55 protein-coding genes (2 of these 55 only partly in view) are annotated in these 57,671 nt (G+C 42.9%); 21 read left to right on the top strand and 34 right to left on the bottom strand.

The window, feature by feature from the left end:
• Positions 1–109, top strand: partial view of a hypothetical protein gene (locus ID165_RS20535; protein WP_192347297.1) — the end only. 275 nt of this gene lie to the left of the window's left edge; 109 of the gene's 384 nt are visible here — the last part of the coding sequence; its start codon lies beyond the left edge, outside the window; the stop codon is at positions 107–109.
• A 19-nt stretch (positions 110–128) separates the two neighbouring features.
• Positions 129–860 carry a geranylgeranylglyceryl/heptaprenylglyceryl phosphate synthase gene (locus ID165_RS20530; RefSeq protein WP_255505069.1) on the top strand — a complete coding sequence of 244 codons (732 nt, stop codon included), beginning with the start codon at positions 129–131 and terminating at the stop codon, positions 858–860.
• Here ID165_RS20530 and ID165_RS20525 read toward each other — a convergent pair.
• The 6 genes from ID165_RS20525 to panC form a co-directional block, all read right to left on the bottom strand.
• Positions 853–1,782, bottom strand: a complete 930-nt coding sequence (locus tag ID165_RS20525) for a helix-turn-helix domain-containing protein (protein WP_192347295.1) — start codon at positions 1,780–1,782, stop codon at positions 853–855. The two genes, ID165_RS20530 and ID165_RS20525, sit on opposite strands and share 8 nt — an antisense overlap.
• 139 nt (positions 1,783–1,921) lie before the next feature.
• Positions 1,922–3,061, bottom strand: a complete 1,140-nt coding sequence (locus ID165_RS20520; protein WP_192347294.1) for an acyl-CoA dehydrogenase — start codon at positions 3,059–3,061, stop codon at positions 1,922–1,924.
• A gap of 98 nt (positions 3,062–3,159) precedes the next feature.
• Entirely contained in the window at positions 3,160–3,846 is a 687-nt protein-coding gene (locus tag ID165_RS20515; protein ID WP_192347293.1) for a zinc metallopeptidase, read from the bottom strand.
• 31 nt (positions 3,847–3,877) lie between these two features.
• Positions 3,878–4,882, bottom strand: coding sequence for a lysylphosphatidylglycerol synthase transmembrane domain-containing protein (locus ID165_RS20510; RefSeq protein WP_225586853.1), 1,005 nt, complete (start codon positions 4,880–4,882; stop codon positions 3,878–3,880).
• Positions 4,882–5,229, bottom strand: coding sequence for an aspartate 1-decarboxylase (gene panD, locus ID165_RS20505; RefSeq protein WP_192347292.1), 348 nt, complete (start codon positions 5,227–5,229; stop codon positions 4,882–4,884). The genes ID165_RS20510 and panD overlap by 1 nt, the downstream gene beginning before the upstream one ends.
• Positions 5,230–5,250: 21 nt before the next feature.
• Positions 5,251–6,099 (bottom strand): pantoate--beta-alanine ligase, encoded by an 849-nt coding sequence (panC, locus tag ID165_RS20500; RefSeq protein ID WP_192347291.1) that lies wholly within the window; start codon positions 6,097–6,099, stop codon positions 5,251–5,253.
• Positions 6,100–6,228: 129 nt separating this feature from the next.
• Between panC and ID165_RS20495 the strand changes: the two genes are divergently transcribed.
• The 3 genes from ID165_RS20495 to glmS all read left to right on the top strand — a co-directional run bounded on the left by ID165_RS20495 (position 6,229) and on the right by glmS (position 10,350).
• Complete coding sequence (locus ID165_RS20495) at positions 6,229–7,047, top strand: glycogen/starch synthase (protein ID WP_192347290.1); 819 nt, start codon at positions 6,229–6,231, stop codon at positions 7,045–7,047.
• A complete protein-coding gene (locus ID165_RS20490; protein WP_192347289.1) occupies positions 6,968–8,386 on the top strand; it encodes a DUF4270 family protein in 1,419 nt (472 codons plus the stop codon). The genes ID165_RS20495 and ID165_RS20490 overlap by 80 nt, the downstream gene beginning before the upstream one ends.
• A gap of 122 nt (positions 8,387–8,508) precedes the next feature.
• Entirely contained in the window at positions 8,509–10,350 is a 1,842-nt protein-coding gene (glmS, locus tag ID165_RS20485) for a glutamine--fructose-6-phosphate transaminase (isomerizing) (protein ID WP_192347288.1), read from the top strand.
• A gap of 207 nt (positions 10,351–10,557) precedes the next feature.
• Here the strand turns inward: glmS and ID165_RS20480 are convergent, their stop codons facing one another.
• Positions 10,558–12,924, bottom strand: coding sequence for a TonB-dependent receptor (locus ID165_RS20480; RefSeq protein ID WP_192347287.1), 2,367 nt, complete (start codon positions 12,922–12,924; stop codon positions 10,558–10,560).
• A 563-nt stretch (positions 12,925–13,487) separates the two neighbouring features.
• On the opposite strand from ID165_RS20480, the gene ID165_RS20475 reads away from it, so the two are divergent.
• Entirely contained in the window at positions 13,488–14,111 is a 624-nt protein-coding gene (locus ID165_RS20475) for a hypothetical protein (RefSeq protein WP_192347286.1), read from the top strand.
• 304 nt (positions 14,112–14,415) lie between these two features.
• On the top strand, positions 14,416–15,060 hold the full coding sequence (locus ID165_RS20470) for an alpha/beta hydrolase (RefSeq protein ID WP_192347285.1): 645 nt from the start codon (positions 14,416–14,418) through the stop codon (positions 15,058–15,060).
• Positions 15,061–15,151: 91 nt separating this feature from the next.
• Here the strand turns inward: ID165_RS20470 and ID165_RS20465 are convergent, their stop codons facing one another.
• From ID165_RS20465 to ID165_RS20450, 4 genes are all read right to left on the bottom strand, one after another.
• The gene (locus ID165_RS20465; RefSeq protein ID WP_192347284.1) at positions 15,152–16,570 is read right to left on the bottom strand and encodes a DUF1593 domain-containing protein; all 1,419 of its coding nucleotides are present in this window, start codon (positions 16,568–16,570) and stop codon (positions 15,152–15,154) included.
• Between the two features lie 95 nt (positions 16,571–16,665).
• Complete coding sequence (locus ID165_RS20460; protein WP_192347283.1) at positions 16,666–17,025, bottom strand: cupin domain-containing protein; 360 nt, start codon at positions 17,023–17,025, stop codon at positions 16,666–16,668.
• A 54-nt stretch (positions 17,026–17,079) separates the two neighbouring features.
• A complete protein-coding gene (locus ID165_RS20455) occupies positions 17,080–19,035 on the bottom strand; it encodes a heavy metal translocating P-type ATPase (RefSeq protein ID WP_370539708.1) in 1,956 nt (651 codons plus the stop codon).
• 12 nt (positions 19,036–19,047) lie between these two features.
• The gene (locus ID165_RS20450; RefSeq protein ID WP_192347282.1) at positions 19,048–20,166 is read right to left on the bottom strand and encodes a P1 family peptidase; all 1,119 of its coding nucleotides are present in this window, start codon (positions 20,164–20,166) and stop codon (positions 19,048–19,050) included.
• Positions 20,167–20,863: 697 nt separating this feature from the next.
• Between ID165_RS20450 and nth the strand changes: the two genes are divergently transcribed.
• From nth to ID165_RS20430, 4 genes are all read left to right on the top strand, one after another.
• On the top strand, positions 20,864–21,535 hold the full coding sequence (gene nth / locus ID165_RS20445; RefSeq protein WP_192347281.1) for an endonuclease III: 672 nt from the start codon (positions 20,864–20,866) through the stop codon (positions 21,533–21,535).
• Positions 21,535–23,310, top strand: a complete 1,776-nt coding sequence (gene asnB, locus ID165_RS20440; RefSeq protein WP_192347280.1) for an asparagine synthase (glutamine-hydrolyzing) — start codon at positions 21,535–21,537, stop codon at positions 23,308–23,310. The genes nth and asnB overlap by 1 nt, the downstream gene beginning before the upstream one ends.
• Positions 23,307–24,530, top strand: a complete 1,224-nt coding sequence (locus tag ID165_RS20435) for a glycosyltransferase family 4 protein (RefSeq protein WP_192347279.1) — start codon at positions 23,307–23,309, stop codon at positions 24,528–24,530. Before asnB ends, ID165_RS20435 begins: the two co-directional genes overlap by 4 nt.
• A 207-nt stretch (positions 24,531–24,737) precedes the next feature.
• Positions 24,738–25,694, top strand: coding sequence for a fasciclin domain-containing protein (locus ID165_RS20430; protein WP_192347278.1), 957 nt, complete (start codon positions 24,738–24,740; stop codon positions 25,692–25,694).
• Positions 25,695–25,764: 70 nt separating this feature from the next.
• Here the strand turns inward: ID165_RS20430 and gldB are convergent, their stop codons facing one another.
• The 7 genes from gldB to ID165_RS20395 all read right to left on the bottom strand — a co-directional run bounded on the left by gldB (position 25,765) and on the right by ID165_RS20395 (position 33,680).
• Positions 25,765–26,823: a gliding motility lipoprotein GldB gene (gene gldB / locus ID165_RS20425; RefSeq protein ID WP_225586851.1), complete on the bottom strand. Its 1,059-nt coding sequence runs from the start codon at positions 26,821–26,823 to the stop codon at positions 25,765–25,767.
• A 30-nt stretch (positions 26,824–26,853) separates the two neighbouring features.
• On the bottom strand, positions 26,854–28,227 hold the full coding sequence (locus ID165_RS20420) for an alkaline phosphatase family protein (RefSeq protein ID WP_192347277.1): 1,374 nt from the start codon (positions 28,225–28,227) through the stop codon (positions 26,854–26,856).
• Between the two features lie 66 nt (positions 28,228–28,293).
• The gene (gene eboE / locus ID165_RS20415; RefSeq protein ID WP_192347276.1) at positions 28,294–29,517 is read right to left on the bottom strand and encodes a metabolite traffic protein EboE; all 1,224 of its coding nucleotides are present in this window, start codon (positions 29,515–29,517) and stop codon (positions 28,294–28,296) included.
• Between the two features lie 192 nt (positions 29,518–29,709).
• Positions 29,710–30,864 carry a 3-dehydroquinate synthase gene (locus ID165_RS20410; RefSeq protein ID WP_192347275.1) on the bottom strand — a complete coding sequence of 385 codons (1,155 nt, stop codon included), beginning with the start codon at positions 30,862–30,864 and terminating at the stop codon, positions 29,710–29,712.
• A 71-nt stretch (positions 30,865–30,935) separates the two neighbouring features.
• Positions 30,936–31,850 carry a UbiA-like protein EboC gene (gene eboC / locus ID165_RS20405; protein ID WP_192347274.1) on the bottom strand — a complete coding sequence of 305 codons (915 nt, stop codon included), beginning with the start codon at positions 31,848–31,850 and terminating at the stop codon, positions 30,936–30,938.
• Between the two features lie 2 nt (positions 31,851–31,852).
• Positions 31,853–32,758: a TatD family hydrolase gene (locus ID165_RS20400; protein ID WP_192347273.1), complete on the bottom strand. Its 906-nt coding sequence runs from the start codon at positions 32,756–32,758 to the stop codon at positions 31,853–31,855.
• 40 nt (positions 32,759–32,798) lie between these two features.
• On the bottom strand, positions 32,799–33,680 hold the full coding sequence (locus ID165_RS20395; RefSeq protein ID WP_192347272.1) for an EboA domain-containing protein: 882 nt from the start codon (positions 33,678–33,680) through the stop codon (positions 32,799–32,801).
• A 294-nt stretch (positions 33,681–33,974) separates the two neighbouring features.
• On the opposite strand from ID165_RS20395, the gene ID165_RS20390 reads away from it, so the two are divergent.
• The 7 genes from ID165_RS20390 to ID165_RS20360 all read left to right on the top strand — a co-directional run bounded on the left by ID165_RS20390 (position 33,975) and on the right by ID165_RS20360 (position 38,975).
• Positions 33,975–34,616: a hypothetical protein gene (locus tag ID165_RS20390; protein ID WP_192347271.1), complete on the top strand. Its 642-nt coding sequence runs from the start codon at positions 33,975–33,977 to the stop codon at positions 34,614–34,616.
• 117 nt (positions 34,617–34,733) lie between these two features.
• Positions 34,734–36,272, top strand: a complete 1,539-nt coding sequence (gene gltX / locus ID165_RS20385) for a glutamate--tRNA ligase (protein ID WP_192347270.1) — start codon at positions 34,734–34,736, stop codon at positions 36,270–36,272.
• Between the two features lie 11 nt (positions 36,273–36,283).
• Positions 36,284–36,487, top strand: a complete 204-nt coding sequence (locus ID165_RS20380; RefSeq protein WP_192347269.1) for a hypothetical protein — start codon at positions 36,284–36,286, stop codon at positions 36,485–36,487.
• Positions 36,488–36,620: 133 nt separating this feature from the next.
• Positions 36,621–37,295 (top strand): outer membrane beta-barrel protein, encoded by a 675-nt coding sequence (locus ID165_RS20375; RefSeq protein ID WP_192347268.1) that lies wholly within the window; start codon positions 36,621–36,623, stop codon positions 37,293–37,295.
• A gap of 95 nt (positions 37,296–37,390) precedes the next feature.
• Positions 37,391–37,885, top strand: a complete 495-nt coding sequence (locus ID165_RS20370; protein ID WP_192347267.1) for an RNA polymerase sigma factor — start codon at positions 37,391–37,393, stop codon at positions 37,883–37,885.
• Positions 37,875–38,186 (top strand): hypothetical protein, encoded by a 312-nt coding sequence (locus ID165_RS20365; protein ID WP_192347266.1) that lies wholly within the window; start codon positions 37,875–37,877, stop codon positions 38,184–38,186. Before ID165_RS20370 ends, ID165_RS20365 begins: the two co-directional genes overlap by 11 nt.
• A gap of 12 nt (positions 38,187–38,198) precedes the next feature.
• Positions 38,199–38,975, top strand: a complete 777-nt coding sequence (locus ID165_RS20360) for a Spy/CpxP family protein refolding chaperone (protein WP_192347265.1) — start codon at positions 38,199–38,201, stop codon at positions 38,973–38,975.
• Between the two features lie 108 nt (positions 38,976–39,083).
• On the opposite strand, the gene ID165_RS20355 is transcribed toward ID165_RS20360, so the two are convergent.
• Positions 39,084–40,766 carry a DUF885 family protein gene (locus ID165_RS20355; RefSeq protein WP_192347264.1) on the bottom strand — a complete coding sequence of 561 codons (1,683 nt, stop codon included), beginning with the start codon at positions 40,764–40,766 and terminating at the stop codon, positions 39,084–39,086.
• A 422-nt stretch (positions 40,767–41,188) separates the two neighbouring features.
• On the opposite strand from ID165_RS20355, the gene ID165_RS20350 reads away from it, so the two are divergent.
• Positions 41,189–41,419, top strand: coding sequence for a DUF1684 domain-containing protein (locus tag ID165_RS20350; RefSeq protein WP_192347263.1), 231 nt, complete (start codon positions 41,189–41,191; stop codon positions 41,417–41,419).
• Positions 41,420–41,705: 286 nt separating this feature from the next.
• Here ID165_RS20350 and ID165_RS20345 read toward each other — a convergent pair whose 3' ends face one another.
• From ID165_RS20345 to mfd, 3 genes are all read right to left on the bottom strand, one after another.
• Positions 41,706–42,149 (bottom strand): DoxX family protein, encoded by a 444-nt coding sequence (locus ID165_RS20345; protein ID WP_192347262.1) that lies wholly within the window; start codon positions 42,147–42,149, stop codon positions 41,706–41,708.
• Positions 42,150–42,332: 183 nt separating this feature from the next.
• Positions 42,333–43,559 (bottom strand): gliding motility lipoprotein GldJ, encoded by a 1,227-nt coding sequence (gldJ, locus tag ID165_RS20340; RefSeq protein WP_192347261.1) that lies wholly within the window; start codon positions 43,557–43,559, stop codon positions 42,333–42,335.
• 177 nt (positions 43,560–43,736) lie between these two features.
• Complete coding sequence (gene mfd / locus ID165_RS20335) at positions 43,737–47,090, bottom strand: transcription-repair coupling factor (protein ID WP_192347260.1); 3,354 nt, start codon at positions 47,088–47,090, stop codon at positions 43,737–43,739.
• 278 nt (positions 47,091–47,368) lie between these two features.
• Between mfd and ID165_RS20330 the strand changes: the two genes are divergently transcribed.
• Both ID165_RS20330 and ID165_RS20325 read left to right on the top strand, forming a co-directional pair.
• Complete coding sequence (locus tag ID165_RS20330; protein ID WP_192347259.1) at positions 47,369–47,773, top strand: UPF0158 family protein; 405 nt, start codon at positions 47,369–47,371, stop codon at positions 47,771–47,773.
• A 66-nt stretch (positions 47,774–47,839) separates the two neighbouring features.
• Positions 47,840–48,367, top strand: a complete 528-nt coding sequence (locus ID165_RS20325) for a hypothetical protein (protein ID WP_192347258.1) — start codon at positions 47,840–47,842, stop codon at positions 48,365–48,367.
• A gap of 141 nt (positions 48,368–48,508) precedes the next feature.
• Here ID165_RS20325 and moaA read toward each other — a convergent pair whose 3' ends face one another.
• The 12 genes from moaA to ID165_RS20265 all read right to left on the bottom strand — a co-directional run.
• Entirely contained in the window at positions 48,509–49,519 is a 1,011-nt protein-coding gene (moaA, locus tag ID165_RS20320; RefSeq protein ID WP_192347257.1) for a GTP 3',8-cyclase MoaA, read from the bottom strand.
• The gene (gene moaCB, locus ID165_RS20315) at positions 49,506–50,420 is read right to left on the bottom strand and encodes a bifunctional molybdenum cofactor biosynthesis protein MoaC/MoaB (protein WP_192347256.1); all 915 of its coding nucleotides are present in this window, start codon (positions 50,418–50,420) and stop codon (positions 49,506–49,508) included. The genes moaA and moaCB overlap by 14 nt, the downstream gene beginning before the upstream one ends.
• 165 nt (positions 50,421–50,585) lie before the next feature.
• On the bottom strand, positions 50,586–51,014 hold the full coding sequence (locus ID165_RS20310; protein WP_192347255.1) for a molybdenum cofactor biosynthesis protein MoaE: 429 nt from the start codon (positions 51,012–51,014) through the stop codon (positions 50,586–50,588).
• A 62-nt stretch (positions 51,015–51,076) separates the two neighbouring features.
• Positions 51,077–52,114: a HesA/MoeB/ThiF family protein gene (gene moeB / locus ID165_RS20305; protein ID WP_192347254.1), complete on the bottom strand. Its 1,038-nt coding sequence runs from the start codon at positions 52,112–52,114 to the stop codon at positions 51,077–51,079.
• 1 nt (position 52,115) lies between these two features.
• Positions 52,116–52,352, bottom strand: coding sequence for a MoaD/ThiS family protein (locus ID165_RS20300; RefSeq protein WP_192347253.1), 237 nt, complete (start codon positions 52,350–52,352; stop codon positions 52,116–52,118).
• Between the two features lie 28 nt (positions 52,353–52,380).
• Entirely contained in the window at positions 52,381–53,193 is an 813-nt protein-coding gene (cobA, locus tag ID165_RS20295; RefSeq protein WP_192347252.1) for a uroporphyrinogen-III C-methyltransferase, read from the bottom strand.
• An 83-nt stretch (positions 53,194–53,276) separates the two neighbouring features.
• Positions 53,277–53,861 carry a molybdenum cofactor guanylyltransferase gene (locus ID165_RS20290; protein ID WP_192347251.1) on the bottom strand — a complete coding sequence of 195 codons (585 nt, stop codon included), beginning with the start codon at positions 53,859–53,861 and terminating at the stop codon, positions 53,277–53,279.
• A 3-nt stretch (positions 53,862–53,864) separates the two neighbouring features.
• Positions 53,865–54,617: a sulfite exporter TauE/SafE family protein gene (locus tag ID165_RS20285; protein WP_192347250.1), complete on the bottom strand. Its 753-nt coding sequence runs from the start codon at positions 54,615–54,617 to the stop codon at positions 53,865–53,867.
• A 1-nt stretch (position 54,618) separates the two neighbouring features.
• The gene (gene glp / locus ID165_RS20280; RefSeq protein WP_192347249.1) at positions 54,619–55,794 is read right to left on the bottom strand and encodes a gephyrin-like molybdotransferase Glp; all 1,176 of its coding nucleotides are present in this window, start codon (positions 55,792–55,794) and stop codon (positions 54,619–54,621) included.
• A gap of 409 nt (positions 55,795–56,203) precedes the next feature.
• Positions 56,204–57,010 carry a YgcG family protein gene (locus ID165_RS20275; RefSeq protein WP_192347248.1) on the bottom strand — a complete coding sequence of 269 codons (807 nt, stop codon included), beginning with the start codon at positions 57,008–57,010 and terminating at the stop codon, positions 56,204–56,206.
• On the bottom strand, positions 56,988–57,425 hold the full coding sequence (locus tag ID165_RS20270) for a TPM domain-containing protein (RefSeq protein WP_192347247.1): 438 nt from the start codon (positions 57,423–57,425) through the stop codon (positions 56,988–56,990). Before ID165_RS20270 ends, ID165_RS20275 begins: the two co-directional genes overlap by 23 nt.
• 11 nt (positions 57,426–57,436) lie before the next feature.
• A protein-coding gene (locus ID165_RS20265; RefSeq protein ID WP_192347246.1) for a LemA family protein crosses the window boundary here: on the bottom strand, positions 57,437–57,671 show its 3' portion. The gene runs 356 nt beyond the window's last position; 235 of the gene's 591 nt are visible here — the last part of the coding sequence; its start codon lies beyond the right edge, outside the window; it ends in the stop codon at positions 57,437–57,439.

Genomic DNA, 57,671 nt, shown 5'->3' with positions numbered 1-57,671 from the left:
GGGCCAGCGCCTTTTGATATTGGGGCTTGCTTTTGCCAAGGATAAATTTTTGCCTAACCTATTTGCTGCGAAGTCGGGAGATGCCCAAGTCGAAAAAGAAAGTCAGTAAGATTCTAAAACGATTTCATGTGAGCGGTAGAAAAGGGCTTGCATGGCTGGTTGACCCTGACAAATTTACAAATGCAGTCTTTTTCGAAGAGCAATATGCTTGGGTCAAGAATTCTGATCTGGATTTACTATTTGTAGGAGGGAGTCAACTAAGTCGCAATAATTTTAGACAGGTAGTTCTTTCACTTAAAAAAATTGCAGGCGAAATCCCTGTTGTTATTTTTCCCGGTTCTCAGGTGCAACTGGCTGAAGAAGCAGATGCCATTTTATTCCTTTCGCTGATCTCTGGTAGGAACCCCGAATACCTTATCGGCCATCAAGTGCTTGCAGCACCTACCGTGAAGAAAATGAAATTGGAAGTATTACCTACTGCCTACATGCTTGTAAGCGAGGGTGAGGTTACGAGTGTACAATACGTCAGCAAAACAATGCCCTTACCCAATTCGGAACCCGATTTGGCTAAGGCTACTGCACTCGCAGGGCTTTATTTGGGAATGAAATTCTTTTATATGGACGCCGGAAGTGGGGCGAAATCCCCTGTATCTGCTGCGGTGATAAAATCCGTAAAGTCAGTGGCCAATAATCCTGTTATAGTCGGAGGAGGGCTGGACTCTCTGGGCAAAGTAAAAACTGCCTATGAAAGCGGTGCGGATCTATTGGTAATAGGCAATGCGATAGAAAAAGACCCCGGTTTTTTGGCCGAGGTATTGGAATATAAAATGCTATTGAATCTGTCTTTCAACGTCAATTGACGTTAATCAAGGAATCTCTCCTTCTCATTTTTCCGGCAGGGACGCCAAACATCATCTTGAACCTACGGCAGAAATAAGCAGTATCCTTGTAGCCAACTTCTTTTCCTATATCACGAATTGACTTTTTGGTAGTTCGTAAAAGCTCTACCGCAGCTTCCATCCGCTGATATTCTATATAGTCCTGAGGATTGATTCCAGTCAGCATCTTGAAATACTGCCCCACGTAATCTTCTGACACATTGGCTACCTTAGCCAGAATTTTATTGGACAGGTCTCCACCCAAATTGGCTTTAATGTAATTGAACAAATCTATCAAACGCGGATCCTTGAAATAGGTGGCATTCGTGGAAAGTTCCTCCAAGAACAATCTATTTTTCAGGATATGGCGAAGCAATTCGATGACCAACAGTTCCGTGTTGGATTTCAATGCTCTTTCTTTGCCTACATTGCTCACTTCCACTTCTTTCATCAGGTCTTCCACTATCGTCGCCAATCTATCGTTGAACCGAATGATAAAAGGGGGAATGTCCAGAGAATTAAAAAAGTTGACTACATCAAAGACCTTGGACTCAAAACCAACGACAGAGATGCAATCGTCTTCGGTGCTCTTTATTTCCCTAAAACTGATACTCTGAAGGTACTTTTTCTTATTCTCCTGAAATTGTTCTTTGGATATTTCTCCCTTTTTTGCTCCACTGCCTAAGGTGAGTTTTGTTTTTTGCTCGGCAGGCAGGAAAAGGACTTCTCCCTCGTTTAAAAGTTCTTGATCGTCGCCGAACTTGAGTGTCCCGTGATGAAGGAGAATCAGGGTATTGTCCGATTCGGTATAATCAATGACTGAGACAGGTTTCTCTATCCGCAAATTATTCCCTCGGATAAACCTTACATTGACTGATTCGATAACCTTGTTGTAATATTCCATGAATAAGTATTAAAAAAACCAAACATCAAAAATATGATTTTTCTAACGATATTTCATGGATTTTTTATGGATGGTGTTAATATAAATTAAAAAGGACATAGAATTATTTAATTATGTCTTTTTCTGAACAAAATAGTTGCTACTTAAGAAGACCTCTGGATATGACTATTTTTTGAATCTCAGATGTTCCCTCATAAATCTGGGTAATCTTGGCATCTCTCATGAGACGCTCTACATGATATTCCCTCACATATCCGTAGCCTCCGTGTATTTGTACTGCCTCAATACTTACTTCCATTGCGACTTGGGACGCATATAGTTTTGCCATAGCAGAAGCATGGGAATAGTCCTCACCCTGATCTTTCAGCCAGGCAGCTTTGTACACCAATAGTCTGGCAGCTTCAATTGTAGTGGCCATGTCCGCAAGTTTGAATTGAATTGCCTGATGATGACTGATTGGTTTGCCAAAAGTCTTTCGTTCTTTGGAGTATGCCAGTGCAAACTCATACGCTCCGGCTGCAATACCCAGAGCCTGTGCTGCGATGCCGATTCTTCCACCATTTAAAGTTTCCATGGCATATTTGAATCCAAAGCCTTCATCCCCTATTCTATTCTCTGCTGGCACCTTCACGTCTGTAAACATGAGTGAGGTAGTGTCAGAGGCTCTGATTCCCAGTTTGTCTTCTTTGTGCCCGGGAGTGAAGCCTTCCCAGCCTTTTTCCACGATAAAAACGGAGATGCCTTTGTGTCCTTTGCTGTGGTCAGTTTGGGCAAACACCAGGTAAGTATCTGCTTTTGAGCCATTGGTTATCCAGTTTTTGGTGCCATTCAATACGTAATGACCGCCATCTCGGTAAGCTTCAGTTTTCTGGGAAGTCGCATCCGAACCTGCCTCCGGCTCTGACAGGGCAAAAGCGCCAAGCTTTTGACCGGATGCGAGGGGCTTAAGATATTTCTCCTTTTGGGTTTCAGAAGCATACTTTTCCAACCCCCAGCAAACCAATGAATTATTCACTGACATGACTACAGAGGCTGATGCATCGATCTTGGACAGTTCTTCCATCGCAATGACATAGGAAACAGTATCCATACCTCCTCCACCATAGAGGGGATCGACCATCATTCCCATGAAGCCGAGGTTGCCCATTTTTTTGATCTCCTCAGCCGGAAATCGGGACTCAATGTCCCGCTGTATTACTCCGGGGAGCAGTTCGTTTTTTGCAAAATCTCTCGCTGCTCCCTGCACGGCGAGCTGCTCCTCTGTAAGTTCAAAATGCATACTATTCTCTTTTGGGTTTAGCTATCTGCTAGGAATATATGCCAAAAAAAGAAGAGGGACAAAACTTGCCCCTCTTCAGAAATGTTATTTGATCTGTATCAATCCCGTCCTCCAAAGAAAACCATAATATAATAGGCTAGCGTAGTGAGTGCGGCAAGTGCAGCTACTACATAGGTCATTGCAGCCCACTTCAGCGCATCTTTAGACATAGCGTACTCATCAGGCGTTACAATATTTCTGGTTTTGACCCAAGCCAGCGCTCTGTTGCTCGCATCAAATTCCACAGGTAAAGTTACCAGGGAAAAGAGGGTAATTATACTGTAAGCGCCGACAACGATATATCCTATCCATAGATTGGAAAGGCCTAATGCGAATCCTCCAAAAAGAGAAGCAATTAAGACTATATTCAAAATCTTACCCGCACTGTTTTGAAGTGGAACGAGCGTGGATCTTAGATTAAGCCACGCATAAGATGTAGCATGCTGGACTGCGTGTCCACATTCGTGGGAGGCGACTGCCGCCGCAGCGGCATTTCTCCCATAGTACACATCAGGGCTGAGGTTTACCGTTTTGTTGGCCGGATTATAATGGTCCGTAAGCTGTCCTTCTACAGATAGTACCTGCACATCGGTAATGTTATTGTCTGCGAGCATAAGCTTCGCAATCTCCGCACCCGAAAGATTTGCCTGTAAGGGAGTTTGAGAGTATTTCTTGAATTTGCTTTTCAGTTTGCTGCTCACCACAAATCCTGCAATGGCAAAAACGACTACAATTAGTATGATCATAAGTTTATTAGTTGCAATGGATAACTACGTATTATATTTTTTCAGGTTTTCCCCAGATGGGTAATTTCATCATTATTACCCAACTTATAAGTCCGGCTCCCAATACAAGGACTACTTGGGTGCCGTGGATAATGGCGGCGAAAATTTTCCCATCAACTTCTGATATACCCAGTTGTATCAAAATAAAGGCCACCAGTGCATGAAAGGTTCCAATCCCTCCTTGGACAGGTGCTACCATGCCAATACTTCCCATAACCATGACTAAAAGCACTTCGCCGGAGGACAAATTGGCAGTACTTGGTATTCCTAAGGAGATGGTGTACATGGTCAAAAAATACAAAAACCAAAGAAAAATAGAGCTTGTCCAGAATCCGGCAGGATTGGTTAATCCTCCAATTTTCCTGAGACCTGAAAGAATCTCCCTAAAAAAATGCTGTATTTTATTGATCAATCCATTATCTGCAAATCTTATGAATACATACCGGATTACGAGAATCAAAACGGCAATCCCGCCAAGTACAAGAGGAAGATTTGAAATGATTTTTTGACCTAAAGACGCTACGTCGACTAACTGACTTGCCAGATTTAAGAAGAGCTCCCGCTCTACAAAAAAAGCCAAAAGAATAGTGGATACAAGACATAACAGATCTATGCTTCGCTCTACTATCACCGTGCCGATAAGGTAGCCTGTAGAGATTCCGTTGGTTCGGGTGAGAGCCCCACATCGTGCTACTTCGCCCGCCCGCGGGATAAGCATATTAATCAGATAGCCTACCATCAATGCATGATAGGCGTGGACAAGGCTTACTTTTTTTGCATCTTCTGTATTTATGAGCAAAGTCCAGCGCCAGCTTCTAGTAAGGTAAGCCAGCATAGAGACCAACAAAGACAGTATAATCCACGCCCAATTACTTGACATGATTTGGTCAAGTAATGACTCAAAGGCTACATCTTTGTATATAAACCAAAAAATCCAGATTGCAATTCCTAATGAAATTAGAATCTGGACAGCTTGTTTAACACGTCTTTGGATCATCAGATGAGTTTGTTGTGCTCGTCGGGGAAGATCAGCACAGGTTTGAATTTTTTGGCTTCTTCTAGATCCATTCCCGCATAGGAAATGACGATTACAATATCTCCTACTTGGGCTTTTCTGGCTGCGGGACCGTTCAGGCATACTTGTCCTGAGCCTCTTTCTCCCGTGATCACGTAGGTTTCCAGCCGTTCTCCGTTGTTGACGTTGACGATTTGAACCTTTTCATTTTCAATAAGATTTGCGGCGTCCATCAGATCTTCATCGATGGTAATGGAGCCCACATAGTGTAGTTCTGCCTGGGTAATTTTCACCCGGTGGATCTTGGATTTCAGTACCTGAATTTGCATCGGTTTAATTTTGCGGCAAAATTAAGGAATTATTGGCAGGTTGTCGATTAATCTGATTTTTCCTAGATAGGCAGCCACACAGAGTGATGATTTTTGATTGGGATCAAAATCCACATAACCTATAAAACTGTCAGGATGAATCAATTCGAAATATTCCAAGTCTGCCAAAGGCACGTCCTCAAAATCGCGCGTGATTTGGTTCTGCACCTCAAACCATGGCTTGCCTGCTAAAAGTTCCTGCTTGGCCTTAGTCAGACTGTGTATTAAAATCAACGCTTGAGCCCTTTCGTCCGGTGATAGGCGCAAGTTCCTTGAGGACATCGCCAATCCGTCTTCTTCCCGTCTTGTAGGGACGATAATAAGTGCTACATCCATGGACAGGTCTTTCACCAATCGCTTTATAATGCCGGTTTGCTGAAGGTCTTTTTGACCGAAGAATGCCTTTTCGGGTTTGATGATGTTGAAAAGCTTGGAGACAACTATTCCTACTCCATTGAAATGCCCGGGGCGAAAGGCTCCCTCCAGCACTGCCTCGAGCTCGCCGAAATTGATGCTTAATTGTGGTTTTTCAGGATAAACAGTGTCTAAATCAGGGAGGAAAACAAAGTCAACTTGTTCATTCCTAAGTTTATCCAAATCCTCGTCTATAGTAGAAGGGTAATTGTTAAAATCTTCTTGGTTATTGAATTGTGTTGGGTTTACGAAGATAGAAACCACTACAATATCAACTTCCTGTTTGGCTTTTCTAACGAGGTCAAGATGGCCTTCGTGAAGCGCCCCCATTGTGGGGACCAAACCTATGGATTTACCGTTTTTAAGGGATTCAAGCCAGTAATTGCGCCAATTGGCTCCAGTATGGACTAGGTGCACCAGAATAGGGTTTAGGATGGGTAAATAGGGGCAAATGTATATTATTATTCAACAAATCAAGGCTTTTAAGGCTTTTTTTATTATCTTTGCGCAGTTGTTTTTTCACCTTCAACATAAAATCCAATAAGCATGTCCAAATTACGTATCCTCTACGTTGCCAGTGAAATCAACCCTTTTCTCCAAACATCCGAAGTCGCAAATTTCTTAAGGGCCCTTCCTCAAGCTATGCAGGAGCGTGGTATGGAGATCAGGATTCTAGTGCCAAGATTTGGCCTGATCAACGAGCGAAAGAACAGGCTTCACGAAGTGGTGAGGTTGTCAGGGATCAATATTGCGGTAGGAGAAGAGGAGAAACCTTTGGTGATTAAAGTGGCTTCCATTCCTAATGCAAAGCTTCAGGTATACTTTATTGACAATGAAGATTACTTCCAGCGAAAGCATGTGTTCCACGATAAGCAGCAGAAGTTCTACGAGGATAATGACGAACGTGCGATTTTCTTCTGCAAAGGGGTCATCGAAACGGTAAAAAAACTGGGCTGGGCTCCTGATATCGTGCACTGTAACGATTGGATGACTAGCTTAATTCCGATGTATTTGAAAACTACTTATAAGAGCGAGCCTTTATTTAAAGACACGAAGTCTGTATTTGCGATCTACAACAACGGATTTTCCCATACCTTTGGTGATGATTTGTTAAACAAGGTTAAGATGGTGGATATTGATGACGCTATTTTAGCACCTTTGAAAAGCAAAGACTTTACAGGATTTATCAAGATGGGCATGGAGTACGCCGACTTGGTAGTCAAAGGCGGTGAAGTTTCCGCAGAATTAAACCAACTAATCGAGGATTTCTCAAAAGACAAGAAGTTTGACATCAGCATTGAAGCAGAATCAGAAGCACAAGCTCACGAAGAGCTATTCGGCATTTACACAAATCTCGCCGGTTAATCTGGCCGTTGGGGCCATCTTGTCCCTATTTCTTATCAGTTCCTGTAGTGACCCTGCCACTGTCGGCATAGAGCTGGCTCCCGGAAACAACCAAATCGGCGTTGTTTTCGAGGAGTTTGAACTGCCTGCAGAGATAGTTTTACTGGATTCTTTCAATACTACCAATCAAAATATTTTGATAGTGGGAGAAGAAGTTGATCCTTTTTTCGGGAAAACATCTGCGACAGGCTACACAAGAATGTTTATTAATTCCGGGACTAAACGCCCGGAGTCTGACGCAGTGCTTGATTCTATCTTCTTCACTGTTGATATTGTAAATATTAACGGGACGAATTTAGATGAGCCAAAATATTTCTCCATTCATAAGTTGACAGAACCTATATTGGATACCTTGTATTACAATTTTGACGAATTGACTTACGAAGAGAATCCGTTTTCCTCAGGAGAGATCGTGTTTGGGGAAGAAACCGACTCTATTGCGTCTTTCCAGGTAGAGGAGGAATTTGCAGAAGAGATTTTCACCAAAATGCATTCGGGGATTGAGTTCAATGACCTCTTTTCATTCCGGGATTATTTTCCGGGTATAGCGGTGAAAGCAAAAGAGGGAGATAATTCCACGGCAGAGGTAAGGTTGGGAGCTAATACTGCAATCAAAGTTTACTATCGTAACGATGCTTCTGATACGGTTTCGACGCTGTATTCGATTTCCACTTCACCATCCAGGAATTTCAGCGGGATTAAAAGTGATAGAAGCGGTACTCCCACTGCTGCCGTCACAGAATACCAAAAGTCTTACGATGTGGGGCAGATGGTTGGGATAAAAGCGGGTCTGGGTATGGTTATCAAATTGGACACCAGCCCATTTGATGCCTTTTTGGATACGCTCTCCGGCGTTACGTTCAACAACGTTTCATTGGAACTTGGCGCAATAGAAGAACCTGCGGAGGGTGTTCTCCCCAGTTCATATTTTAGAGCTTATTTTACAGATGCCGGCAACCACTTCCTGGCCAACCCCGCCGGAAATTATTATACCATACAGGATCCATCAAGGCCTCAAGTGGGCATTGATAGTGAATCAAACAAGGAACCACTAGTAGAGGCTCCTGCAAGTTTTATTTACAATTCTGACAGTAAGGTTTATGGTCAAAATATTTCTGCCTATGTAAATGCACTTTTCCGGGGAGATTTGACAAGGAAAGACTGGATTTTATATGGAGGGAATATTGTGAATAAGAGAAGGACTAATGGCGGGGCAGATCCATTTGCTACGTCACTGAGGCAGTTTAAAGTAGATAAGAACAAAATCAAGGTGAAGGTCATCTATTCTAAATCTAGGTAGAATTCTCAGGTTTTGAAAAGTTATCCTAATCCACTTCCTAATTTACGGGAAGTGGATTATTTTTTTTGGCACGAAAGCTGTTTCTTTGCAGAAGTTCAGTTAAACCATAAGAATTTTTCAATATGTGTGGAATCGTAGCATACGTAGGGCAGCAGGAAGCTTTACCCATAATTATCAAAGGCCTGAGAAGATTGGAATACAGAGGATATGATAGTGCCGGTGTTGCACTATTGGACAGAAATGGCCTAAGTATCTACAAAAAGAAAGGGAAGGTATCCGAATTGGAGAAATATCTTGAATCAAATCCGGATTTGTCCTCCAAAATCGGAATAGGCCATACGCGCTGGGCGACTCATGGCGAACCAAATGACACCAATGCGCATCCGCATTATTCTTCTTCTGAAAAAATAGCGATGATTCACAATGGAATCATTGAAAACTATGAAGTGCTCAAGCAGGATTTGATGCAAAAGGGCTACACATTTAAATCGGACACAGACACAGAAGTATTTATTAAGTTCATAGAAGATATTCAGCTAAATAATCACTGTAGTCTGGAAGAAGCACTTAGACTGGCTCTTCACAAAGTAGTGGGTGCTTATGCTATAGTGCTGATAAACAAAGAAGAACCAGATACCTTAATTGCCGCAAGAAAGGGATCTCCATTGGTGATTGGAGTTGGTGAGGACGAGTTTTTCCTTGCTTCTGATGCCACTCCAATAATTGAATACACCAACAAGGTGGTCTATTTGGATGATTTTGAAATAGCAGTTATCAGAAATAACCGTCTTCAGATCAAAACCATTGAGAATGTAGAAACCAATCCTTATATCAATCAACTTGAAATGGAGCTGGAAGCCATCGAGAAGGGTGGGTATGAGCATTTCATGATGAAGGAAATTTTCGAGCAGCCCAAATCAATTGCGGATTGTTTGAGAGGACGCCTGGACGCAAAATCAGGTCGGTTAGTTCTAGGCGGTCTGCGGGATTACATGAATAAATTTCAAAATGCTGAGCGTATCATCATCACCGCTTGCGGTACCTCATGGCATGCCGGATTGGTAGCAGAATATTTATTCGAGGAATTTGCACGCGTACCTGTAGAAGTGGAATATGCATCTGAATTCAGGTATAGAAATCCTGTAGTGGGAGAAAAAGACTTTGTCATAGCTATCTCACAATCAGGCGAGACGGCGGATACATTGGCGGCCATAGAGCTTGCGAAATCAAAAGGAGCTACAATTTTTGGAGTGTGCAACGTGGTGGGCTCATCTATTCCAAGAGCCACCCATGCAGGATCCTATACCCACGCCGGTCCGGAGATTGGGGTCGCATCGACCAAAGCGTTTACTGCCCAGATTTCCGTATTGGCTATGATGGCCCTGAAGCTGGGTTATCAGAGAGGCACACTGCCTGAAAGTAAGTACATACAGCTTTTACATGAACTTGAAGCAATTCCTGGAAAAATTGAGCGGGCTTTGAAATCAAATGATGCAATCAAGTATATCGCTGAGGAGTATAAGGATGTAAGTAATGCGCTTTACTTAGGAAGAGGGTATAATTTCCCTGTTGCACTCGAAGGAGCATTGAAGCTCAAAGAGATTTCCTATATACATGCTGAGGGATACCCTGCTGCCGAGATGAAGCATGGTCCGATTGCTTTGATTGATGAGGAAATGCCTGTGTTCTTTATAGCTACCAAAGACAGCTCTTACGAAAAAGTAGTGAGTAATATTCAGGAAGTAAAAGCCAGGAAAGGAAAAGTGATTGCTGTGGTCACTGAAGGAGACACGCAAGTGAAGGCGATTGCCGACCATGTGATCGAAATCCCTGAAACCCACGAGGCTTTTGCTCCATTGGTCGCTGTAGTTCCTTTACAATTACTCTCTTATCATATTGCTGTGATGCGTGGCTGCAACGTTGATCAACCAAGGAATTTGGCGAAATCAGTAACTGTAGAATAAAGTTAGATGGCTGTCCTTTCGGGCAGCCATTCTTTTACAAACTTGGTTTTAATGGAAGAAAGACGGAGGATTGTGCGGAATACCGTAAGAAATAAAAGAATCGTCAGGCAGAGTACTTGCCCATTGTAGGCATGCCCTAGCCTTTCGTTTAGTCTGCTATTGAAGGAATGGGATCCCCGATCCTTTTGATCAGAAATCCCATTCATATCAAAATCTTAGTGTAAGGTTTGCAGCAAAGTTGGTTGGAGCCTGAGGCACTCCCCAAATGGTCCAGTACTTCTCATTGGTCAGATTGTTCAGCTTAACACTTGCCCTCCATTTTGGCTGGTCATAAAATGCACTCGTATTTAAGACCGTATAGGCCGGGATGGTGAAAATGTTATCGCTGAACATATAGCTTTTGTCCACATAATTTCCTCCAAATCCAAACCCGAGACCTTTCAGTTTGTGTTGGAGGGTATAAGAAGCCCAAAAGTTTACGATATTTTCCGGGGCATCAGTGGCTTTGTTGCCTTCGATGGCTTCGTCTGAGGTTTTTACGATCCTGTTGTCATTGAAAGCGTAACCTGAGATTACGTTCAGCCCGGGAATTGGGTTGGCGATTAGTTCTATGTCAAACCCTTTACTGACTTGCTCCCCGTCTTGGAGAGCGAAGCCATCGGTATTCATGCGGATAGCATTATCGATGGAGATATGATAATAGCTAAACGTAGCACTCAGTCTTTTATCAAAAACTTCCGCTTTTATACCTCCCTCGGACTGTACTGCATAGACTGGATCTAAAACCAATTGTGAGCCATCAGGCTGCATTCTCGGAGCCTGATTTTGGAATCCATTCATATAGTTTCCAAACACGGAAACCTGATCTTTCACCACTTGATAAACTACTCCCAACTTTGGGGAGAGAGCTGTCTGCTGAAAACCTTCTGCTCCTCCCTGCTCCTTCCTGTCGAAATAATCCACCCGTAGACTGAGCATCGTGGATAATCTATCTGTCCATGCGATGACATCTGTGGCATAGCCACTCAGTGTATGCGTATTGACCGTGTTCCAGCCAGGCCAATATCCGGGCACAAGGTGAGGGTCTATATCTTGTCTTCTCAAAGGAAGGAAATCCTCAGTGACATCTACCGTATCTATAATACCCGTTGCCCCTGATTCACTTCTACTCTGGAAGAGTCTGTAGCTGGCTCCAATTAGTACTTTATGTTTGATGTTTCCCGTAGCGAACTCCCCGTTGATGTTTTCTTGTATATTCGTATAGTTGTTGTAAATAGAATTCCAGTCTCCTGCATTTCTGGTGGCTGTAGTAGGCGATAGCCAGGTGGCATAATACTGGTAACTATGATCCACATCTTCACCTACAAACGAGAGTAAGGTTGTAGAGGTCCAGTTTTCGGTAAGACGGTATTTAGCCTCTGCGAATATTTTTGAGGTGGAGGTTTCTGCATCCGCATCATGATGGTACAAGGTCTTTTTGTAGTCCAGCTTTAAGTCTTCGGGGCTAGTGATCCCTGATTGGGGAGCATATCTGTTATACAGATTTCTCGTACTATTGACATTAAGAAGCTCAGCATCCAGCGTAAAGGTTAAACGATCTGAAGCCTTGTAAAGCAGGCTGGGAGAAATTAGATAAGCGTTGTAAAACCCATAATCCAAAAAGCTTTTTTCTTGATGCACAGCTGCATTTAGCCGGAACAATACGGTATTATCCTTATTTAATGGCTTATTGATGTCTGCCGTGATCCGGTGGAGGTTATAGCTTCCTGTTGTATAAGAAACCTCAGTCTTATTTGCTTCAATAGGTTTTTTGGTTACCAAATTGACCACTCCGCCAAAGGAGGAAACATTCCCTCCGAATAAGGTTCCTGAAGGTCCCTTTACTATTTCTATCCGCTCTACATTAGCGATATCTACACTGGAACGGCCAGTTGTGGTCTCCATCCCATTACGGGCATTGATTCCGATGTTGAATCCCCTGAATGTAGTGCCAAATCCACCTGAAGGATACACGACCGGAACGACACCGGGAGCATTGCGGAGGGTTTCCCCCACATTTGTTATCACTTGCTCTTGAATCAGCTCTTTGGTCACTACATTATATACCTGCGGATTCTCCAGATTATCCAATGGCATACGGGCGACATAGTCTGTTCTCTTGTTTGCCATTGGGTTTACTTTAGAATCCGTTACGGTAAATTCTTGCAAGTCACTGCCGTTTTCAGAAAGCCTGACGGGCGGCACGCTTAGCGTTTGTCCATTTTCAAGCTTGATCTGTATTTCCTTGGTTCTATATCCCAAATGGGAAATAACCAATAAATATTTTCCTGCCGGCACTTGGTCGATGGCAAAAAGACCTTCTTCATCAGTCAATGCGCCTTTACTCCGATCCTTGAGGTGGACATTGGCAAAGGGGATGGGGTTGCCTGATTCATTCAGGATTTTTCCTTGAACGGAGGCCGTTTGTTGTTGCGCTTGTATAGTAGGGAGGAATGCAAAGCTGATAAATATGAGGTGGAAAAAGCTGAGAAATTTTCGAAAACTTGCGATTGTAGTGTATATCTTTTCTTCCATTTTAATGTGGTTAAGGGTAATTATGTTATTAAATAGTGGCTTTTGGGTAATTGTATGTTGGTTGTTGACGGTTGGATCAAATGGCAACTGAGGAATTTCGGCCATGATCAGGAGTAGCTTGGAGCTCTTTTGTTCAGTAAGCTCCATGGCATTTCCTTGTCCTGAGATTATAGCTGACTCTCCATGTTACATGTTCCTAATTTGGCGTTCTCATGATCTTGATTGTTTGCATCAGAGACGCAACGGCATAGTGATCTTTAAATAAACATTACTTCTATTTAGACTGATTAAAAATAATGGCGAAGTAAGCAAAAAATACCCTGAATTCAAGTTTATTTAGATTGATTATAAATAAAAGTTTTCTATGGACTGCTGAAATTGATAGAGCATAGCTAATACTGGGACATTCCCTGTTGTCCGAAACTCCTAGCCCAGCCATCGGCAAGTCCTATATGAAACCTTATTTTCTTCCTATTAATGGACAAAAAATAGAGCCAAAAAAATTAATTATTTACCAAAAATCACTTGTTTTGCGGGCAAAATAGTATTTCAACTCTTCTTTAATGAAAAAAATCACGCTCATCTTCTTTTTTTTAAGTACGATATTTTTATGCTCATGCGGAAATGAAGAAGATTCCCTTCCTGAATTTGTGCTGGACCAACCTGATCAATTGCAATCAGATGAATATGAAGTGTATGGCAAAATTCTTGAAGGATTTAGCCAGTCCCAGCTTATAGTCCGACAACAGACTTCAATATATACACCTCCCAAAGAGAGCTTTGAGCTGTTTTTCAATTTGGAGAATATGTCCGGTATGGAGAGCACATTATATTTCAACTATGTACAGGAAAATAAGGCCCCATACCTTTTGGCTGACAAAATTGAAATATCATCCAAGGGCACGAAACTGCTATCAAATAAAGAATATTCCCACTACTTTGATAGGGATAACGGCCACAAAAGCTGGGAATTATTCCAAAATAAGTACCCCGATTCAGGGGCTTGGTTCTTCTACGTCAATAAGATTGGCTTTAATGAAGATAGAACGCAGGCTCTTGTTGGTCAGGAGTCTTACTGGTTTATGGAGTCTTCGGATGGGACTACATCAAATGGTGGAAGACTTTATTATCTTGAAAAAATAAACGGGGAATGGGTGCTTATAGGTTCTTCATTTTATCAACTTTAAGAGCAAGACTTCCGGCATTGCAGAATTGAACTGTTCGTTTTAGATCTATTGTCGCCTTTATGACGGCATTGAGTTTGCTAAACTTTGGCGTTATGATTTCATGCCTACCTGTGTGCATGGAGAAATCATATTACCGGCAGCATTGCGGGTAATCATATTTCAGAAAAAACGAGCTGTCTACATTTTTATAAAAATTATGAGCTGATGAAATCGAGCATGATCCCGTACGTACGGGATCACACACTGGGATGATTATAATGCATGCGAGATTCCATATGGCCTTTAAAAGACAAATTACAATCATATGAAAATAAGTGTTGTAATGGGGATTCTATTCTGTTCGACAATGTTCGGATGCGGAAGACAAAGCGATGAACGATTTATTTTCTTTCTTCACAATAGATTTCTGGAAGAACATGAGCTGAATGAATCACACCCGGAGTTTGGACGGACCGAATACAATGAAATTTTAGAGGAATTTGAAAAAAGTGGCTTTAAAGTAATTAGTGAAAAAAGAAACGGAAATGTAAATGCACGGGAATATGCAATAACAGTTGTAAGTCAAATCGACAGCTTGATTTCGATTGGAACTGAGCCTGAAAAAATAACAATAGTCGGAACATCAAAAGGAGGTTATATCGCTCAATATGTTTCGACTTTAGCCAATAATCCCGAATTAAATTTCGTGTTTGTAGCAAGTTTTAATAACAGTGATTTGGATAATTTACCTGCTATTAATTATTGTGGAAGAATACTGACCATATTCGAAAAAACCGACCCATTTGGAGTTTCGGCAGTTGAAAGAAAAGAAAGGTCAACCTGTATAATCAGCCACTTTAAAGAAGTTGAACTAAATACAGGATTGGGACACGGATTTCTGTTCCAACCACTGAAAGATTGGATTGAGCCTACAATTCAATGGGCCCACGGAAATTATGAGCTAAACTAAGGGTAAAACTCACGTTTTCAAGTATATAGTGTTGAGTGTACAGATTTTCCGTCCGGATCCCGAATGTAATAAGCCACTTTCCTATCCTGAACTATGGCTCCACGGTCACTATTACCCTTTTGTATCGTGTGAGGGCAGGTGTTCCCTGATCGGTCACAGCCAGAATAATATGCATATCCCCCAGTCGCTGGGCTTTTGGGATGAGGAAATGGGCTTTTGGACGGTCAGCATTCTCTATCTTCAAAGGTGTGGCTGTCCGTCCGCTTGCTATGGTGAAAGCTCCCGGTTCTGAATAATAAAACCATTGGTAGGTAAGCTGGTCTCCATCAGGATCTGTGCTACCTTCAGCACTCAGGTCAATGCGCTCACCGATTTTGGCGGTAATCCGCTCAGGAGAACTAAGATTAGGTATTGGAGGGTGATTAGCTTCTTCATACGGTTTAATAGTCCAGTCCATTCTAGCCTCAAAATCATTTTGGAAAGCTTCTCTCCACCTCCAGATAGTGGCCTTATTGCTTGTATGCCAATTACCGTCAAAGCCTAGTGCCTCATCCATGGCATCGGTCCACAATGGGCGGGTTTCGGGTTCTGCAAACCATCTCTCGGTTCTGGGTTGATAAAACTCGTATCTTCCTCCCCAATTGCCATAATGTGGGTTTTCAGGACTTTCCAAACCGGTATGGATCAAATGCATAAAGCTGGGAGAGTCTCCTTCCATAAGAAATTCCATGTGTGGGTATTCCTTTCCCAGTGGTCCTTTGTTCCGAATATGCGTATCGAGCCAAGAATTGTCCACAATTTCGAAATTACCTCCGGCAAACCGTCCGTGGAATTTGTCCCCGCTGATTCCTGACCAGGTCGCAAAATGATAGCCGCCAAAGTCATGGATTCCCGGACTGGCAATATAGAAGAGTTCGGGAAAAGTTTTTCTTAGCCATGGACCACTATCGTCCTGATCTGATATAGTATAAACTCTTAGTTTGGACACAAACTTTGCAACTTCTGCCGAATTACGGGTTTCTTTCACCTTCCAAAGTGCCTGCGCCAGACAATTTGGGCCTCCCCAGACCAACACCCAAACAGGCCTTTGATCCTCTTTATCCACTGTTTTGATGATCAATTCCGACCCCTCTGAATCCATACCTTCACCTACAGCTTCCATGCCATACTTAGGAATTCCTTCTTTCACCACTGATCTCAGCCGCTCAGCGGTAGGATAGCCTTGTTCATGTTTTTCAAGATTATCCCTTACTTTCTCATACGCCGTGAGGATTTCCAGAATTCTCCAAGAAGCGATTTTATTTTGCTGATGAATAGAGGTGGTAGCAACCAGACCTCCCACATCCCATTGATTGGAGTAGGTCAAAAATCTCACCAGAGACATGGCATCATCGGGCTCATTTTCTATATCGGTGAGTACAATGATACGTTCTTTCCCTGAGTTGTTTTGTGCTATCAGAGGAGTGTTCGCCAGCAATAGCGTAATGATGCAGAAGTATAAGACTTTCATAGATTTTGGGTTTGAATAGGTTTATAGGGTTTAAGCAACCCCAATTTCTGTTCACAGATTCTTTGTATCTAACCAATACAACTATGAGAGTAGGGTTAAATTTTTTCAAATTTATCCACAGTCAATTCGGATTTCACCTCCCCTGTGTGCTTAGTGCTCTGAGGTTCGAAAAGTAAAATCCAGGCTTCTTCTTCTGCCACAGGCCTATGTTCTACTCCACGTGGAATTACGAGCATTTCCCCTTCGTTCAGCGTAACTGATTCCCCTTCTAAATCAATTTTGAGAGATCCTTTTATAATCAGGAAAAGCTCATCTTCGTTGGTGTGATTATGCCAAACAAACTCACCCTTTACTTTGGCCAGTTTCACATCCTGACCGTTGAGTTCCCCGATTATTTTTGGAGTCCATAGCTCCTTTATCAGATCAAATTTCTCGTTGAGGTTTACTTTTTTCATAAGAGTTAAATTTTAAACCTGGAACTTTGGTTAAACAGACTCTCTAATTTAAGATTATTCAAATCTCATTTTCTGAATCCGTATCGCATTTAGTATTGCCAACAAGGCTACTCCCACATCAGCAAATACCGCTGCCCACATTGTAGCCAATCCCAGTGCTCCAAGTATAAGTACCAGAACTTTGATGCCAAAAGCAAAACCGATATTCTGCCAGACGATTTGTTTGGTTTTTTTGCCTATCAAAATCGCCATTGGAATCTTAATAGGCCTATCATCCTGAATCACCACATCTGCAGTTTCTATTGTAGCATCGCTTCCCAAGCCTCCCATTGCTATCCCCACATCTGAAATTGCCACAACGGGCGCATCGTTCACCCCGTCACCGACAAAAGCAACGGTTCCTTTCTGCATTTTGATTTCTTTGACTCTTTCTACTTTATCCTCAGGCAGCAAATCACCAAATGAATGGAGGATCCCCAATTGATCTGCCACAAATTTGACCACATTGCTTTTGTCTCCGCTGAGCATCGTGATTCCTATTCCCATGGATTTCAGGCGATCAATTGTCCTCCGGGCATCACTTTTTATGCTGTCTGCTATGGTCAAATAGCCGGCGAATTTCCCTTCGTATGCTATCGCCACCAGCGTGTAAGCAAGACCGGTTGGATCGATGGAATAGGGAACCGAAAACCTATCCATCAGCTTGAAATTTCCGACAAGCAATTCTTTTCCTTCCACCTGTGCCCTCAACCCGTGTCCGGCAATTTCCTCTATATTCCCGGGCACAATATCAAAATCAATCTCTCCCACATGATCCTTAACCGCACTGGCTATTGGATGCGAGCTTTTGCTTTCCAGAGAATTGACGAAATCAAGAATTTTTGTACCCTCAAATTCCGGTTGAAGATAAACTTCCTGTACCTTAAAAATTCCCTCGGTCATCGTCCCCGTTTTGTCCATCACCACTTCTTTGATCTCTGCCAGACTATCCAAGAAATTACTTCCTTTGAATAGAATGCCGTTTTTGCTCGCAGCTCCAATTCCCCCAAAATACCCAAGCGGAATACTGATCACGAGACCACAGGGACAGGAGATAACCAAGAAAACCAATGCGCGGTAAAGCCAATCGCTGAACTCATAATCCTGCACAAAAAGATAGGGAAGAAAGCAGATCCCTATTGCGAGGTAAACCACAACCGGTGTATAGATTTTGGCGAATTTTCTGATGAAAAGTTCCGTCTGTGCTTTTTGTGCAGTCGCATTTTGCACCAATTCCAAAATCCTTGAAAGCTTACTGTCTGTGTAGGCGGTGGTTACTTTGACTTGGGATACGGTATTCAGATTTACCATTCCTGCCAGTACGACAGCACCTTTTTTCTTGGAATCAGGCTTGCTCTCTCCGGTCAAAGCGGAAGTATTAAAAGATGCTTTTTCTGAAAGTAGCTTACCGTCCAATCCAAGTTTTTCGCCTGGTTTCAGTTGGATAACATCACCGATTTTTGCCTTCTCAGCTTTGATGGTCCGGGTTATTTTGCCTTCCAAAACAGTGACTTCATCAGGTCGCTGGTCTAGTAAGGTTTTGATGTTGGTTTTTGCTTTACGGACTGCCATTCCCTGAAAAACTTCCCCAACAGAATAAAAAAGCATCACCGCAACTCCCTCCGGGTATTCTCCTATGGCAAAGGCTCCCAGTGTCGCGATTCCCATCAGAAAAAACTCCGAAAACACATCGCCTTTGGTTATGCTCTTCAACGCCTCTTTGAGTACAGGTAGCCCAACAGGAATATATGCCACGAGATACCACCCTAATCTTACGTAACCGCCAAACCAATCCTGGGGAAAAATGTGGTCGAAGCCCAAGCCGAGCATCATCATCGCAAATGAAAAAATAGCTGGCGCAAAGAATTTCACCATGGGTTCGCTCTTCGCCGGGGAGTGATCATGTCCGTCATCCTGAGAATGACGGTGGTTTGCCTCCTCTTCTTCTGTACAGCAGCATTTATCTTTCACTTAGCTCTTGGTTTAGTTTTGCTTCATCAAGGTCATCACTTGGTCGATTGGCAATTGCCGGACACTGTGCCCATCTCTTCCTTCCATACTTTGCGCAGCAAATAAGGAATTGATAATCGCCTCTTCCGTCGCTTCTATCACTGCCATAAACAAGCCTGACATATCATCATTTCTTACATAAACTGCTGATTCCAATGCTCCATTTTCTGAAGAGTATGGTATGCGAAGTCCTTCAGCTGTACTGAAAGCAATCACGTAATCTCCGGAGCCATTGGAAGCGATCCCTCCGGTTTTTGCCAAGCCCATCATAGCACGCTTTGCCATGCGTTCGAGATTTCTTTCCAATACAGGTGCATCTGTAGCCACCACGATCATGCAGCTTCCATCAGATTTTTCCAATGCATCCCGAAAGGGATATTTACCCAATTTTTCGCCGACAGCCACACCATCGATCTGAAGATTTCCTCCAAAATTGGTTTGAACCAATACTCCAATCGTGTACCCTCCGAGATTTTCCGGCAGTTTGCGGGAAGAGGTACCTATACCTCCTTTCCAGCCAAAACAAACCGTGCCTGTCCCTGCACCTACGTTTCCTTCATCGACTTTTCCCGTCTTGGCAGACTTTATTGTTTCAATTACTTCCGCTGGGGAAATATGCATTCCCCGGATATCATTCAGGTAGCCATCATTGGTCTCTCCTACCAGAGCATTCACCGACTGTACATTTTCATTTCCTTCTTGTGTCAAAGAATATCGGACTACTCCTTCGATTCCGGCTGCTACACTCAACGTATTGGTAAGAATAATCGGCGTCTCAATGTTGCCAAGCTCTTCCACCTGAGTAGTTCCTGCCAGTTTCCCAAATCCATTGCCTACGTAAATAGCAGCAGGGACTTTTTGCTGAAAAACATTTCCATCATGGGGCAAAATTGCCGTTACTCCCGTGCGGATATTGTTGCCTTCTATTTTGGTGAAGTGTCCCACTTTCACACCGTGTACATCGGTAATAGCATTTAGCGCACCCGTAGGAAGGACACCGAAAATGATTCCTTTTTCCCGGGGTCTTTCTTGGGCAAATAAGCTGAAGACAGAGAAAATTAATAGGATAATCAGAAAGCAGGTTTTTTTCATGTGAATATAATTCGGTTTTTTAAAGGCCACACGGAATCTAGCAGGGTTGATAATCTTCCCAGTGTGTGTCGTCCTCGGCCTGCCTGTCTGCCCCAGGCAGGCTCGGTTTCATAGCCGGTGATTTCCCGAATTTAAACTTTATGTATTCACCAAAAAACCACTTGGCAATACAATTCACCCAATAGTCAATATTTCAGCTTCATTCTAAGCAAATTCGAATATCAACTGTTTACAAATCTGGTTTTATGGTAACTTTCTAGTCGCATGTAATATTATTCAATATGAGTATCCGCAATGATGCCAGTGGCATTAATTTCTTTGGTTTGCTTGCTGGAAGACCCCTGCCCTTCAGGTGGGGATGACGGGTGACCCGCCACAGCGAGGCAGGCCCAAGTAGCCTCAATGTCCCGATGGCTAGCGGGATTTCCAAGTCCTATATTACTTTATGCTTCTTTAATTGGTAGAAAAACGGATATACAGATTATTCGATCTATTTTTTCACCGACAATGGGATTGGTGTATGCATCTTTTAAATTAGCGTTGTGCTTAGAGATCAGAATTGATACATGCATTAGGGAGTTCCCTAATTAGAATGAAAATTCAAAATAGATTTACTTTCTGGAAAAGCAAAATGGATAAATACAGTGCTTAACTGTGCAAATCCCTTTGGACTTACCGGTGAAAAACGCTCAAGAAAATGCTGAAAAAAGAAAGATACGAAGCCATCATCAATCATTTCCGTGAGAATATGCCTATTGCGGAGACTGAACTTCAGTATGAAAATCCCTTTCAGCTGTTAGTGGCAGTCGTACTTTCAGCTCAATGTACAGATAAGCGTATTAACTTAGTTACTCCCGCACTTTTTCGGGATTTTCCAGCACCTGAGTTTTTGGCAGCATCGAATTTTGACGAGCTCTTTCCCTACATCAGAACCGTTTCTTATCCAAACAATAAGACTAAGCATCTATTGGGCTTGGGCAAAATGCTTGTGGAGGATTTTGGGAGCGAAGTCCCCTCTACTGTCCCTGAACTGATCAAACTTCCCGGTGTGGGACGGAAGACTGCAAATGTGATTACTTCGGTGGTCTGGAACCAACCAAATATGGCGGTGGATACCCATGTTTTTCGCGTTTCCAAGCGATTAGGACTAGTTTCTCAGACGGCAAAAACTCCTTTAGAAGTAGAGAAGCAGCTTATCCGCCATATTCCCAAGGAGTATGTGCACATCGCACATCACTGGTTGATTTTGCATGGTAGGTATGTTTGCTTGGCACGAAGACCAAAATGTAAAGAATGTACATTGACTCACCTGTGTCGGTATTTTGAGAAAAATCAGGGGAAAATCACCAAAGCCGAAACAGAAGGGTAATGTGCGGAATCCATCTGATCTGGGGTAAGGAAGCGAATGAGGAGGCGATTAATGGCATGCTTCGGCAAAGTCAGTATCGCGGACCTGATCAGCAAGCAAGCTTCAGTCCATGGCCGGGACTTTGGATCGGGGTCAACCGGCTGAAAATCTTACACACAGGAGCAGAAGCGGATCAGCCTTTTTGGTCTCCCGATGGTAGGTCTTTGCTGATTTGGAATGGGGAGCTTTACAATTTTCAGGAAATCCGTAACCTGCTCATTCAGGATGGTGTAACTTTTACCACACACTCCGATACCGAGGTCGTATTGCATGTGTTGAGCATTTTTGGAGTACAGGGATTGGAGAAACTGCAGGGGATGTTTGCTTTGATTTTTGTGGATTTGACAGAAAGAACTCTGTTGGTAGCCCGGGATAAAAACGGAGAAAAGCCGCTTTATTATGCCCAAGATCCAGATACTCTGATTTTTTCCTCTGTGTCCAGTAGCATTCAAACAATAAAAAAAACACCACTTGAGGCGAGACAATTTGATCCGTATTTTTACCTCAGGGTCCCTCTGCCGGGAAATACCTTTTTCCGCGGGATTCATGAATGGAAACCCGGGCGATATAGTAAGGTTTTGAATCACTTGGCTTTCCGCCAGGATCATATACAGACTGAGTCCAGTCCCAATTTGGAACCGACTTTTGATAGGTTCAGGGAGTTGCTTACTGATGCTGTTCTAAATCAATTTCACGCTGATGTGCCGGTAGGAATGCAACTGAGTGGGGGGGCTGATAGCTCATTGCTGTATGCGATTTGGTATAAGGAGATGGGGATTCCCCTGTCTTCATTTACCATTCAAGTGGAGCCAAAATATCGAAAGAAATACGGAGATGGAGATGCGGCAAGGCGCTTCACAACACAATTTCCCAGCAATCATCATCTTATAGAAATCGATCAGGACACATTCTGGGAAAATTGGGGTGACTACCTTCAAAGTGTGGATCAACCTATAGGAGATTCTGCTGGTTTTCTGACTTGGATGATTGGGAAGGAAGCTAAAAAATCAGTCAGGGTACTGATTTCGGGAGCTGGGGCAGATGAGCTTTGGGGAGGATATCAGCGGCATAAGGCTTTTGACGCTTACCAAAGGCACAAGGATATCCTACTGAGATTTCAGGGTGTTCTTCGAAAACTCCCACTTGGCCGGAGCTATCAAAAATTTATCTCAGCTATAGATTCCAATTCTCAGAAGACTTTTCTGAATTTCTCTGGATTGGATACTGTTCCAAATGACTTGGCAGAAGACTACGAAAGGATTTTCAATGGAAATCTGACTGAATACACACAGATGCTTGAGTTTGATCGGCAGGTATATTTGGTTCAAGATGTGTTGAAAATCCATGACAATGCCTTGATGGCACAGAGCATAGAAGGTAGGTCGCCCTATTTGGATACCGGAATGCTGGATTTGTGGAAAAATGTGAAGGGTGAAAAAACGTTGAGAGGGAAGCCTTGGATCAAAAGATTTCTGGACGAACAGGGTTTAGCTTGGATCGCTGAACGTAAGAAAATGGGCTTTGGACTTCCTTTGAAAGAATGGTTTGCAGAGAATGGCGAATTTTCCAGACGCATTTTTGACTCTATCAAAGTATTCGAGAAAAGCCATGGAGAGCTTTTTCCTCCTAAGATGAGGTTGCTTGCCGCTGAGCCTGAACTTGGTACCAAGCTTAACTTTTTAACACTTTACAATCTGTTTCTTCTGGCTGAATGGGTGAAATTGCACAAGCTATGAGGATTATTTATGTCCATCAATATTTCAGAACTCCGGCCGAAGGTGGGGCGGTGCGCTCCTATCACTTAGCCAAAGGGCTGGTGGATGCAGGATGTGAGGTAGAGCTGATCACAGGAGGTACTCAAGCCGGCTACGATCAGCGATGGATTGACGGAATCAAAGTACACTATTTACCGGTGGATTATGATCAGAAATTTGGGTTTTTAAAGCGTGTGTTGTCTTTTCTAAGCTACGTTCGTCAAGCCAAAAAGCTTATTAGAAAACTTCCACGCCCAGATTTGCTATATGTCACGTCCACCCCGCTGACCACGGGCTTACTTGGACTCTGGGCGAAGAAGAACTTGGCTATCCCCTACATTTTTGAAGTTCGGGATCTATGGCCCCAAGCTCCCATAGAAGTAGGGGCAATCAAGAATTCTATATTGAAAAGAAATTTGTTTTCGCTGGAGAAAAAGATCTATGGGCAAGCTTTAAGCTTGGTCGCACTGTCCCATGGAATTGCTGATCATTTGCGGAAAGTGGCTCCACAACAACAGATTCATTTGATCCCAAATTTCTCGGATTTCGATAGATTTTTCCCAATGGAAAAGACTGGAAATCTGCTCCTAAAATACGGACTGAAGGATAGGTTGACTATCGCTTATACAGGAGCCTTGGGGAAGGTAAATGCGGTGAATGAACTGCTTGATCTTGCCCAAATGGCCAGAAATAAAGGTAAAGACTGGCAGTTTTTGATTATGGGGAATGGGAGTAGCAAAGAGCAACTTAGAAAAACGGCTGAGGAAAAATCCCTTTCTCAGGTTCATTTTATTCCATATGGCTCCAAGGAAAAAGTCAATGAAGTGCTCAGTTTGGCAGACTTTGCATGGATATCTTTCGCTCATTTACCCGTACTGAAAACCAACAGCCCAAATAAATTTTTTGATGCCTTGGCTGCCGGCAAGGCGATTTTGATCAATCATAAAGGATGGGTTTATGATTTGGTAAAAACATATCAATTGGGTGTTTCTTGCCTACCGTCTAAAATTGAATCTGCCTTTTTACAGCTTGAAAAACTGGAGGAAAACCCGTCAGAACTCACAAAAATGAGCCAGAATTCCAGAAAATTGGCAGCACAGTATTTTACTAAAGAGCAGGCAGTTTTCCATTTGATTCAGGCATTGGAACCAACTAACAATCCTTCTGGTACCTCGGATAAAAAATTTTATTTAATGGCGTAAGGTAAATTTTCGGCATATTTATCATGCATTTTTAGCTCATTACTCTAGAATAAACCCGCTTTAGGAAGTTTTTTCTACTCATAGTAGGTTGATTATAACCTTTGTAAACCCAGCCCTTTTTCAAAAAAAATCCATAGAGCACAAAACCATTTGCTTGTTAGCCGGTTTCATTTATCCAACTTAATACTTAACCTTAAACCAACTAACATGAAGAATTTCAATTTGAATCTATGGCGATATCTTTCGCTTTCACTTGCGATGATGGTCATGATTGTATTTACATCCTGTGATGATGAGGATGATGAACCTATGCCAGAACAGGCTAATGTCGTAGAGGTATTAGGAGGTGACAGTAACTTCAACACGCTTGCTACCGCAGTGGTTGCAGCAGGACTGGATGATGATCTAAGTGCTGCAGGTCCCTTCACTGTTTTTGCGCCTACCAACGATGCCTTTGGTGATTTTCTGTCAGACAACGGTTTAACATCTGATGAACTGATTGGCGGTTCAGATTTGGCCAATACCTTAAGCTATCATGTAGCGTCAGGGAATATCGCTTCCGGGGATGTGGAAGCTGGTGCGGTCACCCCATTGTCAGGGGATAAGTTTTATATCAGTATCGATCCTGATGGGAGAGTTTGGATCAATGGAAACGCTATGGTAACAGCAGTAGATAAAATGGCAAGCAATGGGGTGATCCATACATTGGATTATGTAATTACTGCACCGACCATGAGTATTGCTGAAATTGCTGTAGAAAATACCACAGCTTCAACTCCGGAGTTTACACAATTAGTAGCAGCACTTACCAGAGCTGATTTGGTAGATGCCGTAAGTGGAGGAGTGGAAGATAATTTGACAGTTTTTGCACCTACAGATGCAGCATTTGAAGATTTATATGTTGCGTTGGGAGTAGATGGCGTAGAGGATATTCCATTAGATGTATTGACGAATGTTTTACTGTATCACGTAGTTCCTTCTAGAGCTTTCTCTCAGGATTTAAGGGACGGAGCAACTCTCCCTACGCTACTTGAAGGTGAAACATTGACGGTTGATCTTCCCGGCTTAACGATAAACGAGAGGGGGTTAGTAGCATCTATGCTTAATATACATGCAACTAACGGAGTTATCCATGTAATAGATCAAGTAATAATACCGGAATAAAGAAGGGTGGGTTAGTTTGAAAGCGGGTTTCTGTTAGAAGTCCGCTTTTTTATTTCCATTTTTTAACTTCTCAGGAACCTGTCCCCCTAGGTCTATAGCCTGATCCTCTGAAAATCTTCTCAGCATCGGGCTCAGCCATCAGCACATCCAAAGGGACATCTTGATTGAATTGATAATCATCCACAATATTCCAACCCAACCATCTTCCCAATCTGCCGGGGGCCTTGGTGCTGATCGCATCGGTGAAGGGGGCTTCACCGATGTATTTTCTGATTTCAAAAGGGTTGGTCTCGTACAGCAATTCATTTTCCACAAAGTGGGACCAGATTAATTCCTCATTGTCGAAGCTCTCCGAGATTGCCTCGGGAGTATATCCAATGATGTATTGATCAGAAGTGCAGGGAAGAATTGCTTTGGTGAAATGATATGTTTTACCATAATAAATCATTTCCGCCAAGAGGGTATTGTCCGTAGGATTCGTTTCATTAAATCTTGCCGAAATCGCCATCACAATCATCGGAACGATGAAAGGCTTGTCATACCGCTCAGCCATGTAGCGGGGAAGCTCGGGTTGGAAAGTATGTGTGGGAGGGAGAAAATAATCCAGCCCAATGACTATAAGTTCATCCGTAACGATCAAGTCAGAATTGAATCCTGATACAAAAGTGTAGACTTTTGGCACTTGAAATTGGGGAAAGTAATACTTGATGGCTTTAAATGCTGTTTCCAATTCTTTCTCCACCTCTAAAAAATCACCATATACCTGTTGTACTGAATCATAAAGTATCCGCATGGACGAATCTTGATGGATAGTCAGAAGATCTTCAGCTAAATTGTCAGAATTCGGATAGAGATCCATCTGTAGGTATTCTTTGGCGAATTCCGGATGTTCTTCAAAGAGATGATTTAATTCGCCTATTGATTTTGCAGTGAAAAATTCTTTTTCCAGACGGGTAACCTCTACAGTCAGATCTTGATCCAATATTTCCTGAGACAGCTCACAGTTTTCTTCTTTTTTGTCGCAGGCAAGGCCTAGCAGCAGAATAAGTAAAAGATATAAATATTGAGAGCCGGAATTGCGCATGAATGAGTTTTTGTCAAAAGTAAGGAATAGAAAAGGTTTGGACAATCTGCCAAATTTCTAATCCTAAATCTCAAATTAATTTCCCCGTACAGCTGTCAAGATCACCTCAAAAACATCCGTCGGTTGCAGTGACTTTTGGCTGAGAAGTGATTCATCAGCTACCAGTAAAGGCTTGTCCAAATCGTCCTCGCTCAGCCTCCCATGTGCGCCTTTCACCAAAGTAGCATCCAGCGGAATGACATCCATCAGGTATCGGAAACCAAGCTTTTTCTTCAGGACTTTTGACCCGACAGTAAGCATGGGGATCTTGATGTCCGGATTTAGAACCAGTTCCACAGGATCATAACCCGGCTTTTTGTGGATATCCACACAGCGGGCATAATCGGGAGCCTTGGCATCATCAAGCCAGAAATAATAGGTAAACCAGGAGTCTTTGTCTGCCATGACGACCAAATCGCCAGAGCGTTCATGATCTATGTGGTGCTTCTTTTTCCCTTGTGCATCCAGCACCAATTCCACCCCCGGAGTATTTTCCAGAATCTTCTTTACCTGCGGTAAAATGCTTAAATCATTGACGTGCACATGCGCCACCTGATGATCCGCCACCGCGAAAGCCTTAGAAGTCCCCGCATCCAATGTTTCCAGGCCCCGCTCATCCTTTACCTGAATCCAGCCCTGATTTCTAAAAATCCTATTGAGATGAATAGGTTTACTCACTGATGTGATAGCATACTCAGATAGCAAAATTACCTGAGTTCCCTGCTTCTCGAAATAGGTGATCAAATCTTCGGCAAGTTCATCTACTTCTTTGAGGTGCTTACCGATTTTGTCAAAATCAATTCCATACTTCTGAAGAGAATAATCCAGATGCGGAATATAAATCAGGTTGAGCGTGGGATTGTGCCATTCATCCACTTTCTTGGAAGCTTCAGCGATCCATTTGCTGGAGGCAATATTGGCATTTGGACCCCAAAAAGAGAATAGCGGAAACTGTCCCAATTCTTTCTGAAGACGATCACGTAATTCCATCGGCTGGCTATGACAATCCGGTTCTTTTCTCCCGTCCGCCAAATAAAGTGGCCTTGGAGTCACCGCATAATCTACACTGGAATACATATTGTACCACCAGAACATGTTTGCCACGGTGAAGTTGGGATCCTCTTTTTTAAGTATTTCCCAAACTTTCGGCGACTGCACCAATTTATTGGATTGACGCCAAAACTTGATTTCGCACTCATCCTGAAAATACCAGCCATTCCCCACAATTCCGTTTTCATTGGGCATTTTTCCTGTCAAATAAACCGATTGGGCAGAACAAGTTACCGCCGGAAGAACGGGTTCAACCACTGCCTGCCTTCTTTTTTCAATCCACTTTTTCAGGAACGGTGTATGCTCTCCGATTATGCGGGGAGAAAGTGCTACGATATCAAGAACTACTGTTTTTCTCATTTTAATTTGGGGTAACTAGCCGGTTTGCGGGCTTCTTCTTTATTCTTATGCTTACCAACTAAAAAATCATATTGCTGCCAACTCCATTTTTTCGATTACCCATGCCAGCTCCCTTGAGATGGATTCACCTAAACTAAGTCTAATTTTATCAGGCAGAACCTCCCAGGTATAAGTTTCCACTTCCAAATGATTGGTCAACGAAGGGTTTTTTAAAATTTCATTGAGCACAATTGAAATTTGATACTGGGTAGAAGCCAGAGCTCCATAATTATCTAAGAAAACAGGTACATGGAAGTGAATTCTCCATTCTTCGGCATCTGTTGAATTAAGCTCTTTGAGAGCTTCGGGAAGATCAGGAAATGAAATTAAACCACCGTCTTTACCCCTTGCGACAACTTGATGCAGATAGGTAGACTCTTCAAAAGGCAGTAGGCTAATCTTAACCAAATCTTTGGCATCGGGTTCTGCGGGAATCATCACCTTCAGTGCGGCAGAAATCTGGATCTTTCCTATTTTAATTCCTGCTTGCTCAAACTTGGCAAACGTATCGGCAGGCTTCTCGTAAACTATCGCAAAATGACATACGTCGTAACAGACTTGAATATGCTCTTTGATGACATCTTCTGCCTCATCATCTGAGATAGCTAATTTCTCTGCCAGCCATGATTTCCCGATAGGTAGCAACCAGTCTGAAAACAACCAAACCATCTCATCAGAGTTCTCAAGGATACCGTCGGGTTCAGGTTCAATATCAAGATGAAGTGACTTGCCTGTTTGCTTTTTGATTTCTGTCAATTCAGCTACTACTTCCAGCAAATGCTTGGTTGCGATTTCCATTCCCGCATTCAGTTCGGATTCGGAGTTGAACCAATGTCTATAGGAAACAGGCGAAGTGGAAATACCACCATCCATTCCTTCGGGTAAAAGCTTTGCTAAAATATGGAAAGACCTGATGGTATAATCCCGTCGATCGGTAGTAGTCCAATCGGGAAAGTGTACCTGATCTTTTACGGTCGTTCGGTGAAAATCTCCGTAAGGAAATCCATTCAAGGTGAATATATACGCATTCTCAGCCTTCAGCCAATTCTGAAATTCAGCTAGCTGCACTTTGTCTTCGAGGATAAGGCTGGCCTCATGGGAAAGTCGCAAGCCAATACCAAATGGTTTCTCTACGTTCAATCGCTCCTTTATTTCGGGGATGTATTTTTTGAGATTTTCGAGGGTCAGTTCCCAGCTTTCTCCAGGGTGGATATTGCTGCAATAGGTGAGGTGAAAACCGTTGATTTCCATTAGTGAAATAGTTATATATGTATACGCACTGCCAGTAAGGACTAAAAAGAACCATAGTAGATGATAGACTCAAGAAATGAGACCACTTCGGCCTGGCCGCCGTGGCTGGCCACCCGTCTTCGGTCTTCCGTCCACCTAAATAAAGAAGGTAACATTACTGGCAACATTACGACATCGTATGGCTTTAAACTATTAACTGTTAACCAAGTCTTCCTGTTGGTTGAAGCTTTTGAGTAAATCCACACTTTGGTCAATCAACGCATGATCCATCTCGTGGACTTCTTCGCCTTTACCCAAGGCTTTCAACAGCATAATGGTGAGTTGGCCGCCTAAGTGTTCCTGAAATTCCTGCAAGCCCTTGATTAGATTGTCACCTGCTAATTCTGGAGCGAATAGCTCGAAGCCTAAGGCCTTAAATACAGAAATGATCCTCGATAGATCATCCTCCGAAATCCATCCTTTGAGAAATGAATAGGTAGCATCCAATGCAATTCCAATTGCCACAGCTTCACCATGACGGATTCTGAACTCGCTCAAATGCTCCAACTTATGAGCTGCCCAGTGACCAAAATCCAAGGGTCTGGAAGAACCGAATTCGAACGGGTCTTTGCCGGAAATATGGTTTAAGTGCATTTGCGCACATCGGATGATTAATTCTTGCATGGGTAGCATTTCACGCTTTGCCAAGGCAGGAGAGTTATGTTCAATCCAAGTAAAGAAATCCAGATCCTTGATCAAGGCCACTTTGATTGCTTCGGAAATTCCCGACCTCCAATCCCTATCATCCAGTGTAGTGAGGAAGTTAAAATCGTTCAAAACAGCGTATGGAGGAGTAAAAGTCCCTAGATAATTTTTCTTACCGAATAGATTCACAGAGTTTTTGACACCTACGGCCGAATCATTTTGTGAAAGTACGGTGGTAGGAATTCTGATTAGGCGAATACCACGGTGCGAAATCGCCGCAGCAAATCCAACCATGTCAATCACTGCCCCACCGCCAATCACAGCAATATATGAATGCCTGTCAATTCCGTATAAATGTGTCGCTTCTACGATCCTCTTGTATATCGTCTCATCATTTTTGGAAGCTTCTCCGCCTTCTACCACAATAGGGGGGCAGGCATGGATAAAGAACTCTGAATACGCTTCTGCGTAGGTTTCCAACTGTGCAATCAACTTCGGGTGGGCATCGTTGACTCCCTTGTCCACTACGAAAAGAACCTTGGCATGTCTGCTTTTATCCAAAAGATCAATAAAAGCTGTGTTGTTTTGGGCGAAAATATCTTCTGAAAAACAGACGTGATATTTGAAGGGAACGGCGAATGATTGTTCAATAATCGTATTCATAATCAACAGGGTATGGGCTTAAGCTGTTTGCTGGAATAAATACAATTCCGAGCTCCTTTTAGTTCTTTGCGTCAGGTAACAGCGAATTTCTTGGCTAGCCAAAGGGAAATTGGGAGCAAGAATAATACAATTATCCCAATCTTCCATCCTGCAAAAGCTGCTGCGATGGAAGCATTGACAATAATTAGGGAAATTACGGCAGCTTTCACAGATTTACCTATGAGTTTTGGGTCTTGGCTACGAATAGCTTTGACCAAAGGCGGAAAAATCATATAACCAAGCAATGCTAAAAATGGCAATACTTCCCGGATAGCCGTGTTATGCAGGATAGGCATACTGCCTATAGTAGCAATTACCACGACGTACATAAATAACCCGCCATAAAGCGCATTTCTGTTTTTGCCATGTACTTCTCCACGACTGATCATAGTGATCGCCGCCACAAACACCAAGGGGATCAATCCCAATGGCCAAAATTTGGCAAGCATTTCCGGTACTACACTTACTCCGAGCAATAGGTTGCCTGTACGGCAAAGGCCCATATTTATAGGACCGATAAAATTCTGATGCTTTCCCCAGTAATCATACAGCACAGCAAGGGATGCGACAGTTAAAGCTATTCCCGCAGCGATCAAATTCACCTTAGCTGCGGCTACTACCCCTAAGACTAAAAGCAGGAAAGACATCCAAGCTGCCCCTTTTTTAGAAGCTCTTCCACTGGGAATGGGGCGCTCAGGCCTTTCTATGGCATCCAGCTCTGCATCAAAGACATCATTGAATGCAACTCCTCCTGCATACAATCCAATTGTACTTAATGAAAGCCATGCTAAATTGATCAAATATTCATTGGGACCGGAACCCCAGTCTGTGAAAATAAAGGCCCACGCTCCCGCAACTGCAAATCCTGCCCATATATCTGCTAGGGCGGTGACTACATTCGCCGGTCGGGTGAGTTGGAGGTAAGCGAAAATACGGGAAGAACCCATAATTAATTCTCTACGAAATCAGAAGAACCTTCTACTCTAGGCTTTTGTCCACCGCGAAGTACTGAGTTGCCGCTCATTTTTTTTGTCTGATCCAGAGGTGCTGCATTTAGCCAATCCTGTTCATCCATTTGACCACTTTGACCGAAAGCAGTTAAGGCATTTTGATACGTGACCAGCTTGATATGCTCTTCCGGAATTCCTGATTTTCTCATCAAATCAGCGGTTTTAGGCACCGCCAAGGGATCGGAAATCCCCCAATCCGCGGCAGAATTAACGATTATCCGCTCAGGGCCGTATTGCTTTACGATTTCCACCATTCGCTCAGAACCCATTTTGGTATGGGGGTAGATAGTAAATCCTGCATAATACCCGCGATCCAGTACATCCTTTACCGTCTCTTCATTATTATGGTCTACGATCACCATTTTCGGATCAAGACCATGTTCCTCCGACACATCCATACTACGGATAGTGCCCTTTCTTTTATCTCTGTGTGGCGTGTGGATAAGTACCGGTAGATCCACTTCTTTAGCCAGTTCCAACTGTAGCCTGTAGAACTTGTCCTCCGCTTCCGTCTGATCATCGTAACCGATTTCTCCGATAGCTACTACACCTTCTTTGCCCACATACAGTGGAAGCAACTCCATCACCTGCTCAGCCAATGGTTCGTTGTTGGCCTCCTTGGAATTCAAGCCCATCGTACAGTAATGCACAATCCCGAACTGACTGGCACGAAAACGTTCCCAGCCAACCAGCGTGCTGAAATAATCTTTGAAACTCCCGACTTCGGTACGCGGCTGTCCCAGCCAAAATGCAGGTTCAATCACTGCCACAATACCTGCTTTTTGCATGGCTTCATAGTCATCGGTGGTACGGGATACGACGTGGATATGTGGATCTATATACATGGTTAGTTGAATTTAAATTGAGAGAAAGTAAAATTAGGGATTATACCCGGGTTCGCTGGAATTCTGACCCAATGCTTTCCCAAGCAAGGGCATCCATATCAAGTGTAGCGACTTGCTCAGGGTAAGATTCCAGAAGTTCTTTGGCAGGTAAATAAGCTGACTCTCTCAGAGCCAATAGGGCAGCTTTTATCTGGAGATCATCCTTGGTATCCACTGTTTTCTTTAAATCATTAAAATACATTTCATCGACAAAAGGAGCTACCAATCGCCAGATCTCAGGCATTACATCTCTTCCTGCTGCCCAGCGTTCATGCGCAAAATCCTGTGCTATGGCTGCTAGAGCGGGATTTCTTCTTTCTTCCAATCCCTGAATTCTATACAAAGGGCGCTGCATAAAGATAGCTTTCAGTACCATCTGATTCCAGTTGGCTTCAGGGAAATAGTTGGCCGGAAAAGGATTGTTCAAAGCAATCGCATCGAAGACCGAGGAAATATTCGTTCGCAGGCCGTCAATTGCCCGGGGAATCAAATCCTCCTGAAAAGGCATCAGGGGCAACGCCGCAAACAACGCCTGGTGCTCATTCATATCCGCAGTTTCAAAAAGCTGATTCATCGCTGAAAACCACGCCTCTTTTTCCTGTGGGTAACTCAGCATCAATACTGTACGTGCGGCTTGTAATTCATCCCAATACTGAGGCTGAAAACCGGAAACCAAGTCATTTGCCAATGTCTTATCATCAGCCGAAAGGATGATTTTTCCTTTTTTGAAATACCTGGATGCTTGGCTAAATGCCAGAAAGAACTTTGAAGGAGTCCCTTCAGCGCTAATCTTTTCCACTTGTTTGCCAAGCCAATCCAGTCCTTTCTGATTGGCTGATCTTTCAAGCAATTGGGTTAGAAAGCTTGTCAATTGATTTTCCATAGTTTGAGTTGCCGTTTAGGGCTTAGCGTCAACTTTACTTTAATCCTATAAAATACGTGGAAATCTACGGGATTATCCAGTTAGATAATGCTCAGCGGTAGCAAAAAGTGCCATACCTGACAAAAATCACTTTACTGCAGAAGGAAAGGTCAGTTTCTGTTTTTTTCGTGTATCTTTTTTCGAATTTTGTTGATATCTATAACCTAATGGTTAGAGAAAATTTGTAATACCATACAAGAAGCTTAAGCAGATGTGCTATAAAAAAAATCTTAATTTACTGATAATAAGAGCTCTATGACCACGAGTTCTATCCTTATTTCTTTTTGTGGTTTAGGTTGGATCATTGCCTACATTGAAGCTATTCGAGTGGGTTTTCGGGACAAATCGTACGGAATTCCCTTTCTTACCCTTGCCTTAAACTTCTCGTGGGAGATTTATTACACTTTTCAAGGCTATCTGGTGTTTGGTTACCATGTCTCTACATTCGTCAATTGCATTTGGGTACTGATAGATATTGGGATATTATTCACCTACTTTAAGTATGGCCATCAAGAGGTGAAGGTAGGCAAAGCTGTTTTTTATGGGCAAGCAAGCGCATTTCTAATGGCCTGTTTTATTGTACAACATCTGGCGTTTGAGAGGCTTGGAGTCGTAAATGGGGCACTATATGTGGGTTACTTTATTAACTTCTTAATGTCGTTCCTATTTGTTCGGATGTACTTTCGTAGGCCTGACCTGAAAGGGCAATCCTTGCTGATCGCAATTCCAAAATGTCTCGGTACTTTTTCAACAACACTATTATTTGGGATAATCGGTTCAAAAACTGCCGGGGGAGTACATGAGCCAATTCTGTATATTGGATTAGTGATTTTTGTGACAGACTTGATTTATATTTCCCTTGTGGCGGGGAGGAGAAAGAATCTTCGCCAGCGCTGAGGCAACTTCTTGTTTTCTTCAATCCCCGCTTCCCCACAATTCCCTATCTTTGCAGCCTGATCATAAAAATCAAAACAAGCCCCCAATTTCAAGATGAGGGTATTGACCTAGAAATCCATGAGTAGAGAAGTTCGCGTAAGATTCGCTCCGTCACCCACGGGGCCTTTACATATAGGCGGTGTACGTACAGCACTTTACAATTACCTTTTTGCCCGTAAAATGGGTGGAAAATTCTTGTTGAGAATCGAGGATACGGATCAAACCCGTTTTGTGCCGGGCGCAGAGGAGTATATTAAGGAATCCTTGGAATGGCTGGGTATTTCTCCGGACGAGAGTCCTTGGAATCCCGGTGATTGTGCCCCATACAGGCAGTCTGAGCGCAAGTCAAGTTACATGAAATATGCAATGGACTTGGTCGAAGCCGGTCACGCTTATTATGCTTTTGATACTTCCGAGGAACTGGAAGCCATGCGTGAGCGCTTAACCGCCGCTCGGGTAGTACAACCACAGTACAACAGCATCACCAGAACCCAGATGAAAAATTCGCTGACACTTTCTCAGGAAGAAGTGAAGGCAAGGCTGGACTCCGGTGAACCTTATGTCATCCGTGTAAAGATCCCGCGCAAGGAAGAAGTCCGTCTGAATGATATGATCCGAGGCTGGGTGATGGTTCATTCCTCCACGCTGGATGATAAAGTATTGATGAAATCAGACGGTATGCCTACCTATCACTTGGCAAATATTGTCGATGATCATCTAATGAATATCACGCATGTGATCCGTGGAGAGGAATGGCTTCCTTCAGCCCCTTTGCATGTATTACTTTATAAATTTTTTGGCTGGGAAGATACTATGCCTGAGTTTGCTCACTTGCCTTTGCTGCTGAAGCCTGATGGTAACGGAAAACTTTCCAAGCGTGACGGTGATAAATTGGGCTTCCCTGTATTCCCACTGAATTGGGAGAATACTGAAAATGGCGAAACTGCTGCGGGATTTCGTGAGCAGGGCTATCTGTCTGATGCATTCTTGAATTTTCTTGCATTCTTAGGATGGAATCCGGGAGATGAACGGGAAATCTTCTCTTTAGATGAACTGATCGAAGCGTTTTCTGTAGAGCGTATAGGCAAAGCAGGGACCAAGTTTGATATTGCGAAAGCAAAATGGTACAACGAGCAATACCTAAGAGCGAAATCCAATGCCGAGTTGGCACCATATGTCATTTCGGGTGCTTCTGCGGAAGGGATCACCATCCTACAAGAAACTGCCGAAGCCATCGTCTCTTTGACTAAAGAGCGGGTAACTTTTCCCGTAGATCTATGGCAGCAAAGCAAATTCGTGGTAATTCCCCCATCTGGATTTGATATGGATATTGCCGGCAAAAGATGGAATGCAGATGCAGTTACGGTTCTTACCGCTTATGCAGAGGCTTTGGAGGGGTTTGTCGGGACGTATGATGCGGAGAAAGCGAAAGCAATGCTGGGTGAAACCGCTGAAGCAAAAGAAATTAAGCTGGGAAAAGTAATGCAGGCGGTTCGGCTTGCTGTCACCGGAGTGGGTGCGGGCCCGGATTTGATGGAGATTTTTGCTATTTTAGGAACTGAAGAAGTGTCCAAACGCATCAGATTTGCGTTAGCTACTTTGGAAGTGATCGGCTAAAAAGAGAAGTTATGACAAAGAAGAAAAAGAAAAACGAAGACCCGAAGGTTCATGAAGACTTGAGTGGGTTCAAAATGGATATTAATTCCTTCGGTGAGATTTCCTCTTCCTTTTCTATTGATAAAATCAACGAGTTTCTCAATAAGAATGTAGAGGACAAAAAACTAAAGGACAGAGAGGATTTGAAGTCTGATGAAAAGGAAAAGAAATCCTAACTCCGGAGTTTTCCTGAGAAGTAATTGAAGAGCTCCCGTGTGGAGCTCTTTCTTTGATGCTTTTGCTAATTCTCAGAATTTAGATAAAACAGTAAATAACCTTGACAAAATCGATTAATAGTTACTTTTGGTCATGAATAGAGTTTTACTCTTGTGTATTTTCGTTCTATCCACTTTTGCCGCTCTGGCTCAGACCAGCGTGGGTATCCGGGGAGGTTATGCGACCTCTACCTATTCCTACCGGCCATCGCCAAGCAATAGAGGAATCTCTGTAGATGGAATCGGGGCTCCTACCTTTGCCTTGGTTTTTGAGCACTTCAACTCCAAAAATGCCGGAATTGAAGTCAATGCACAATTTCTGAGGATTGGTTTTACACAAATAGAGGAAGAAATTGATCCCATCAGAACGAATGAGACGCAGTTTGACTACTTGAAAATCCCGATGCTTTCCAGTTTTTTCTTGGGAAAGTCAGGAAGATTTCAGATCAAACTTGGCCCTCATTTTGGCTATATGCTTCAAGCTAAAGACATCAGCCGTGAATTTTCCAATACTACCCCTTCAGAGCTCCCGACATTTGGAGGTGCAAGTGATAGCCCCCGTAAGATTATGTATGGCCTTACCGCCGGAGCGGGAATCTCAAAGCTTTTTGGTAAAAGTACGATTACAGGTGAAGTTCGTTTTTCTTATGATTTCACCAATCCAGAAGGACAAGAACGCATTTTTGATATGAGCTCTACTAATCTAGAGTTTACTTTGGCTTACCTTTTTAGGATTAAGGATTCGAAAATTGAAAGACTGAAAGATTAAAAGATTGCTTTGCGGAATTTTCCAATTTCAGAATCTTTCAATTTTTAAATCAGTCTTGTCATATATTGGGTTCTTTTCCCGACTAACCTGTGTAAATGAATCGCAGTCAGCTAGATCATATCTTAAAAGCCCATCACAGGGACGCATACCTTTGGGCTAGGCAGTGCTGCTCTTTTGAGGATGAACTGGCGAAGGATGTGCTTCAGCAGGCATATTTGAAGATTTTGGAAGGACAGGCGAAGCTAAAAGACGCATCAAAAGCAAAAACATGGCTTTTTTCAATCATTAGATATACTGCTATAGATGAGCACAGAAAAGCCGGTAAAGTGGTATCTCTTTCCGATTCCTATGATCTGGAAGAAGTCCATGAGGAAGTGGATGCCACTGATTATGAGAGGATCATCAAGTGCCTACCGGAGATGCAGCGGGAAGTTATTCTGATGGTCTTTTATCATCAGATGACCATTGCACAAAGTGCCGAAATCCTTCAAATCAGTGTTGGGACTGCGAGAACACATTATGATCGTGGAAAAAAGAAACTTAGAGAATTAATTACGAAAGTTCAAATCCAGAAAGAATATGGAAAATAACGGACAATTAGAACGGTTTTTTGACCAGATGAAAAAGCAGGATCAGCAACTGGAAATCCCGGCTTTTCCAGAAGTCAAAACCCGGAAATTCAGTTTTTGGATTCCCGCAGGCATAGCGGCATCCATGATTTTTGCCTTTCTATTCATCCAAAAACCTGCTCCAATAGAAAGTGTATCGCCAGAAGTGGTCATCATTACATTGCAGGAAGATGAGAATCACAATCAGCATTTCATCATAGAGGAGAGTACATTTCTAGATACTTGGGAATCACCTACTGCTTCATTATTGACCGAATACTAACAGAAATTTATTATGAAATACTTACTTATTCTCTTTTTGGCCCTCGGCGCTACCGTTGCCAACGCACAATTGGTGACTACTGTGGGCCAGAATCAAGATCTCTTCCAAAAAAATCTGTACGCTGCAGACAGAGTGATGGAATTGAGAAATGAGCTGAATCTATCCGAGGCTCAAGCAGCCAAAATTAAGAAAATCCATTCCGAAAATGCAGGTAAGTTCAGTACTATGAAATGGGACTTGGATGATGAGACCAAAAAGCTTAAAGCACTACTGGATGAATCAAAAATTGATGAAGTAGCAGTACAAAAGCAAATGGATAAAGTGCTGGCATTGGAGAATTCCTTAAAAAAACAACAGCTCAGCACGATGGTTTCCATAAAAAATGAACTGAATACAGAGCAGCAGGAAATTTTGAAGAATCAATCTTTATATGCCAGACATTTCAACGATGTTATAAACAAAAATATCATAGGTACTGCGAAAGTTGGCGCAGGCTTGACGAACAACACTAGCGGAGTGAAAATCCCAGGCATCAGCACATCGTCTTCTCTACATGGATCTAACAGTCCTCGGGTCTTTCTGCAGATTGCTGGGACTGGACAGGAAAATGCACCCATCTATATGCTGGAAGGCAAAAATGGTATGGAACAAGTGAAGGAATTAAAAGACATTAATCCGGAAGATATAAAGAGCATAGAAGTTCTGAAAGATAAATCCGCAACCGATGTATTTGGAGAAAAAGGTAAAAACGGAGTGATCATCATCAAGCTTAAAGGGTCTAAAAAGTAATACTGTTAATGGTTTCACATTTGAAAAGGAGTCCGGTTTTCGGACTCCTTTTTGAATTTTAGCCACTAACCGAGCAAAGTATCCTAAAGAGATTTAAGATGAACTTCTTTAATCCAAAAATCTCCAACTTGCCTTATGGTCTTTTTTCAATGCCTGACCTGTGACTTTGGCTCTGAGTATTTCCACGGGCATTGCATTTTGGCTCATGATCAGATCATGAAATTCTTTCTCGGTCATCTTTCCGGAATTAACCACTTCATTGCGCATTTTATAGAACTCAAGCGCACCAATCATATAGGCAATCTGATAAAGAGGCCCGTAGCTTCCTTCAAAAGAACGACGAACTTCCGCTTCTGCATTTGCACGTTCATGACCGACTTTATCCACCAATAGATCAATGCACTCTTGAGGGGTCATCTTTTCCAAGTGGTAATTAAGAGAGAAAATGATTCGCGCACAGCGGTGCATTCTCCAGAAAAGCATTCCTACTCTATCCTTGGCATCCCGGGGAAAATCTTTGTCCCAGAGGATAAACTCCCAATACAACGCCCAACCTTCTGTCCAAAAGGGAGTTCCAAACATGCGCCTATGTGTCATGTTCCTCTGGTTCATAAACTGCTGCAGGTGATGGCCCGGAATGAGTTCATGATGAACTGTCGCTCTTGAGAAATGCGGATTGTTTCCCCTCATACTCATCATTTTATCGGCATGGCTCATCTCGGATGTAGGATAAGAAATCTGTATGGATTCTCCTCCTAAGAAAAATGGACTTACCCGTTGGCGCTCAGCAGAGATCATGACTGTCCGCCAAGATTCTTTTGCCAAAGGTGGTACAGTGATCAGATCGTTTGATTCTACATAGTCAGTAGCTTCCTCTGCCAATCGGATCACTTCTGCAGGCCACTCTCCCGCTGCTAGATAGGATTCTTTCACCATTTCCAAAGCTGCTTTCCAATCATCGCCAAACCCCAATTCATTGGAAGCTTTGAGCATCTCTTTTTCGCACCAGGCAAACTGCTTTTCCGCTTCTTTGATTAATTCCTCCGGACTATAGGCGATCATTTCAAATGCCAATTGCTTCTCCAGCGCGGCTCTCCCTATAGGTCTTCCTATGATTCCACTTCCATCGTCTTTCACTGAATTCGTATAGTGCTCGCGTAGTGCTTTAGCATACGCCTTCATACTTTCATCGAGTCTTTTCCACGGTTCGGGCATCCACCAAGTAAACATAGGATCATAGTCGAAATAATAGCCATATGCTTCCCCGGTGGCTTTGCTCAAGGATTCTATTGCACTTGCCGCAAGATCCGCTTTCTGCCAACTGGTGTATTTGGGTGAGGAAGGCAAGTTTTTCAATTGGATGTCTACTTGATTTGCTACTTCATTCCAAGTAGCTGCCAGTACTTGGGGTTCAGGTTTCTCTGCACGGCGTCTTCCCCGATAAAACTCTTCCAAAGGCTTAGCAAATGCTAAAACTCCAGCGATTTCACCAAAAGAAGCTTTTTCTATCGCCAGTTCCGCCAGTTTTTTTTCAAGATAGTTTCGAAAGAGGACGTAGTCAATTTTTCCGTCTTCAGAGAGAGAATTGTAATTCACCTTATCCAGATCGCTCAGATAATCTTGGTTGAATTTTTGGATTCTGGTGAAATACTCATCGGAAAGCGGATTGGAATACAGCCTTCTCAACGCTCCATAATCAGCTTGATACGTCTGAATGGTTTGTACCAATTCCGTCGAAAAGCCGCAGTTGGAGATTAGGCATAAAAGCAGAAATAAGTAGATTTTTTTCATGTGATTGTAATTTGCTTTTTAGCTGTTACATGGAATCTCGCATGGCTTATAATCATCCTATTGTGTGACTTTTGAGTCATGCTCGATTTCATAAGACTAAGGAAAGTAGAACCTTAAATTAAATCTTTTGCTCCTAAATCCTCAAAATCCCATTGTCATAATAGCTTCCAAAAGCAATTCTTTTATCAGCGGCAAAATAGTTTTTCGGGGGAGGCATGCAATCAATTTGATCACAATACTTAAATTGATAGTAATTCAAAAGTTATTCCTTGCCTTGAATTTTTCATTTGACTGGATCGTGGAATCCTTTTGCCAAACACACATTTAACCCGCATTATGCATTAGATTTCTGTTTTCTCCCAAGACTAATTTATATTTTGTGCTAAAATCTGACGTATTCTAACCGTAAATTTTGGCTCGCTATGAAACCGGTTCTATTTCTTCCCTTTACTGACCAAACCAACGGCGGGGAAACCTACGGGGGCGGAAGGTATATGGGACTGACAATTCCGACGGGGGATACGATAGAACTTGATTTTAACAAAGCCTACAATCCCTATTGTGCATATGCTAGTGGCTATGCCTGTCCTATACCTCCGAAAGAGAACGATTTAGAAGTTCCCATTAGAGCTGGAGTGATGAAAAGTAAATAAATGTGGCCGTGATGGTATTACCAAACGCCTGTGATCACATCGGAGAGGGAATTGGAATTATTCATGGTCCATTCGGCATGGCAAGACAAGCTATCCAACCATCCTCGATGCTCAGGCTAATGAGGTTAAAGTGGGTGCAGTGCTGGAACTGTTGCAATTTCAGCACTGCACCACTTTTGGTAAAGACACTTTGGATCCCACGCATTGACAAGTCCATTATGCAGGCCTGTCCGACTCCATTTGGAAAGTAACAGTTACCGCAGCTACAGGGGTAATCATAGCATAATTACCATCTGGGATGTTCCTTCATGTAATTGTCCAAGGAGAATTTACCTGAGCCATAGATGAGGAATACTATTAGTAAGATCAAAACAAGCAGGGATAGTTCGAACTCCAGATTATTCGCCGCAGAAAGAAATCCTGCGTTGATATTGACAAAGAATACTGCCACCAAGAGAATCGGGATTTGGAAAATGACAGCAAATCTGGTCACCAATCCCAATGCAATTAGTAATCCTCCTACCAAATGGGCAAAGGCTACGTAATGAGCCAATCCCAGATTGAAGAACTGTAGATCCTTATTTTTCATAAGATCCATTAAAGCGCCTGTGTCGGAAATAAACAGTAGGCCCTTGTACAGAATAAACAATCCCAATACTATGCGAAGAAAGTCTATCCATTTGGGATGATGTCTGTCCGCCCATGATTCGATTTTTGTTATAGAGTCCATATTATTTTGGGTTTATTGCTCTATTAAAATACGAATAAAGAATGATATTTAGTTGATTATTAAATAGTTGTGGGTGGTGATTTTATATTAAGATATCCAGTAAAGTTTTCTGAAAAGCATAAGGAGAACAAAAAAAGCCCCATCAAACCAAATTGATGGGGCTTTCTATAGATTAAGTATTTTTTATTTGCCTTTCTCTCCAATAGAGATCATGGCACATCTGAATCCGATATGATTGGTGGCAGAATCTTGGTGCATAAACCTTCTAGTACCGGGAGCAAGCCAATATGCCACATCTCTCCATGAACCTCCCTTATACACTCTAAGCTCATCTGTAAGCATTGAAGTCAGATAAGTATCCTCTTCATCACCTACTCCTGTATTCCTCACTGGGTTAAGGTCATCAAAGTCTTGAAAAGACAGTGGACGATAAATATCCTGAACCCATTCATTCATATTACCGGCCATATGATATAATCCAAAATCGTTTGGAGCCATGTCATATACATTGGTGGGAATGATATCTCCGTCATTTCTCTGTCCACCTGCGATTCCGCCGTAATCACCTCTGCCTCTTTTAAAGTTGGCAAGGAAGTCGCCTTGTTGACCTTTTCTTTTTACGTTGTAAGGGTTACGAAGACCTCTGCCATCCCAAGGATAGATTCGTCCATATTCTTGATTTTCATCCAAGTACTGGGTACCGATCATTGCCTTGGCAGCGTATTCCCATTCCGCTTCAGTGGGGAGTCTATAGTCAGCTAGAGCTACACCCCGCTCTACCAGTTGGCTTTTAGAAAATGAGGAATCTATACCTCTATCTTCTCTGATGATTTCCTGTACGTATTCTGTTCTCCATTTAGCATATGCATTTGCCTGAGTCCAAGATACACCGGCCACCGGGTAAAAATTGAAACCTGGAAATCTAAAGTAATAGGACTGATACATGTCATTGAAAGTCATCGCACCTCCAGCCCAGACATTGTCCGCAGGCTCAAGTTTAAGCAGGGAATCTGCACTCACCTTTTTACTGATATCGAACAAATACTCACGGTAATCGTTATTGGTGATTTCGGTTTCATCCAAGTAGAAGTTTGCAAGTGTCACCGTTCGTTCTTGATTATCCCGAAAAGCCATTACATCCTCTTCCTGAGAACCCAGTACGGCTCTACCTCCTTGTATAAATTTCAAGTTTGGTCCAGGGATTTGCTCGGCATTTTTGGCTACAAAAAATTGAGTAGAATCATTTTCATCAAAACTGAATTCTGCTCCTGTAGTAGCACTTTTTTTGCCAGGCTTGTTGGCTGTTCTTCTACCATAGCCGGGAGTTTTATTACAAGAGGTTAAAATAGAGCTTCCCACTATTGCCAAAGCTGCTACCCACATCCCCCATGATTTGTTACTCAGACGCATATTTCTAATTGTTTTAGGTCTTTTTCAGTGTGCTAATATAAATGCAATGTCAAGCACTTCCAATGATTTATGCTGTAGTCCTTATTTTCATTTTGACAAAAAATAGCCAAAATCTCAGAAAACCAACAAAATCGATAGGCAAATCTGCAATTTTTATGCCATTAAATTATTTCAAAATCATGCTTCGTTCATCTCATTCAGCTTAATCTGAGCTTTAGAAATGGTAGAAACATTTGATAATGTAAGAATCAAACGATTCTTGTACTCCTTTATTTTGCAAAGTTTACTATTCATCTGTGCAAATCGCATAACTTTTTGGAAAATCTCCGAAGCATAGTAGTCATCTCTTGTAGAAGGCAGTAAATGGCACTTCATAAACCCTCCTTTCAATACAAGCTTCTCAATTCCAAGCTTTTCGGCTTTCCAACGTAAACGTACAGTTTCCATCAAATCTTTCACGGCATCCGGCAGTGGCCCGAATCTATCCAGAAGTTGGCCGGAGAATTTCATCAACTCCTCCTCGTTCTTGATGGTATCTAGTTTGGAATAAAGCCCCAGTCGCTCGCTGATATTAGCCACATATTCTTCGGGAATAAGAAGTTCCAGGTCAGTTTCAATTGTACAGTCTTGGACAAGTACTTTGACTTTTTCTGCCAAGTCAGTTTCAAACAAAGCTGCAAATTCATTCTCCTTCAATTCTTGCACGGCTTCATCAAGGATCTTGTGATACATCTCAAATCCTAAATCTGAGATGAAACCACTTTGCTCGGCTCCCAATAAATTTCCGGCGCCCCGAATATCCAAATCTTTCATTGCCACTTTGAAGCCGTCACCTAAATCTGAGAATTCCTCCAATGTCTGCATACGCTTTCTGGCCTCTGCCGTCAAGCCTGACATAGGCTGGGTAAGTAGGTAGCAAAACGCCTTCTTGTTGCTCCGGCCTACACGTCCACGCATCTGGTGCAAATCACTCATGCCAAACATGTGGGCCCGGTTGATAATAATCGTATTGGCATTCGGAATATCCAGTCCGGACTCAATGATGTTGGTAGAAACCAATACATCGTATTCGTGATGGATAAAATCCACCATGATTTTTTCCAGTTTTTTACCATCCATCTGGCCATGAGCACCTACGACTCGGGCATCCGGCACGAGTTTCATAATCAGATTAGCTATAGAATCAATTTCTCCTACACGGTTATGCACAAAGAAAACCTGCCCGCCTCTCCTTAATTCATAGGAAACAGCGTCCCTGATCACCTCTTCCTGGAAGGTTTGGACTTCTGTGGTAACGGGCTGACGGTTAGGTGGAGGAGTGGCGATTACGGATAGATCTCTGGCTCCCATCAGGGAAAAGTGCAGGGTCCTTGGAATTGGTGTCGCGGTCAGGGTCAGCACGTCTACATTTACACGCAGATTTTTCAGTTGATCCTTTACTTTCACACCGAATTTCTGCTCTTCATCAATTACCAATAGTCCTAAATCCTTAAAGACAATATCCTTATTTACAATCTTATGGGTTCCTACAAGGATGTCGATTTCGCCGGTTTTTACCTGCGCTACGATTTCCTTGATTTCTTTGGCCGTACGAAAGCGATTGATATACTCGATTTTCACAGGGAAATTTTCCAGACGCTCACTGAAGGTCTGGAAATGCTGCATAGCCAGAATGGTGGTAGGTACCAAAACGGCCACTTGCTTTCGGTCATTTACAGCTTTGAAAGCCGCTCGGATGGCTACTTCAGTTTTTCCAAAACCCACATCTCCGCAGACTAGCCTATCCATTGGATAGGTCTTTTCCATGTCGGTTTTTACATCCTGGGTAGCTATTGCCTGATCCGGTGTGTCCTCATAGATAAAGGAAGATTCCAACTCAATCTGAAGTACAGAATCAGGATTGAAAGCAAAGCCCTGTGCTGATCTTCTCTTTGCATACAGCGCGATCAAATCCTTTGCGATGTCCTTGACTTGCTTCTTAGCCCTGGATTTCTTGTTTTCCCAATCAGGAGAGCCCAATTTGGACATGGAGGGTACTGTGCCTTCCTGTCCGGAAAACTTGGAAATTTTATGAAGGGAGTGGATGTTCACATAGAGCAAATCATCGTCTCTAAAGATCAATCGTACAGCTTCCTGCATTTTGCCTGCCACATCCACTTTCTCCAAACCGGCAAAACGTCCTACTCCATAATCCACGTGTACGATGTAATCTCCCGGATGCAACGCTTTCAATTCCTTAATCGTAAGTGCCTTGGATTTGCTGGCTTTATCCCGGGTTTTGTATCGATGAAAGCGTTCAAAAAGCTGATGATCTGTAAAGCAGGCAATTTTAGACTGCCTATCTTCGAAACCTTCCCGCAATCCTAGAAGCATGCTTCGCACCTGAAGTGTCGGATCCAATTCACTGAAAATACCCAGCAGTCGGTCTATTTGCTTGGCATTTTCGGCTGTCAGAATGTTTACAACACCTTTCTTTTCGTTCTCCGAAAGTTGGGTAACCAATAAATCAAAATTCTTGTTGAAAGAAGCCTGTGGCTGCGATTCCCAAGTGGACTGCTTGGCATTTTTCAGATAAAACTGCTTCCCGAACTCTACCCGCGAAAAATTCGCAGATGCCGACGCAAAGTCAGTTCCTTTATCAAATAAATCTCCTGGCCCGAGGACAGTTTTAGTGTTGTTGGTTTTTTTGACGATCTGGTCGAAAGCTAGGGAAGCCTTGTGAAAGCATTCATCCATCACATCCAGTGTCAACTGGTAATCCTTGATCCAGACGATGGTTTGCTCAGGAAGAAAACCCAGAAATGACTGCCTTACTTCTTGGAGAAGCTTCGTTTGTACGTTTGGGATCAGGGCAATTTGATCCACACTGGCGATGGAAAGTTGCGTCTCGGGATCAAAAGTCCTGATACTCTCGATCTCTTTGCCAAAAAGCTCAAGCCTGTAGGGGTGCTCATTGGAAAATGAAAACACATCCAAAATCCCTCCCCGAATGGCAAATTGTCCGGGTTCATAGACAAAATCTGTCCGTTCAAAATCGTAGCTGGCCAAGATTTCGGAGACAAACTCCATATCCACTTGCTCTCCGACTCTAGCCGAAAACGTATTTTCCTGTAGTGAACGTTTGTTGATCACCCGCTCATAAATAGCCTCAGGATAGGTGATGATGATGCGGGATTTCCCTTTTTCCTCCAGCACTTGATTGAGAATCTCGGAGCGCATCAGAACATTTGCATTATCAATTTCTTCGAATTGATATGCCCGCTTAAAACTGGATGGGAAAATCATATGGGCATCACTGCCCAGCAAATTCTGAAGATCAGAATTCAGATAAGCAGCCTCCTCCTTATCCTGTGCCACAATAAGGTGAAACCCTCCCTTTGACTCAAAAAGAGCCGCTAGTAAAACCATATCCAAACTTCCTGATAGGCCTTTTATCTGATGGGTAAGCTTATCGTCACCTGAAACCTCATGTGCGATAGTCTGAAAAATGGGGTCTGATTTATAAATGGAAAGAAAGTCCTGACGATCCAATAGCTTGCGGTTTAATAGTAGGTAGGTGGGGCAAAGTTAGTGCTTTATGAATTCCAACGATTGATTTCAAGCGGCTTTTCATCTGATTATAATTTGATTTTTAACGGTCATCCTGATAGTTACGGTCCACTTACCTGCAAGAGTACCAAAATCAATCCCCCTTTTTTCAATGGAAAGGGTTAAGAAAATTGATCATTATACTAAAGAGCCTTAACTTTTATTCCTGTAAAATTCTCTGAGAGCCACCGAAATCTTTTGAAAACGTATAGTTTCAATCAATGATGCTCACAGAACGCCATATCGAAGAAATCGCCGAACTTCTTGATTGCGGGATGCTGTGCTTCTTTCATGCACCAACAGGAACAATTGAATATCACCCCGATCCGGAGAATCCGTATTTCGATCCGGAGCCTTGGGAAGATCTCTTCGAAAAACTTGAATCTGATTGGGGCAATTATGTGCGATTTGAAAAGATGGATTCGAGAGAGGGATTTCAGGTGATGGAGGATTTCGCCTATTCAATGACTGATACCAATTTTAGAGATAAGCTACTGGATCAACTCTCAAAACGGAAACCCTTTCAGAACTTCAAGTATACGATCGATACCTCTAAGTATAGACAAGGCTGGTTTGACTTCAAAAAGAAAGCCTATATTGATTTTGTGAAACAGCAGCTTAGATAAAAGCATTTTCAGTAGTTTAATCAACCTCCTTTAAATGAAAGGAAAAAAAACCATTAAAACCTAAAAATGGATTTAGTAAAGCATTGTGAATTATGCGAGCACAGGTTGTTCGATTTATCTACAGGTACAACATGCGGATTAACAAACTTGAAACCTGAGTTCAAAGGTAAATGTTTAAACATCAAGTTTGGGGATAATCACATTAGACGTATCAAAGAAGCATGCATAGACTACTATAAAGTAGCGTCAACAAAGTCACTGAATATTACTCACTTTGTTATGTATATGGTAATAGGAATTGCTGTAATGCTTGGTGGATATCTATTAGGGACAATGGCTTGGGATAAAGGTGTCGTTTCTACTGTTCCTTTGATCATCATTGGTGTAGGCTTTTCTATTATTCCTATTGCTGTTGGCCCATTAATAAGTTATAGCCAAAATGTGAGAATTGAGAAGGGTAGGAAATCTAAAATGGATACCCTATTAAAATTATATAATATCGAATATGACTCGGAAATATTGGTAGACAAAGACGTTCATGAGAATAAAGAATACGAGGCTAAAATCACCTTTTCAAGGCTTCACTTCAAATGATTAGTTATTGCTATACAAAATTTCACAATTCTAAACTTTCCATAGGTTTTCAATCCGGGATAAGCTCAGAAGCACAGAAAAGTAGCCGGTTCATTATGTCCTGGGAGGACATAGTTCACGGAAGCTTTAAGTCCTAATTCCTCACCCCCCAATCGCAATCATACTTCGATTATCGGAATGAAGTACCGGGTCGGAGAGTTTTTCCATATTATCCATTCCGGCGCGCACGGCTTTTTTCTTCAGAATAGATTCTAATATCAGGGTTTCCACATTTTCCCCGGCACGCATAGCCGCAAGCAAGTCGGTTTCCTGATTGGAAAAAAGGCAGTTTTTGATACGCCCATTGGCAGTCAAGCGGATCCGGTTGCAGGTTCCGCAGAAAGGGTTGGTAACCGAACTGATAATTCCAAAATCGCCCCGGTAGTCTGTGATCTTAAATTTACGTGCGGTGAAATTTTCCTCGTTTGGAAGTGGCGTTATTCTTTCCGTCCCAAAATGTGCCCCCAATTTTTCCAGTACTTCGGCTTCCGAAACCATCTTGGAGCAATCCCAGCTGTTGCCGTCGAAAGGCATAAATTCTATAAACCGAACAGATACATCAAAATCTCTGGTCAGATTTACCAGATCAACCAGTTCGTCTTCATTCATTCCTTTTACCAAGACCACATTGATTTTTAGGTTGAAGCCTTGATCGTGTAGGATTCGAAAATTATCCAATGTTTTCTGAAAGCCCGTTCTTCTTGTAATCTCAAAAAACCGCTCTTCACGCAGCGTATCCAAACTGAAATTGATGTTTTTGACTCCCAATTTCCGAAAGTTATCCACATGTCTATCAATCAGCAAGCCGTTGGTTGTCAATGATAAGTCCACAGGAAGCTTGGAGAGCCCTTCGAGGATTTCGTAAATATCCTTTCGAAGCAAAGGCTCACCGCCTGTCAGCCGGATCTTATTTACTCCCAGTCCGACAAAAATTCTTGCAAACTCAAGTACCTCCTCCGCACTCATCAGGGAAGCTTTGGGACTGAGCGGAATTCCATCAGCAGGCATGCAGTATTTGCAGCGCAGATTGCACTTCTCTATCAGGGAGATCCGTAAGTAATTGTGGATTCGCCCAAATTTATCTTTTAACTCATGAATACTAGCTGGGTTCATGATTGGCTCCTTTCATTATTCTAAACACATGCAGTAAATGCGGAAAAACCGCATCCATTGATTCCTTAGCTCCATTGGTTGATCCCGGTAAGGCCAACACCAGGCTGTCACCTATGGTGCCTGCCACGGATCTGGAAAGCATGGCAAACGGCATCATCTTCTGCCCATAGCTCCGAATAGCTTCCTCTATGCCTGGAATTCTCCGTTCCAAAATTGGCTCCAACGCCTCAGGAGTGACGTCCCGTTGGGAAAGTCCTGTCCCACCCGTGAAAATGACCAATTGATGCTTCTCAGTAAGTTCAAATGTCCTTGCCCGTATCAGTTCCAGCTCATCAGGGATGACCTCATAGGAGTTTACTTCAACTCCATGTGATTTCAACTTCTCCACAATCGCTTTTCCTGCACGATCTTCTTTAATCCCCTTGGAAATGGAATCTGAGCAAACTATTACTGCTGCCTGAATTTGGGTTGGGTTTTTATCTTTAAAACTGGATTTTCCCCCTGTTTTCTGCACCAAACCAATTTCACGGATGGTAATTCCCTTGTCGATGGGTTTGAGCATATCGTACATGGTCAGGGCAATTACCGATGCGCCATGCATGGCTTCTACTTCCACACCGGTCTTATACACTGTCTTCACTGTAATATAAATTCTGATCTCCAGTCCATCTACCTCATATTCCACCGCAGTGTACTCCACCGGGAGAGGGTGACAATCAGGGATGGTAATGTGCGTATTTTTCACTGCGAAAAGCCCTGCAACTTTCGCCATCTCAAACACATTTCCTTTTGGAACACGGTTTTCCACCACAGCTGCGATGGTTTCAGCAGAACTGACATGGACAATCGCCTGAGCTTTTGCTGTACGAAGTGTGGTGACTTTATGTGTGATATCTACCATTTATTTATCTGATTATCCGTAATCGAGCCAGTTGCCATATTTTCTTTATTTACTTGGCTGGAAGACCGAAGACGGGTGACCGAAGTTACCGTGATGCGAGTGTTTACCATATAAAAAGTCTCTTTTATTCGTTTACTAGTGCAATTGCGGATATACATATTTACTTCAGCTGTTTACTTTCCATTGATAATCGGCATTGTCAAAAATTTCCTTGCCGAAAATCGGAACTTGCTCCTTCACTTGATTGACTAAATATTCTGTGGCTTCATAGACCTGCTTCCTCCGTGGGGAGGAGACGAAGACGAAGATGCAGATCTCTCCAACCTTCACTGTCCCCAAGCTGTGGTATATGTGCAGGCAAGTCAAATCAAATTTCGCAAAAGCTGACTCCCGGATTTCATGCAGTTTTTCATTGGCCATTTCCTCATAGGCAGTGTATTCAATCGCCACTACTTTCTGTTCCCCCACTTCGTCCGCACGTACTTGACCCAGAAAAATATTGTGTGCTCCGATACTATGCTTGCTCTGGTGCTTCGCGATAGAATCAGCTATAAATTCGGAAGAAATCGCTCCTTCAATAAATACTTTTTTCATTTGTAACTCGCTTTTCAATTTATAATGAAATTCAAAAAACTTATCCACCGAATCAATTGTGGTTAAGTTGCCTTGCTTATTTCATGTTCTATCAATTTCAAAATGTCGGTCGCACCCCCTCGAATGGCTTTTACATAAGAGAAACCTGCCGCTTTCAGTAATCTTCCAGCTTTAATTGCTCTTCCTCCAGCTTGGCAAAATAGCGTGATGTCATCCTCTTTGTCCAATTCTCCCAACCTACTTTCCAGTTCAGAAAGTGGGATTTTACGGCAAAACCCAGAGGGAATCTCCGGTCTTTCGCCTACTTCTCTTACATCGAGAAGAATTCCTTTGTGTGCAAAAGCCAGCTCTGGAGTGATCAATTCTACTTTTTCAGAGACTGGGTTAGGAAGGAGTTCTACAGGCTGGTCTGCTAATTGAAAAACTTGCTGCTTATTCGTGAGCGTATTATAGATCAGGATTTTCCCTGAAAGTATTTCGCCGATTCCAAGAATGATTTTTAGTGCTTCATTTGCCTGAAGCATTCCGATGATTCCCACTGTGGTCCCCAGCACGCCAGCTTCTTCACAGTTCAATATGACCTTGTCTTCTTTTGGAAAAAGACTAGAGTATGAAGGACCTCCATTATAATTGAAAACCGAAGCTTGCCCCTGAAATCTGAAAATGGAGCCATAGATCATAGGTTTTTTCAATCCAGAACAAGCTTCATCCAGCGTGTATCGGACTTCCATATTATCCGTGGCATCGATGATCAAATCATAGGACTCAACCAAATTGTCCACATTATCTTCCGACAAAAACTCTGCAATGGCCTCAATCTCCGTAGCCGAATTCATTCGCACTAGGGACTGCTTGGCAGCTTCTACTTTCAGTATTCCAATCGAATTCTCAGTATACAATACTTGCCGATGAAGATTACTTTCTTCTACCCGGTCTCCATCTACAATCCCGATTTTTCCCACTCCGGCAGAAACCAAGTAAGGCAAAACAGCACAGCCCAAACCACCGGCTCCTACCACCAACACGCTACTTGAAAGTAGCTTTTGCTGGCCTGAAGTTCCGATTCCCGGAAGGATGGTTTGTCGCTGATATCGTTCCATCTCAACCTCCTGCAAATGGTGGAAGCAAGGCGATCTCGTCAGAATCTGAAAGGTTCAAAGCTTGTTGCCTGGAGACGATCTTACGATTGACTGCGACTTGGAAAGAGAATTGTCCAATGGCATACTTCGAATCCAGTAGTTCTAGCAACTCAGCCAAACTCATTGCATTATGTTCTAGCGTTTCCGAGTCGCTTTGCGCTGCTTCTGCGATATTTCCAAAATAGTTGACGGTAATCATAGCTTTAATTTAATACAGATAGCTCGAATTAATTACGGAATGGCAAGGTATTCAGGTTTTGGAAAATAAACTCGTCCTCCAAAACCCAGTCTTCTTTGAGTTGCTTTCTTGCCCTTGCCAGATGTACGACCTCGCCGATCACAATGACGGCAGGCGCCCCGATTCCTTGATTTTGGCTGATTTCTAGAATATTCTGAACGGTTCCCACCACTTCTTTTTGCTCAGTATGGGTGCCATTTTGAATAATGGCTACCGGCAAATCCTGCTTACCAAAAGAGGAATAAATTTCAGTGATTTCCTTTAATTTGGCCATTCCCATCAGCACGACCACCGTGGCGGATGATTGTGCTGCCAGAGTCAGATCTTTTGAGAGTGCCCTTTCGCTTGTCGTGCCGGTGATCACCCAGAAGCTTTCTGCTACACCGCGACTTGTCACAGGGATTCCCACCGATGCGGGGACCGCTACGCTGGAAGAAATCCCGGAAATTACTTCTACCTCTATTCCGTGCGCCAAGGCATACATTTCTTCTTCTTTTCCCCGGCCAAAAACAAAGGGATCTCCCCCTTTCACGCGTACCACATGCCCAAATTCAGTTGCATAGTCCACGATCAATTCATTGATCTCATCCTGAGTATGACTGTGATTTCCCTTTCTTTTGCCCACAAAAACCAGCAATGCCCGATTGGCATGCTTCAGAATTTCCTCATTGACTAGGGAATCATAAAGCACTACATCTGCATTGGACAGTGCTTTCACCGCTTTGAGAGTAAGCAGCTCCGGATCGCCGGGTCCGGCGCCTAGGAGAGTGACTTTCGGGGATTTTCCTGTTATGGTTTTCATCTGTTTTTAATTTTTTCTTAAAGGCCATATGCCCGTCTTTCGTCGGACAGGTAATCCCTTCCTGACGGTAGGCGGGCTCGATTTCATGAGTCGAGTTTGTTGAGAGAAAGTAATTCGGCTTTGCTGTTGACATTCTGGACAAGGGATTTCTGATGCGAATTGATGATGAGTTTGTGGTGAGACATCAGATTAACCAGAGGACAGAGTTTTAATTTGTCTGCTGATATGGCATCAGCTAGGATTTCCAAGGTTTCTTTTTTATAAACACCGATTAGAGGATAATCATTCTTTCCATCGCTCAGAAAGGTAACTGATGCTTTTTTCTTCTCTGATTCTTCCGTAAGACTAAGAAGCAGGTCGGCAGTAATCTTTGGCACATCACAGCTGAGGATTAGATTTCGCTCGGATGTGCTGTGACTCAGTGCTGTATAAATTCCGCCCACAGGACCCTTGTCTGCATAAATATCTTCTATCATCGGCAAACCCACCAAGCTATAGTCTCCATTGCTAGTCACCAAAATGATCGTGGAGGTAACCGGCATGATGGCTTCAATTATCCATCGGATAAAGGGTTTGCCTTTGTATAGAACCAAACCTTTTTCTGTTTGCATGCGGACACTTTTTCCTCCACAAAGTATATATGCCGCTATTTCTTTTGAATTTTCCATAGGCTATACAGTCATCAATTTTATAAATGCTATAAATAGCACGATGGAAAGAATGTATTTCAACGTCACGTTTGAGAACTTTTTACTGCCGTAGATTGCACCAAATGTACCGCCTACTACCGCTGCGGGAATCAGGAAACTGGCTTCCATGGGGATCACTCCACCTCCGATGACAAAACCCAAGGCTCCGGAAACAGAATTGACCCAAATGAAAAGGGCGGAAACTGCTGCTGCTTCCTTCATATTTCCCCAACGCAGCAATAGTATTACGGGACTTAGAATGATACCACCTCCGATTCCGATCATTCCTGAGAAAAAACCAATAGCTAATCCAACCAGTACTGCTAAGGGAGTATTCACAGGTTTGTTTTGGTGTGGATCCGTCTTTCCAAAAACTCCTAAGATTCTCAATATTGCGACCAGCAGAAACACCCCAAGAATCTGCTTGTACAGTGTCGCATTGATTGTGATCATGCCTCCGGCAAAAGCTGCCGGAATCGAGGTAATGGCAAATGGATAAAAGAGCTTCCAGCGGAAATGCTTTGCCTGACGAAAAAAAACAAAGGAAATTCCCGCCACGCAAATATTCAAAATCAAGGCTGTAGGCTTCATGATGAGCAACGGAACCCCTGCCAAGGCCATCATCGCCAAGTAACCACTTGCACCTCCATGGCCTACGCTGGCATACATAAAAGCAACCACCGCCAAAATTGCAGAAAAGACAACTATAAAAACAGGATCATGAAGAGCTATCATCCTAATTTCTGTTTATAGGTAAATAACGGATTGATTCTCCGGATTCTAGTAGTTCCTTATGCTCGGGAATCATCACTAAGGCATTTCCCAAAGCATAGGAAATCAACATACTGGAAGCTTGCTTATCGAAAATCTCAATTTCACCATTATACTCCTTTCCCAACAGGAAAACAGTCTTCCCAAACTTATTGAATGTTTGATGTTTCAATGTAGCAGACTGGAAGTTCAGATTGAAATCGGTGTTTCCTGACATGATTTTTAGTGCGGAAAGGGCATAAATCAGAAAACAGGTAAGAGAAGATGCGGGATTTCCTGGCAAGGCAAAAACCAGTGTTTTTTCCGTTTTGCCAAACCAAAGTGGTTTGCCCGGTTTTTGATTCACTTTGTAGAAAATCTCCTGAACAGCATTTGCCTGCAAAGCCTCATAGACAAAATCGTAATCACCGACCGAGATACCTCCGGAGAGTAGCAAAAGATCACTTTCAAGACCATTGGAGACGGTTTTTATGGTCGCATCCAATTCATCTTGGACCTTTAGAATCCGCACTGAGTCATATCCTCTTGACTTCAGTGCAGACTCCAGCATGATGGCATTGCTTTCGTAGACGGATCCGGGCTTCAGGGGACTACCCGCCTGCTGAAGCTCATTTCCTGTAACGATAAGCGTAATTTTGGGTTTGTTAAAGACTAAAACCTCAGTGATCCCAAAACCTGCCAAAAAGCCGATAATGGATTCATTGATCTTTGTCCCGGCCGGCAGCACTTGGTGACCGGCCTTTACTTGTTCACCTACTTCCCGCACATTGGCGGATTTTTCAGGTAATTGAAGAATGGTTATTTTACTTCCATTCACTTCCACATGCTCTTGCATAATGACAGTATCTGCCTGATCGGGCACACGTGCGCCGGTAAAGATCCGAACAGCTTGATTATCGCCAAGCTCAAACTCTAATGCATCCCCTGCTTTGCATTCCCCTATGACTTCCAGGTTGTGGGTTCCGCCACTTCGAAATGCATAACCATCCATAGCGGATTGTCGGAAAGAAGGCGAGCTGATCGGCGCAAAAACTTCTTCCGCCAAAATGCAACCGTAGGCATCCCTAAGGGGTATTTTGCCGGTTGGCAGCTGTTGCGTATGAGTTTTAATTAAATCTAAAGCTTCAGATACTGAAATCATCTTGGTATGGAATCTTGGCTAAAACTATAAAAAATTACGTATAAATACTTACTTTTCTACGTATTTTTTTGTTGAGTCTGACTATTTTTCCTAAAATCAACTTCAATTAATGAAGCTCTGGTATTTTTAGCTCAAAAAAAAACGCTAATCAAAGCGTTTTTAAATTTTTAAACCTTCGTTCATATTTTAACTTCAAAAGGCAAGCTCCACTGCCGCGGTTGGTGTCAGCACTAACAGCTTTTAATACCTGTTTTCTCGTGAGACACTCACAAAAGTCTTAGATTTTTCTAAGGCTACTAGAGTAGTGTTTATCAACAAAACTGATAGGTTTATCCCGTGCTTTTCACGCTTAACATAATAATAGTTCGGCCTGTTTGCTGAGGAGGGTCTTCGGTCATCCTCCTTATTTTTACCAGCTACCACCAGCTCCGCCGCCTCCGAAGCCGCCGCCTCCGAAGCCTCCAAAGCCGCCGCCTCCACTACCACCACCAAAGCCACCACCGCCGAAACTTCCACCTCGCCCTCCTCTTCCACCCAGCATGCCTGCCAGCATGATTGTAGTCCAGAGATCCACTCCTCCTCCTCTTCCACCCATGTGGTTATCATTGTCATTTCTGTTTTTCAAAAGAGGAAGAATTACAAATATGAAAATGAAGAATAGAATCATAAGTATTGCTCCGCCGCTATTGCCGGTAGACTCTACATCCTCAGCTTTGTATTCTCCGGATGCGAGTTTGAAAATCATATCGGTGGCCTCATTTAGCCCTTGATAATATGCTTCCTTTCGGAAATTTGGGAGGATGAGATTTTCTACAATACGTTTTGCCAATGCATCGGGAACCGCTCCTTCCATGCCATAACCGGTCGCAATAAACACCTTGCGATCATCCATCGCAGCCAGAATCAAGATTCCATTGTCATTATCTCCACCACCAATACCCCAAGACTGCCCTAATCGGAAAGCATAATCGGATATATCGTATTGGCCGACAGACCGCATCATCACGATGGCTATCTGGGTGGAGGTGCTGTCGTTGTAGGCAACCAATTTGCTTTCCAATTGTGCCACTTCAGCCGAAGAAAGTGTCTTGGTGAAATCATTTACCAGTTTAGGCGGATTGGGCACAGGAGGAAAATCCTGAGCCTGTAGACCAAGAGTGACAAATAATAAAATTAATAGAAGTGGGCGGATCTTATGATCCAAAAGAAATCTCATCAGGAAGTTCGTTTATGTCTGAATCCCCCTGATAGGGGAAATGCGCTCCAAGTTGCTCGCCGGCCATGTGAATGCCGTCAATCAGACCTTGTGTAAATTGACCCTGTTTGAATAAGCCGGTCATGTGTTCTTTTATTTTTTCCCAGAAATCATCCGGAACTACTTCATTGATGCCTTTGTCTCCTAAAATTGCAAAGCGCTTATCAACTACGGCGAGGTAGAACAATACGCCATTCCGATCTTGGGTTTGATACATCTTGAGCGTGTCAAACACCTTCACGGCACGATCTAGCACCTCGCCTTTACAGCGACTTTCTATATGAACTTGAATTTCTCCGGATGTGGAAACTTCGGCAGTCCGGATCGCATTTACTATAGCGTCCCGGTCTGCCGTTGAGAATAATTTCTCAGCCATGATGAGTTGTATTAAAACTGAACGGTAGGTGCATTTTCGGATCCTGCGGATGCCTCGAAATAACCTTTTTGTTCAAATCCGTACCATCCCGCAAAGATGTTGTTGGGGAAAGTTCTAAGATTTGAATTGTAATCCTGGACGGACTGGTTGAAATTACGTCTCGCTACAGCGATTCTGTTTTCTGTGCCCTCAAGCTGGGCTTGTAGTTCCAGAAAGTTTTGGTTGGCTTTTAGCTCAGGGTAGCGT

The sequence above is a fragment of the Algoriphagus sp. Y33 genome (assembly GCF_014838715.1).
GTDB lineage: Bacteria > Bacteroidota > Bacteroidia > Cytophagales > Cyclobacteriaceae > Algoriphagus.
Note: the sequence above shows the minus strand (reverse complement) of the source record. Positions and strands in the feature narration are given on the sequence as shown.

Coding starts and splice junctions, on each gene's coding strand:
- ID165_RS20525 (WP_192347295.1), bottom strand. CDS start 1,782: ATGGAATATTACAACAAGGTTATCGAATCAGTCAATGTAAGGTTTATC.
- ID165_RS20520 (WP_192347294.1), bottom strand. CDS start 3,061: ATGCATTTTGAACTTACAGAGGAGCAGCTCGCCGTGCAGGGAGCAGCG.
- ID165_RS20515 (WP_192347293.1), bottom strand. CDS start 3,846: ATGATCATACTAATTGTAGTCGTTTTTGCCATTGCAGGATTTGTGGTG.
- ID165_RS20510 (WP_225586853.1), bottom strand. CDS start 4,882: ATGATCCAAAGACGTGTTAAACAAGCTGTCCAGATTCTAATTTCATTA.
- panD (WP_192347292.1), bottom strand. CDS start 5,229: ATGCAAATTCAGGTACTGAAATCCAAGATCCACCGGGTGAAAATTACC.
- ID165_RS20495 (WP_192347290.1), top strand. CDS start 6,229: ATGTCCAAATTACGTATCCTCTACGTTGCCAGTGAAATCAACCCTTTT.
- glmS (WP_192347288.1), top strand. CDS start 8,509: ATGTGTGGAATCGTAGCATACGTAGGGCAGCAGGAAGCTTTACCCATA.
- ID165_RS20480 (WP_192347287.1), bottom strand. CDS start 12,924: ATGGAAGAAAAGATATACACTACAATCGCAAGTTTTCGAAAATTTCTC.
- ID165_RS20475 (WP_192347286.1), top strand. CDS start 13,488: ATGAAAAAAATCACGCTCATCTTCTTTTTTTTAAGTACGATATTTTTA.
- ID165_RS20470 (WP_192347285.1), top strand. CDS start 14,416: ATGAAAATAAGTGTTGTAATGGGGATTCTATTCTGTTCGACAATGTTC.
- ID165_RS20465 (WP_192347284.1), bottom strand. CDS start 16,570: ATGAAAGTCTTATACTTCTGCATCATTACGCTATTGCTGGCGAACACT.
- ID165_RS20460 (WP_192347283.1), bottom strand. CDS start 17,025: ATGAAAAAAGTAAACCTCAACGAGAAATTTGATCTGATAAAGGAGCTA.
- ID165_RS20450 (WP_192347282.1), bottom strand. CDS start 20,166: ATGAAAAAAACCTGCTTTCTGATTATCCTATTAATTTTCTCTGTCTTC.
- nth (WP_192347281.1), top strand. CDS start 20,864: ATGCTGAAAAAAGAAAGATACGAAGCCATCATCAATCATTTCCGTGAG.
- asnB (WP_192347280.1), top strand. CDS start 21,535: ATGTGCGGAATCCATCTGATCTGGGGTAAGGAAGCGAATGAGGAGGCG.
- ID165_RS20435 (WP_192347279.1), top strand. CDS start 23,307: ATGAGGATTATTTATGTCCATCAATATTTCAGAACTCCGGCCGAAGGT.
- ID165_RS20430 (WP_192347278.1), top strand. CDS start 24,738: ATGAAGAATTTCAATTTGAATCTATGGCGATATCTTTCGCTTTCACTT.
- ID165_RS20420 (WP_192347277.1), bottom strand. CDS start 28,227: ATGAGAAAAACAGTAGTTCTTGATATCGTAGCACTTTCTCCCCGCATA.
- eboE (WP_192347276.1), bottom strand. CDS start 29,517: ATGGAAATCAACGGTTTTCACCTCACCTATTGCAGCAATATCCACCCT.
- ID165_RS20410 (WP_192347275.1), bottom strand. CDS start 30,864: ATGAATACGATTATTGAACAATCATTCGCCGTTCCCTTCAAATATCAC.
- eboC (WP_192347274.1), bottom strand. CDS start 31,850: ATGGGTTCTTCCCGTATTTTCGCTTACCTCCAACTCACCCGACCGGCG.
- ID165_RS20400 (WP_192347273.1), bottom strand. CDS start 32,758: ATGTATATAGATCCACATATCCACGTCGTATCCCGTACCACCGATGAC.
- ID165_RS20395 (WP_192347272.1), bottom strand. CDS start 33,680: ATGGAAAATCAATTGACAAGCTTTCTAACCCAATTGCTTGAAAGATCA.
- ID165_RS20390 (WP_192347271.1), top strand. CDS start 33,975: ATGACCACGAGTTCTATCCTTATTTCTTTTTGTGGTTTAGGTTGGATC.
- gltX (WP_192347270.1), top strand. CDS start 34,734: ATGAGTAGAGAAGTTCGCGTAAGATTCGCTCCGTCACCCACGGGGCCT.
- ID165_RS20380 (WP_192347269.1), top strand. CDS start 36,284: ATGACAAAGAAGAAAAAGAAAAACGAAGACCCGAAGGTTCATGAAGAC.
- ID165_RS20375 (WP_192347268.1), top strand. CDS start 36,621: ATGAATAGAGTTTTACTCTTGTGTATTTTCGTTCTATCCACTTTTGCC.
- ID165_RS20370 (WP_192347267.1), top strand. CDS start 37,391: ATGAATCGCAGTCAGCTAGATCATATCTTAAAAGCCCATCACAGGGAC.
- ID165_RS20365 (WP_192347266.1), top strand. CDS start 37,875: ATGGAAAATAACGGACAATTAGAACGGTTTTTTGACCAGATGAAAAAG.
- ID165_RS20360 (WP_192347265.1), top strand. CDS start 38,199: ATGAAATACTTACTTATTCTCTTTTTGGCCCTCGGCGCTACCGTTGCC.
- ID165_RS20355 (WP_192347264.1), bottom strand. CDS start 40,766: ATGAAAAAAATCTACTTATTTCTGCTTTTATGCCTAATCTCCAACTGC.
- ID165_RS20350 (WP_192347263.1), top strand. CDS start 41,189: ATGAAACCGGTTCTATTTCTTCCCTTTACTGACCAAACCAACGGCGGG.
- ID165_RS20345 (WP_192347262.1), bottom strand. CDS start 42,149: ATGGACTCTATAACAAAAATCGAATCATGGGCGGACAGACATCATCCC.
- gldJ (WP_192347261.1), bottom strand. CDS start 43,559: ATGCGTCTGAGTAACAAATCATGGGGGATGTGGGTAGCAGCTTTGGCA.
- ID165_RS20330 (WP_192347259.1), top strand. CDS start 47,369: ATGATGCTCACAGAACGCCATATCGAAGAAATCGCCGAACTTCTTGAT.
- ID165_RS20325 (WP_192347258.1), top strand. CDS start 47,840: ATGGATTTAGTAAAGCATTGTGAATTATGCGAGCACAGGTTGTTCGAT.
- moaA (WP_192347257.1), bottom strand. CDS start 49,519: ATGAACCCAGCTAGTATTCATGAGTTAAAAGATAAATTTGGGCGAATC.
- moaCB (WP_192347256.1), bottom strand. CDS start 50,420: ATGGTAGATATCACACATAAAGTCACCACACTTCGTACAGCAAAAGCT.
- ID165_RS20310 (WP_192347255.1), bottom strand. CDS start 51,014: ATGAAAAAAGTATTTATTGAAGGAGCGATTTCTTCCGAATTTATAGCT.
- moeB (WP_192347254.1), bottom strand. CDS start 52,114: ATGGAACGATATCAGCGACAAACCATCCTTCCGGGAATCGGAACTTCA.
- ID165_RS20300 (WP_192347253.1), bottom strand. CDS start 52,352: ATGATTACCGTCAACTATTTTGGAAATATCGCAGAAGCAGCGCAAAGC.
- cobA (WP_192347252.1), bottom strand. CDS start 53,193: ATGAAAACCATAACAGGAAAATCCCCGAAAGTCACTCTCCTAGGCGCC.
- ID165_RS20290 (WP_192347251.1), bottom strand. CDS start 53,861: ATGGAAAATTCAAAAGAAATAGCGGCATATATACTTTGTGGAGGAAAA.
- ID165_RS20285 (WP_192347250.1), bottom strand. CDS start 54,617: ATGATAGCTCTTCATGATCCTGTTTTTATAGTTGTCTTTTCTGCAATT.
- glp (WP_192347249.1), bottom strand. CDS start 55,794: ATGATTTCAGTATCTGAAGCTTTAGATTTAATTAAAACTCATACGCAA.
- ID165_RS20275 (WP_192347248.1), bottom strand. CDS start 57,010: ATGAGATTTCTTTTGGATCATAAGATCCGCCCACTTCTATTAATTTTA.
- ID165_RS20270 (WP_192347247.1), bottom strand. CDS start 57,425: ATGGCTGAGAAATTATTCTCAACGGCAGACCGGGACGCTATAGTAAAT.